Source organism: Bradyrhizobium manausense (assembly GCF_001440035.1).
Lineage (GTDB): Bacteria > Pseudomonadota > Alphaproteobacteria > Rhizobiales > Xanthobacteraceae > Bradyrhizobium > Bradyrhizobium manausense.
In genome coordinates, this window is the sequence record NZ_LJYG01000112.1 from 1 (window position 1) to 50,917 (window position 50,917).

Genomic DNA, 50,917 nt, shown 5'->3' on the forward strand with positions numbered 1-50,917 from the left:
TTCGATATTAAAGAGTGGGTAGCGCCCGCGCTGATGTCGGGGGCCGTCGATGTCGAACCGCCGGGGGATGGCTGTGCTGTCTATGCTTTTGCCAGTTGGTGTCCTTGCAGGATGTTGTTGGTGAGGGCGTACCAGAGCACGACGGCACGGACCTTCTCGATGCCGCGCACGGTCAATTGCCTGAGGTCCCAGTTCCGCCACCGGGCATGGATGCATTCGCAGATCGTGCGGGCTTTGTACTGTGCCTTGCCGGCTTCGCTGGCCATGCGGGCCCGCCAGGCCGCGACGCCAGGACCGTCGCTGCTCCGAGGTAAAAAGGGATCGACACCGCTCCTGGAGTTGGGCGGAGGACAGTAGACCTCGACGCCTTCACCGTGCGCCCATTCGATGTCCTCGCCGCTGCAGAACCCGCCATCGGCGAGGTAGCGACGCGGCAAGCGCTTCAGCCGAGTGCGCGTTCGCTCCAGCATCGGCCGCATCAAGCCGCGATCTGATCCGTTGTTGTCGATGTCGACCGTGACCACGATCAGTTCGCCGGCCGCGCTGGCCACCTGCACATTGTAGGCGGGGCGGAAGCCGGCATCTGCCATCTTCATCACCCTTGCCTGCGGGTCGGTGGTGGAGGCCCGGGGCTCCTTCGGCTTTTTGCCATTGCCGCCTTTTTCGTCGAGTTGCTTGCGCTTCCGCTTGATCTCGTCCAAAGCCCTCTGCGCAGCCTGCACCCGCTCACTGCGTTCGCGTGCCGCGCGCTCTCTGGCCGCCCTGATACGCCGGCTGCTGGCTTCCGGATCCGCATCGACCTCGCGCTTGAGCTCTTCCACCACAGCCTTCGCTTGGGCCATCTGCCGGCCGAGCGTTGCCTCCCGCCGGAACGAGCCGGCCCCCGCATTCGCCCGTATCCGCACCCCGTCCTGGGTCAGCTTCTCCAGATCAATCAGCCCTGCCTCATTCAGAGCCACCAGATGTTCGACCAGCAAACGGTCCAGCAGGTCCGCGCAGCCGACCCGGAAATCCGACAGTGTGTGATAGTTCAAAGACACGCCGCCGCAGAGCCAGCGGTAGACGTCGTGACTGTCGCAGAGCCGATCCAACGCCCGCGCGCTGCCAACGCCATCGCTCGTGGCGTACAGCCAAAGCGCCAGCAGCAGCCGGGGTGATGGCGCCGGATGGCCCGGCCTGTTTTCCCGTGCCTTAACCCGATCTTCCAGCTCGCTCAGGTCGAGCCCCTCGACATAAGCCCAGATCACCCGGGCCAGATGATCCTGCCCGATCAGGCTGTCGATATCGACCGCCCGCAATTCGACCTGATTGCGCACGGGCTCGCGCAGCCGAGGTGCACCCCGCGGCACCGCTTCGGTTCGTGGCGCCGACTGATCCGGCAATTCGCCAAAAAGTCCCTCGTCAGCCATCATCCTCTCCAGCAGATCAGTCTGCCTAGAGAATCACATTCGCCCGACACGCGGTACAAAAGATTCACAGTCTCGTAGGGTGGGCAATAGGCGCAAAGCGCCGTGCCCACGCTCTCTCTCTCTCGGTCACATCAAATTCGTCGGCACGCGGAGCCTGTCATCGGGCGCGCATTCGCGCGACCCCGTGGCTTTGCCCACCCTACGCAACCGTTCGCGCGGCTCTCAGTCTGCTCACGAAATCAAGTAGCCCGGATGGAGCGCAGCGTAATCCGGGAAATTGCCGGCACACCGGTCCCGGATTGCGCTGCGCTCCATCCGAGCTACGGCAACTCACGTCTGCGTGCCTCGGCCTACCACCAATACGGCCAACGCCATCCCTCATAGCGAACATAGGACGGCACAAACGGCGGACCATACGGATCGACCTTGTCGTCTTCGGGCCGATAACGATAGCGCGGCACGACATTGTAGTCCCACGGCGTCGGCCTCAGCACGGGCGCCGTCACGATGAGCCGCTCCTGCGGAACGGCGACGACCTTCCGTGTGCGGGCTTCCGCGCCGGACGCCCCAAGCAGCACCAGCGCCGTTCCGAGCGCATAAGCGACAGTCATGATCTTCATGCGTTGATCTCCTTTGCCGCCGAGAGTGCGCAAGGACGCCAGCCAAGGCAAGTCAATTCATCGCGGCTGAACGAAGTGCCGTAGGGTGGGCAAAGGCGCAAAGCGCCGTGCCCACGATCTCCCTCGGTCACATCAAATGCGTGGGCACGCGTCCGCCTACGCTCTGCGAGCTTCGGCGGACGCTTTGCCCCCCCTACCGCAGCTCCACCAGACCCTCGTTTTCCCCTAAGCCGCGCGGGTTTGCGGGCTGGCATTGATCTCCTTCAGGCACGGATCGCTCTGATGGATGGCGAGAATGTTGATGCCGAGCGTCATCAGCTGGTAGCCGACGTCCACGAGCAATTGCTCGAGCTGCTTCAGATCCGTCTTGATCTTCTCGATCAGCAGGATCGGGCGATAGGTCCTGATCGTCTCGCACGCCCCGGCGAGCGCCTCCATCTCCATGCCCTCGATGTCGATCTTGATGAAATCGACCCGCGGCAAATTGAGCTCGTCCAGCGTCATCTTGCGCACCAGGACCGTGTTATTGGTGTAGTCGATCTGTTGACCGATGAATTCATTACTGGGGCGCGGGCGCAGCTCCAGGCTGCCGAAGCTCGACGGCGTGAAATAGTTCGGGTTCGGCACCTGCATCGTGCCTGCCTCCGACGACACCGCCGCGTGCACCGCCAGCGCGTTGAAGCAGTTGTTGATGGCGATGTTGCCGGCCAGCGCATAGTAGATCCGCTCCTGCGCCTCGATCGCGATCACCGAGCCCCAGCCGGTCATGGCGGATGCCCATTCGATCGTGTGCACGCCGATATTGGCGCCGCAGTCGATGGCGATGAGGCCGTCGCCATGGTGCTTGCGCCGCAGCGCCAAAAGCTCCAGCGCGATCTTGACCTCGCCGGGATCGAACGCCGCCGCTTCCAGGATCTGATAGCCGACCCCGTAACCGCGGTCAGGCCCGACCATGCGATAGTCGAACCGGTTGACGATCATGGTGCCGTGGTTGGACGAGGCCATGACAAAGGCCAGCTTTTGCCCCGCGATCGGCATTTGCAGAATCTCCTCAAGATAAAGTGGAGACCGTTATCGCAATGGGCGCTTATGCCAGGCTTGCCCCGATAGCAGTTGCGGGCGTAGTGCCGTAGGGTGGGCAAAGGCGCAACGCGCCGTGCCCACCATCTCTCTCGATCGCAAAAAAGCGTGGGCACGCTTCCGCCTTCGCTGTTCGAGCTACGGCGGACAAGTCGCTTTGCCCACCCTACGAAGCCCGCGCAACACCAGGAATCACCTCATGACGGTCCTCCGGATCTCCGCCTTCTCCGACGGTACCAGGGGCGGCAATCCCGCCGGCGTCTGGATCGGCGACGCCCTGCCCGATGCGGCTGCCATGCAGGCGATCGCGGCCGAAATCGGCTTCTCCGAGACGGCCTTTGCCGCGCCCGAAGGCGAAGCCTGGCGCGTCCGCTATTTCTCGCCTGTCATGGAGGTGCCGTTCTGCGGCCACCGAGCGCGGCCGCGCGCTGATGGCGCGCGAAGGCCTCATCACCATCGCGCTGGTGCACGTGGAGACGCCGCGCCTGTTCCACGTGCGCAATGCCTTTGCCGCCGGTGGCGTGGTCGAGGATCCCGCCACGGGCGCGGCCGCCGCCGCCTTCGCGGGCTATCTGCGCGACATCGGCTGGCCGCATGGCGGCGCCATCGACATCATCCAGGGCGAAGACATGGGCGCGCGCTCGCTGATCCGCGCCGAGATCGGGCCGGCCAAAGGCAGCTCGATCCTGATATCGGGCACGGCGCGGTTCATGTAAGCCGCAACCGTAGCCCGGATGGAGCGCAGCGAAATCCGGGAGGGGCGCGGCTTGGGACAAAACCCCGGATTGCGCTGCGCTCCATCCGGGCTACAGCCGCCGCGCCGTCGCAGCTGCCCACCCTGCCATCCTACGCCTGTTTTGCCCGACGGATCAACAAATATTCTGTAATACCGAAATCGGAAAAGTCGTAGCCGTTTCTACTGTGCATGGGGTTGTTTTCGCGAAAATTGACCTGCATCAAGACATCGGACCCGATTCCCCGCCAAGAGCCCGCCCATGACCTCCTCGACACACTGCCCCGCCTGCCGCTCCGAACACGCCTATCAGGATCGCGATCTCTGGATCTGCCCGGAGTGCGGCCATGAATGGAGCCCGCTTCCCGGCGCCACCGCGGAGGCGCCTGATGAGGCCGGCGTGCGCGACGCCCATGGCAATGTTCTGGCCGATGGCGACAGCGTCATCGTGATGAAGGACCTCAAGGTCAAGGGCTCGTCCTCGGTCGTCAAGGGCGGCACCAAGGTCCGCAACATCCGTCTGCAGGACGCCACCGACGGCCACAACATCGCCTGCAAGATCGACGGCATCGGCGCCATGAACCTGAAGTCGGAGTTCGTGAAGAAGGCCTGAGGCGGACCCCCCTGGCGTTCTCGGCCGGCCGATTTGATGCTAAGCTCCGCCCGGCTGGCGGAGGAGCGCATCATGACAATCTTTCGACGAATCCTGCTGACATCTGCGGCACAAGTGCTGCTGCTTGGCGCGGTCACCGCAGCCAGCGCCGATGGCCTCTGCGGTCCCGGCTGCCACACCAGCATGTTCGGCGCCTGCGTCGTCGATGGCTGGGAGACCGGCGCGCGGGTCCGGAATGAGTGTCCTGTCACGACGCGCCCCCGCCCGCCCTGCGGCGGACCGGACTATGTCTGGAGCCCGCGCAAGCAGGCCTGCTTTCCCCGGGTGAAAGACTGGCTCTGACGCGCCTGTCGTCGACTGCGCTCAGAAGAAGCCGGGGCTTAGATCGAGGCCGTAGGTCAGGCTGAGCACGAACACGAACAGCGCGGCAGCTGCGAACATCGCGAGATGCCGGACAATGAACTCACGAGGCGAGGTGGCGGCAACAACGACTTTCTGCGCAACGGGCATGACGGCTCCATTATGAAAAATGATTCTCGGCCGCCAATATGCGGCGCGCGCATCAAGCGCCGCGATCAGCAAAACAACTATTAAGCAGATCACACTCGTTTTGAACCGCGGTACACACGTCGCGCGCGACCAGACATTTTTGCGCGGAGGAATTCTCAGTCAGCGCATCGAGACGCAACGCCCCGGCGCCACGGGAACCTCGGGGAACCCGAGTTGCATTTGCGCAACACCGGCTTGAAAAGCCTGATTTGCGAGATTTGCGCCATTGCGCTGCCACATCATCTCTCAAACAATTGACCCGCCGCGTACTTTTCTGTGCAATCTGGTTCGTTCGCGAACCTCGGAGGCAGGGATCATGAATGATCGGCAGTCTCTTTTTGTGGCTGTTGCGTGCCCCTCGGCCGTGATGGTCGGCTGGCTGGCGCTCTCCCTTTCTGCTTATGCCCCCGCCTTGATCGAGAACAGCGGCGCCAATGCAGCCGCCGTCTCCCGCGCCAAAGATCTCACCCGTCTCGAGCTTGCGGACATCCCGCGCGCCGCAACGATCGACGATGGTATCGCGCTGACCGCCGACATCGCCGCGGCTGCCACGCCGCGTCTGGCGGTCATCGAACCGCCGCCGCCCGAAGCACCCGCCCCCGCCGTCCAACTCGCCTCGGCCGATCCGACCGAGGTCCTGCCTGCAGCCTCGCCCGCGCCGCAGATCGCGCCCGAACCAGCCCCCGTCGCCAACGAAGCTGCGGCCGTCATCAACGAAACTGCGGCCGTTACCAACGATGCCGCGTCCACCGCGAATGAGGCTGCACCCGCGGCCGAGCCCGCAATCAGGCTCGCCTCTGCCGATCCCGGCGACGTCGTGCCGCAGGAGACGCTGTCGCCCGCCGCCATCGCGAGCGGGCCCGTGCCCGAGAGCAAGGCCTCGCCGTCTGCCGACACGGTGGCCGTGCTCGACGAATGCTTCTCGATGGATGCCTGCATCGACCGCTATCTCTGGGCGCTTTATCAGCGCACGCCGAAGGAAGACTCGATCAAGGTCGAGGACCGCCGTGCCGTCACCATCAAGCGCAGGGGCAAGATGGTCACCGTGATGCGCAGCTTCACGAAGCTCGTCGACGAGGATTTTGCCTGGAAGGATCCGAAGGCGGCCGAGCACGCCAAGATGCCGCTGATGGATTACGTCATCGGCGGCATGGACAAGAGTTTCAAGCAGAAGCTGTTCCGCATGCTGCTTGCTGCGGAAGCTGCCGGTCTGTCGCCCGGCATCACCAGCGCGTTCCGTGACGATTACCGCCAGGAGATTGCGAGCGGCCTGAAGGCGGCGTCCAACCGCTCCTATCACGGCGGCAGCCTTCGCGGTGGCTACGGCCACGGCCTCGCAGCAGACATCGTCAGCACCAAGGGCAACAACCGCGCGCAGCGTTGGACCTCGACGGAAGTGCTGTGGAAATGGGTCGACGCCAACGGCAAGGCGCTCGGCATCGGTCGGCCCTATCTCGACCACGATCCGCCGCATGTCGGCCCGATCGATGGCCCGGAATATATCTCCAAGCGCGGCATCGCGACCGACCGCAAAGAGGCCGCCAACACCAAATCGAAAAAGGCGCGCGTTGTGGCGAGCGCCAAGCGCTCCAAGGCGCAGGCCGCACGCGAGCAGAAGGCTTCTGCAAAACCGCAAAAATCGGCGCAATCGGCCGGGAAGCGGACGACTTGATCCGGACCTCAAGTGCCTGATGCGGGCAGCGGCACGAGACGCATCTCCGCCGATCCTGCCGCTTGCGTACGAACGAGCACGGCAAAAATAGTTTCGACCGCAAGCCGCACCGCCGCCTCGATCGCCGTGCCCTTGGCAAGACGCGCCGCGATCAGGCCGGTCAGGAGATCGCCGGTGCCATAGGGGCGGATCGGCAGGCGCGGCTTTGCAAAGCGCGACAATTGCCCGTCGGCACACAGGATCGTCTCCACCTGCCCCGCTTGCGTGTCTGCCAGCGTGCAGCCGGTGGCGACGACGTCGATCCGGCGTTGCCCCGCAAGCGCGGCCGCTGCTGCGCGCAGGCCCTCGGTATCAGCAATCTTGACGCCGGAGAGCAGTTCGAGCTCGAACTGGTTCGGCGTGATCAGGTGCGCCGCCGGCACCAGGCGGTGCCGTACCACATCGAGGATTCCGTCGGCGACATAAACGCGATCGTCGTCGCCGATCACGGGATCGCAGAGATAGACCAGCCTGGAATTGCGCGCCAGCGCCCGCTCGACGAAATCGGCGATGACGACGGCGTTGTCGGGTGAGCCGAGATAGCCGGTGACGAGTACGGCGGCCTCATCGACGAGGCCTCGTTCCTCGACGCCCCTCAGCAGATCGGCGACCAGCTCGGCGTCAAGCACCCGCCCGCGCAAGGTCGGGTAACGCGGATGGTTCGACAGCAGCGTCGTCGGCACCGCGGCGACGTTCACGCCCTCGGCCTGCATGGCGTGAACCGCCGCGCTGTTGCCGACATGGCCGTGGACGACCTGGCTTTGAATCGAAATGACGAGCATGCAAGAGCTCCGTAAGATCAAAAGCCTGAGGTGGCAAGTGCACCCACGGATGTCAGGAATGACCTCCGCGGTGCGCAAGCTCGTTGAGGTAGGCGCAGAACATGTCGGCCAGCCCGTCGGCGTGACGGATGATCTCCGCCTCGCTACGTGATGTCTCCGAGAAGCGCTTGCCAATTTCAGTCAGCGTCGTCTTGATCAGCTCCCCGGCGAGCTCGCGCGTTGCCTCCGGCGCGTTTGGCAGCGCGTCGCGCATGAAGGCCGCGACGATGCCCTTGCCCGCCGCGCGCGCCTCCTGCGCCTCGGGCGCATCGCGATAGAGTGGCGCGGCATCGCTGAGCGCGCCGCGGATCGCAGCCTCCTCGCATTCCGAGCGAATGAAGGCGTGCACCAGCGCGCGCAGCCGAGCCGGTGGCGGCCTCGTCCCATCAGCCAAAATGCCGCGCAGAAGCTCGCCCGTGCTGCGCCATTCGTCGCTTTGCAGGCGGAACAGGATCGCTGCCTTGTTGGGAAAATATTGATAGAGCGAGCCAACGCTCACCCCGGCCCTGTCAGCCACCCGCGCGGTGGTGAAGCGCTGTGCGCCCTCCTTCGCCAGAACCTGAACCGCGGCATCGAGAATCGCCGCAACGAGCTCGTTGGAGCGCGCCTGTTGCGGCTGTTTTCTTGAGGAAACTGAACGGCTTCGACGATCGGCCACAACGCTTCCAGGGGAATGCGAATAGGAAATGCGATGCATTAGTCGTATTTCAGTTCGCACGCAAGCACGCGCCCTGCCCTGAACCTGGAGATACCAAATGACCACCCCGACAATGATATCGCTGGCACCGCTGCTGGATCGTCTGTTCGACCAGGACGAAGCAGCGCGCGGCGACCTGCGAGCCGCCTTCGCCGGTGTGACTGACGCCGAACGCGTCACGATGATGCGAAGCAAGACGGGTTACCGCGACCTCTACGCCCGCCTGAAGGACGCACCACTCGCGGTCTCGCGCGAGACGGGCAGCCTGCTGTACATGCTGGCGCGCAGCGCGCGCGCCAGGACGATCGTCGAATTCGGCACCTCGTTCGGCATCTCGGCCCTGCATTTGGCTGCAGCCTTGCGCGACAATGGTGGCGGACGCCTCATCACCAGCGAATTCGAACCATCCAAGGCCACGCGGGCCCGCGATAATCTCAGCGACGGCGGACTGATTGATCTGGTCGAAATCCGCGAAGGTGATGCGCTGAAGACGCTGAGCGTCGATCTACCCGATCAGATCGATCTCGTGCTGCTCGACGGCGCCAAGGCGCTCTATCCAGAAATCCTCGATCTGGTCGAGGATCGCTTGAGGCCGGGCGCGATCATCGTGGCCGACAATGCCGACGACAGCCCCGATTATCTGGCGCGCGTGCGCGCGCCCGGCAGCGGCTACATGTCCACACCCTTCGCAGAGGATGTCGAGCTCTCCGTGCGGACCATTTAGAACCGCATCGAACATATCGCACATCCCGGAGCCGCCGTACGATTCGTCGCGCGGTGGCTTGGTGTCGTCGGCCGCGGAGGCCTTCAGGCTCGCCTTGTCGCAGGCTCGTCATTCACACGTGATAGCTGCTCTCGACACAACAGCCATGTTGCGCGTGCTGAACATAGGTAATCTTTCCCGCGCACGCTCGAGATCGCAATGATGTCCGCTTTCACCTCCTATGCTGCGCTTGCCCTCGCCATCGTGTTCGAAGTGACGGCATCGGCCTTTTTGCAGCAGTCAGCGCAGTTCACGCGGTCGTGGCCGACACTGGCAATGGTGCTGTTCTATGTCGCCTCGTTCTATGCGCTGTCGGTCGCGATCCGGGTGATCCCCTTGAGCATCGCCTATGCGATCTGGGGCGGGGTCGGCATCATCCTGACCGCCACCGTCTCGTTCGTGCTGTTCCGCCAGATGCTGGACGCCGCAGCGTTCGTCGGCATCGTCCTGATCGTCTCAGGCGTCGTCGTCATCAACCTGTTCTCCCAGACCACGGCGCATTGATGCCGGCGAATCGAAATGGTGAAACACCCCCCATGGTAACGCCGGCGGCGGACAGACCCGCATCAACGCCAATCTGCGCGCCGTGCACGACCGCCTGATCGCACAGACCTATCAGCGCCAGTACTCAGGCGACTATTGGCCCTGCACGGCAGGCTTGGGCGGACGCTGTTTGGATTTTGCTGACTTGGATCCGGGCTTCGCCGCAGGGCTCGGAGGCGGCGTGTCGAGTGACACCAGATAGGCCGCGAGCGCCTTCGCCGTATCCGGGCCGGCGGAATAATGATCTTGAAGGAACCAGGACAGCGTCAGGGTGTAGCGCCCCTTGGCAAGCCCGCGGGGACTGCGATGGCAGGCTGCACAGCCGTCGGCGAACAGCTTTTCGGGCGATTTGCCGGCGTCGAGATTTTGCGCGGAGACAAACGGCGTCGTCAGCACCGCGGCGGCCGCGGCAAAGATTCCAAGAATCATCAGAGGCGCGATGACCTCGCGCCCCGGTCGAAATAGCAATCTCAATGTCGTCCCCAGCCCGTGCTGTGGTCAAGCCGCCAGCAATCGATCGAACTCCGGCGGAGCGTAGGCCTTGCCGTCCTGATCGGTGATGACAACGCGCCACCCTTCGCTTGCCCAAACCTTCGCCTTCGCCACGATGAGCAATCGGCTCTCGCGGGCAAAACTGTACTTCTCATTGTCGCGTTCTGCGATCATTTTATAGGCCAATGTGCACCCCCTAGCGTTGCCCCGCACCCGATCTCGTCGTGGCAGCCGCCTTTGGCGGCATTTCGCCGGGAGCGTGGCAATTTGGTGCCATCCGCGGCAGCATTGTGAGCCGCCCTGCTCGAGCGGAGCGAGGGCGCCTCGTGATGTGCTGCATCGTGATGTGATTTTGCCTGCCAGAAGCCGGTTCGAAGGCTCACCCGCGGATGCGCACGTACCAAGCTGCCAGCCGGGCTGGCCCATCGCCGCCGCGACAGAACCGATAGCACCCGGGCTCCGCCTTAGTGGACGCGGATCACATGTGGCCGGCCGAGATCTATCAGACCCTGCACAGCCGATAGACGGTCGTCCAGGGCCGCAATGGTGAGCAGCAAATTGTTGCGACGCTCGTCGAGCATACCCATCTGCGCGCTGGATAGTTTTGCGCTCGCCCGTTCCTTGTGGATGCCGTCGAGGGATTCGCGCAAGCCGGCGATAAAGCCGGCCAGCTGCTTGGCCTCTCTCGTCATCGACCGCTTCGCGACACTTTGGCGGCGCGACTCCGCCTGGTTCTGTCTCATCGTCATCATCCTCCCGTAGCCCCGCTGCCCCGAGTGGACGCTTACAGCTTTGAATAGAGATATTACGATCAATGAAATCTGTGGGCGAAGAACTTTCTTAAATTGTACGCGGCCGGAACCCCAGCCGCGCCAAAAAGAAAGCCCGGCACGAAGGCCGGGCTTTCGTTAGCGGAGCCTAGTGTTTCTCGTGGCCGCCCGGCGCGCCGCCACCGTGTGGAGCGGGAGCGGCATTGACGTGCGGAGCAGCGCCACCACCGCCGCCGGGATGCGCCATCGCAGGCGCAGGTGGGGCCGCTCGCGGCGCCGGCATCTGCGCGTGCGCATTCATCGGCGCGCCATGGCTGACATTCGGCTGAGCGACGCGCGGCATCGTGGGCCGCGCCGCCGGGGCAGTTGCCACGCGCGGCGCCTCATGTGCACGCGCCATTTCATGTGGACGCGACATGGGCTGCGCACGCACCGCGGCACGACTCGCCGCCTGTTCGTGCATCATGCGTGCCTGCGCGTCGCGGGGATTGCGCGCCTGCACGGCGGCGCGCTCATTGACGATACGCTGGCTTCGTTCGGTACGATTCCGGTCGATCCCAACCGCAGCTTCGCGCTTGGCGATGGTCGCATCATGCCGCGCCGTCACGGCGTCGCGCCCGGAGACCGCGACATTGCCGTTGACGTGCGCATCGCGGCCCAGCGCGATCGCAGCATCCCGCGTCGCAGCGCGGCCGATGCGGGCGGCGCGCGGATCGATCGTCATCCGTGTCGCGAAGCGCTCATGCGACGTCCAGTAGCCATCCCAGTAAGCATGGCGGCGATACCAAGGACGTCCTTCGTAGTAGCTCGACCAGTACGAGCTCAGCACGAAGGGAACGACCGGCACGTCGACCTCGTCGGCATAATCAGGAAGATAGACGTAGTGATTGCGATAGAGATATTCGAGATATTGCGACGACACCCAGCCGCGGTCGTCCGAGAAGCTCACGTCACACCAGGCATGGCCGCGCAGGCAACCATGGATGTTGACACGGGCGCCCTCGGGGATGCGATCGACCAGCGGAAAGCCCGCACCCGGACCGGCGCGCAAGCCCGTCGAGACGGTGACGATCCCAGGCGCGGCCGATACAGCGGTCGGGGCAAGCAGCAATGCGGCAATCAAAGCGGTTTTCAGTCTCATGGCGAAGTCCTCCTCTGGGAGGCGGAACGCGCAAGCGGAATAAAGCGTTCCGCTCGCGAGCGTCGCATCAGCCAAAAGATTGAGATCCGCGCTGGGCGTAGTTCAATATTCATCCGCCATTCATCAGCGGAGCAAGACGTCAGTTCGCTTGCAGCATAAAGCCGTCGAAATACCCGGCGAGCCCGGCAAAATCATTGAGCGGCAGCACCTGCGCGACGTACTGGTCCGGCCGCACCACGATCATGCAGCCGGCCTTTCGGTCGATGCCACGCATGGCGAAAATGTCGTGGCCACCCTTGAGGTCAGGACAGAACATCTTTTCGTAGTCGAGCAGACCGTAGCGTCCTTTGCGCGGAAGGAGCAGCGCTGGCATTGCCTCGATCGCAAGCTCGCGATGACCTTGCTGAAACACTGCGCGCAGGTCGATGACACTGTCGATGTCGGAGCCCACGGGCGTGTATCTCCGGATCGGAGATTCCCGGGACCCCGCAAGAAATTTACACAGGGTATGAATAGCCGACCCCGTCATTGCAGGGTTCTCAGCCGGAGAAAATGCATAGAGGCGGAAACGGCCATCGGCCTGCGCCGCGTGGCCGAGATGAACGGGCTTGGCGTCCCCGAGCCGAATCACTGGAGCCGAGTGGAAGCGCTTGCCGATGACGAAGCCTTTCGCGAGATGCTGATGCGCAGCCGCGCCGGTGAGGATCGACGGCGCGTAGTGCGTCGCCGTGCCAGCCGTGTAGCGGCCATGCCTGACAAAATAATCCTGCGTCTTCGCCGCATCGGCCCCGCCGGCCTTCGCCGCCGAGGCCAATATCCCGGCCCATTCACGATCGAAATCGATCAGCTCCTTCGCCACCGTTTGCCGCTCGGCCGAATAGGAATGCAGCAGGCTTGGTGCGCTCTGCTTCCGCAGCACCGCAGCAAGCTTCCAGCCGAGATTGAAGGCGTCCTGCATCGAGACGTTCATGCCTTGCCCGGCCTTCGGACTATGGGTGTGGCAGGCATCGCCGGCAATGAAGATGCGCGGCAGCCGCGTCGCGGTCTCGGCGTCCGGTACGTCATCGAACTTGTCGGTCAGGCGCTGGCCGATCTCGTAGACCGACCACCAGGCGATCTCCTTCACGTCGAGCGTGTGCGGCTTCAATATCCGCTGCGCCTTCGCAATGACGTCGTCAGCCGTGATGTTGCGGCTTGCGACGCGCTCGCCGACATCGAGTTTTGCCAGCTCGACATAGATGCGAACCATATAACCGCCCTCGCGCGGAATGATGAGAAGGCTGCCGTCCTTCGCCGACTGGATCAGGGTCTTGAAGCGGATATCGGGGAAATCGGTGACCGCCAGCACATCCATCACGCCCCAGGCGTGGTTGGCGGAATCGCCATGCAGCTCGCGGCCAATCGATCTGCGCACCGTGCTGCGCGCGCCGTCGCAGCCGACGACGTAGCGTGCCTTGATGGTCTCGACCTTGCCTTCGTTCGCCGCATCGCCACGTTCAAGGCGCACGGTCACCGCATGATCGGCGGGACCTGCGGCCGGATCGACCTGCAGGTCGAGCAGGCGCCTGCTGTAATGGGGTTCGAGCTTGGCCCGAGATTTGCGCATGACGTCGAGAAAGCCGTCATGAACGCGCGCCTGGTTGAGGATGACGTGCGGAAATTCCGACAGCCCGTCCTCGACGTCCTGCACACGGCCGCTGCGGACGATCTTCTCGGGGCTGTGCTGGTCCGGCTTCCAGAACGTCGTCTCGTTGACCCAATAGGCTTCCTTGAGCACGCGCTCGCTGAAGCCAAAGGCGTGGAACATCTCCATGGTGCGGCAGGCGATGCCGTCGGCCTGACCGACGGTGAGCCGGCCCGGCTTCTGTTCGACGATGCAGGTCTTGATATCGGCGAACTGCGCGAGCTGCGCTGCAAGCGTCAGGCCGGCAGGGCCACAGCCGACGATGAGGACATCGACCTCGCCTGGCACGGTGCCCTCGGCACCTCCGGCCTGCACGCGCTCGGCGGGATCGGCGATTTCAGGGTCGCCCGGCTGGAATCCATTGAGATGGAATTGCATGCAGACCTCTCCCGTCGACGACTTGTTCAATATTGATCAGTATACTGACTATCAGTATACTCGTCAATCATCCGCGACCGTCCCTGCCCTCACGGAGAATTCGGTGAAAGACAACAACGACATGCCCGGCCATTTGGCGCGGCGATTTCAGCAGATCGCGGTGGCGGTATTCTTGGCCGAGGTCGGCGAAGCCGGTTTCGACCTCACGCCGGTGCAGTACGCGGCGCTTGCGACCATCAAGGCCAATCCGGAACTCGACCAGGTCACGCTCGCCGGCCTGATCGCCTATGACCGCACCACCATCACCGGCGTCGTCGATCGCCTGGTGCAGAAGGGCCTTGTCGAGCGCCGCGCCAGTCCCCGCGACCGCCGCGCCCGCGCGCTGGAGATCACCGACGAGGGCCGGCGCACGCTGCGCAAGATCACGCCGGCGGTTGAATCCGCCCAAGCGATCATGCTGCGCGGCCTCAGCGCCAGGGAAGGAGAGGAACTGATGCGGCTGCTGCGCAAGGCCATCGCCGCCGGCAATGAGCTTAGCCGCGCCCCGTTGCGTGAGGTCGATCTCAAGGCGTGACCAGTTCCCGGAATACGTAGATGCCGCAGAGCGGCGAAACCTGGAACTAACTTTCGGCTGCTACCGTCGCTGCCAATTCGGCGCTTAACCCGCGATTAACTTTGCCGTTTGGAGTTTCGGATGTCCAGGTTCGTCATTGCGACCGCAATCATCGTGCTATCCGCCGGCCATGCGCTCGCGAACGGGCACGGCGGCGGCGAAGCCCCTCCTCCGCCGAAGGCCGAGGCGACGACGGCGCCCGCGAGGGTGGTCCTGACCAAGCAGGGCCCCAAGCTCGTCGATCTCAAGGGGATGACGCTCTACACTTACGAGCGCGACACCAATGGAAAGACGTCGAACTGCAACGGCAAGTGCACCGAAAATTGGGTGCCGCTCGCCGCCACCGCCGAAGCCAAGCCCATCGGCGATTTCACCGTGATCGATCGTGCAGACGGCAGCAAGATGTGGGCGTACCGCTATCGCCCACTCTACACATCACCGGCCGACAAGGCGCCGGGCGATGTCAACGGCAACGCCACGACGCTGCAATGGCGCATCGCGCGGCCTGACAATTAAGGCGCGAACGGCGCGCGTTCGCCAGCGTTCGGCGCGCCCACAAGCTTGGCGTGAGCCGTGGCATCGACCGCGGCGTAATTCACCTCGGGCGTCCAGTGCAGCGCTGCGTAGACGACCAGTCCGGCCAGGATCGATCCGTAGAAGCCGAGCGTGGCCCAACGCCACCTGCGCACGATGCGGCGATCGTTCTCGTCAAATTGCTCAATGAAATTCTGCATGATGCCTCCAATGGCAACGAGCCATGGAGGCATAGCGCAACTGCAGCAAAACGCCTGTGAAGCAATTCACCCTTGCGGCAGTCACCTCGCCCGGCGGGCCATCAAGCTTCGGTGATGCCGACCGACGTGACAGGTCAGATCGGTTGCCTTATCCGTGCCAGCTCGGCCCCGACTCGATCTGCGCGCTCTGGCCTGGCGGCAGTACCACGACGGTCGCGTTGAGCTTGACCCGGTCGAACAGATCGATCACGTCCTCGTTGCGCATCCGGATACACCCCGACGAGATCGCCTGCCCGATATATTCCGGCTGGTTGGTGCCGTGGATGCGATAGAGCGTGTCCTTGTTGCCGACATAGAGATAGATGCCACGTGCACCCAGCGGATTGGCGGGACCGCCGGGCACGCGCGCCGGATAGGGCCCTAATCGCGCCTGGATCTCGGGGGTCGGCACCCAGTCCGGCCATTCCGCCAGCCGGCCGACGCGCGCAACGCCCGAGAAGGCCATCGCCTCCTCGCCCACCGCGACGCCATAGCGGATCGCCTTGCCGTCGGGCAGCACGTAGTAGAGGTAGCGCGCATTGGTATCGACCAGGATGGTGCCCGGCTGCTCCTTGCGCGGATAATCGACGATGTGACGGAGATATTGCTCGGGCACGTTTGCCTGGGCGTAAGGCGTGTGTGCGAGCAACTGACGGTCGCGCGCGGTCATGCTCGCATCCGTCGATGGCGAGAGAGTCGTCTGCATGCAGCCGCCGAGCGGCAGCAGCGCAATGGCGAACAAAATGAGGAGAGATCTTGGCACCGCCGGCCCCCCGATTAGCACCCCCAGCAGCCTCAGATGCTGCCCAAATCGTGCTGAAAACAAGGCAACGCGGAACAATTGGCCGTGTTCGGCATATCAGGTTCCATCACCACATCTGGCAGAAGACGGTCGCGATGTCTCCATCGCCTCGCCTTGCTTTGGTCAAACCCGGCTGGACTCGTGGGGCCTGGAGCTCGGATGGGCTCATGCAACAGATCGGCTCGCGCCAATGCGGACGACCAAGGGGTCAGAGGAGCTGCGATGCTCGCGACGTTGAACAGCCGCCAGATCGTCGATGAGATCGTGAAGGACACGGTCAAGGACACGGTCAAGGACAACGATCCGCATGATGCGGTGCAGATTTCGCCCGATGTGATCAGGGCATCGCGCGTGAACAGCCAGGCGCCCACGCTGGCACCGGAGTTCACGGCTCGCCCCGAGCCGAAATTCGCTCTGGACCGGAAATTGACGATCGAGCCGAAGTTCAGCCCCGTTTCGGAGCCGCCGGCAGTGGCGCCCCAAGCAGCTGCACCTTCGGTCGACACCGCAGTCCGCGTCACCGCAGCAGATGATCACATCAGGCCGAAGCGATCGGCGGCTGGCAAATGGCTGCGCGGCGCGTTCGTGACGTTTCTGTTTGCGGGCGGCAGCGCCGCCGCGACCATCGCCTGGGAGAGGCACGGCGACACTGCGACGCAGATGCTCGCCGAATGGACACCGGCCCTGATGTCGCTGCTCCCTTCGACCTCGCAGACAGCACCGGTCGCAGCCGCGCAGACAGCACCGGTCGCAGCCCCGCAGGCGGCGCCATCCGCCGCGCAGGATCAGGCAACCGATCAAGCCGCTGCACCGCCAGTCGCGACGGCCGCTGCCGCACCGGCGGCAAGTGCCGCACCGGCAGCAACACCAACCGATGCCGCGTCTTCGGTGGAATCGATGACGCGCGACATCGCCGCGATGGCGCAGCAGATCGAGCAGCTCAAGGCCAACATCGCCGAGTTGAAGGCAGGTCAGGAACAGATGGTGCGCGAGATGGCGAAGCCGCCAGCGCCCAAGCCGATCACTGAGGCGAAACCACCGGTCACCTCGCCCGCGCGCGTGTCGGCGCTGCCGCCGCGCGCTTCGGCGCCGATGCCGCCTGTTCGCAAACCGAAGCCCGTGGTATCGCACACCTACGCGCCGGCTTATGCGCCCGCGCCATCGGCACCACCGCCGCCGCCTTCACAGGCTGCCGCGGTGCCGCCGCCACCGATGGCACCGCCGGTCGCGACGACGCAAGCTGTCGCCGATGACGACGGACCCGTCGTACGTCCGCCGATGCCGCTGCGCTAAAGCATGATGATGAGGATCCATCCTGACCTCATCGCGCTTGAGAGCCTCACCAATCGAACGATGCAAGCTGTCCTGTTCGATGTGATGATGTGATGATGTGATGATGTGAATCCGTGCAACTACGGGGATGCGCGACTCAACCAAAAGAGAAAAGGCCGTCGGGATTTATGCCGCCGGCCTTCTCTTGCAGCTGCCGGTTCCCGGAGCCCGGTTCTGCTGCAATTCCATGCCTTATGATCATGTGGACATATTTAATAAAATCTTAAAGCGCTCGAACATTGCACATCATTTCTGCGCCATACGCACAGAGATTGCGCGCTCCGTTCTCGGTTAGAGATCGACTCAGTGCTATGATCCAGCCTGTGTCGAAGACTTCCGTTGAAGCCTTCTTGGTGAAGATTTGGGTCGTCACACCGGGGAATTCGGATGCCGTACTACTCCTTCGATCTCGTTGACGGTGAAGAGTTCAAGAACCAGGGCGGAATCATCCTCGAAGATATCGAGGTCGCCTCCGATCGCGCCGTTCAACTCGCAAGCGAGCTGTCGCAGGTGAAGCCTGAGCTGCAGCGGAAAGGTTGCTCGGTGCGCGTCACCGATCGCGATCACAAAGAGGTCTATCGCACCCCGCTCGATCCCGTGCCGGCCTGGCGGCGCTAAGCGTCTGCACCGCACGCGCACGCGACAATCGCGCCCCGCCACCATTGCGGAGCGGCCCGCAGGACGCTAGCCTCCCCGGAAAACGAGGAGGACCCAGGGATGCGCGCCGCTTTGCTGTTGGCAGGCCTGTTGCTCATCGCAGCTCCAGCCCGGGCAGCTGATGATCACACCCGCTCGAACTATGTGACGATGGTCTTGCAGGCCTTCGCCGCCAAGGTCGAGTGCCCTGGTACTGATGTCGTCTATCAGGATCTGGTGCAAAAGGCCCAGCAGATGCGGTTGCCCGACGGCACCACCGAGCAGGTGCGCAAGGCGATTGCCTGGATGCACACCGGCGGCAAGATGGGCGAGAAGCAGGCCGACGACATCATGGCGGAGGTCGCGGTCGCAACCCAGATGACCGACCTCGACCAGCGTCGGCTCGGCATGAGCAATTGGTGCGAAAAGCAGAAGACCAACCTCGCCGGTGTGATCCGCAGCAAGGGCGGCTAGGCCCTATTGCGCCGTTAACGACACTTGGACCGAACTGCCGGCGCGGCAAATAATCGTCACATTTCTCGGCAGCATGCGGCGTCTTCGAGCAGGAGATCCCCATGCGAATTGCCCATGTTGTTTTCGCAAGTGCTCTCGCGATCGGCGCCGCGCTGACCGCCCCAGCCGTCGCGAAGAATGCCGACGCCCAGAAGGGCGAGGACAAACCGACTTCTTCATCCTGCAGCGCCTATCAGCAGGCAGCGAACGGATCGTGGGAGCCGCTTCCGTGCAAGGAAACCGGCGAGCGGGCGCAGCCGCAGACCCAGCACAAGCCGGCGCCGCAAGGCGCTGAGCAAGGCGAGCGCTGAGCCGCGGATCATGCGAGCCGCGTCCTCGACATAAGGATGGAACCGGAAGGAGCTGACGCTGCTCAGCTGTGCGCCGGGCCGCGCATGATCTTCATGGCATCGGCGATGTGACGCCATTCCCTGGCCTCGTCAGCCTCCCCACGCCCCTCGCAGGCTTGCGCCTGTTCGGCAGCCTTGGCGATCGCCGAGAAACCATGCTGCTCCAGCATTTGCCGGGCGATGGTATGGACCTGGACCTCGGACATCATGGGTGTTCTCCCGTCATGAGGACACCGCGGCGCGCGGCTCGGCGCTCCGCGGGCTTGCTGACAACGATCGAATAGCGCGTCTCGTTCCGTTCATGCGAACGACAAAGGCGGCCCGCTGTGCCCAGCGGACCGCCTTTGCACCCACCCCAAATGGGAGCGGCATCGGCCGGGCACCCCTACCCGACCGCCACTTTCTTGCGCTCGAAATCGTTGGGCACCTCGATATCGACCTCCAACGTCGAGACCTCGTCGCCGCGTTCGAGCCGTACGATCACTTTGGTCGGATCCAGCTTCACATGCTTGGAGACGACAGCCAGAATTTCCTCACGCAGCACGCCGAGCAGATCAGGCTGGCCGCGTAGTCCGCGTTCATGGGCCAGCAGGATCTGCAGCCGTTCGCGCGCGACGGGTGCGGACGCCTTGTTGCCGCGGAGAAGCCGGAGCAGACCCATGCTCATGCAGCCCTCCGTCGCAGCAGTCGATCCATGAAACCCTTGCGCTCGGTCGGCACCTGCATGGCGACCGTTTCGCCGCACAGCCGCCTCGCCGCATCGATATAGGCCCGCGCGGGTGCGCCTTCCGCGTTCGACAGCGTCACCGGCGTGCCGACGTTGGAGGCCTTCAGCACGTCCTGGCTCTCGGGGATGATGCCGAGCAAGGGCGTTGCGAGGATTTCCAGGATGTCGTCGATGGTCAGCATCTCGCCGCGCGCGGCACGCGAGGGATCGTAGCGCGTGATGAGAATGTGCTTCTCGACGCGCTCGCCCTTCTCGGCCCGCACCGTCTTGGAATCGAGCATGCCGATGATGCGATCGGAATCGCGCACCGAGGAGACTTCCGGATTGGTGACGATGACGGCCTCATCGGCAAAGCGCATCGCCATGGAGGCGCCGCGCTCGATGCCGGCGGGGCTGTCGCAGATCACCCAGTCGAACCGGCTGCGCAAATCGGCGATGACCTTGCCGACGCCCTCTTCCGTCAGCGCGTCCTTGTCGCGGGTTTGCGAGGCGGGCAGCAGCCAGAGATTCTCCAGCCGCTTGTCCTTGATCAGCGCCTGCGGGAGCTTTGCCACCCCCTGCACCACGTTGATGAGGTCGAACACCACGCGGCGTTCGGCGCCCATCACGAGGTCGAGGTTGCGCAAGCCCACGTCGAAATCGACGACGACGACCTTGTCGCCGCGTTGCGCCAGCGCCGCCCCCAATGCGGCGGTCGTGGTCGTCTTGCCGACGCCGCCCTTACCTGATGTCACGACCAGTACTTTGGCCATTTCAAATCTCTCCTTCTGGTCAGTTCAGCGCAGTAATTCGCATGGTGTTGCCTTGCAGCCAGGCCTGGGCCGGCTTGCCGCGCAAGGCGCTGTCGATGTCGTCCGCCGTCTGATAAAACCCATCGATCGCAAGCAGTTCGGCCTCGATCTTCTGGCAATAGATGCGCGCGCTCGTGTGTCCGTTCACGCCCGCCATGGCGCGGCCGCGCAGCGCGCCGTAGATGTGGATGGAGCCGCCGGCAACGACCTCGGCGCCGGAGCCGACCGAGCCCAGAATGGTGACGTCGCCTTCGGGGAAGATCACGGTTTGGCCGGAGCGCACGGGGCTCTCGAGCAGCAGCGAGGTCGGCTTGGTCTCGACCTTGGCTTGCGGCTTTTTCGGCGCGGTCGGCTCGATCACGCAGCTCCGCCCGCCCGACAGCAACGGCGGCATCGACGGGGTCAACCGGCTCTCCTCCACGCCCTCGATGCCGAGCACGCGGATGTTGCGGTCCTGAAGGCTGGTGAGCAGATGACCGATGCCGGACTGGCTGAGATCGACCGAGGACAGATCGATGACGACGGGCCGGCCGGCGAAGAACCCTGGCGAGCGCGCGATGGTGGTGTCGATTTCCTGGAGCCAGTCCTGGATCGGAACCGTCGGCACGAAGACGAAGGCCACGTAGGAGCGCCCGCGCAGGCGCACCATTTGGCGTTGGACTTTTGCTGCAGCCTCCATGGTGGCCGACTCGTTCCCCGTTATTGAATGGTTAACGATGCCGCCAATATGGTTAATGTCCGGTTAATATCTCCGTGGGGTTACGTGGATGAGGCGTGAAGGAGCGCCCGGGCCAGGCGCTCGAAACCCGTGGAGTGGGCAAAGCGAAGCGTGCCCACCTTCCGCGTGCGATCGGAGAGAGATCGTGGGCACGGCGCTTTGCGCCTTTGCCCACCCTACCGACAGCGAGGGTGGCGTGCCCTTCTATCGCTCAGCGGAGCGTAATCCAGGTTCGAGCTACGCCGATGCTCTGTCCCGGATTGCGCGGAGCCTGTCATCGGGCGGCGCTTCGCGCCGACCCGTTGGCTCCATCCGGGCACCGAAGACCGCGAAGGCAACGCTCAGAGCAGCTTCGCGCTCACGAACAAGGCGCGCACGGCATTGGTCGCCTGGACCGCGAGCATGGCGTTGCCGGCAGCGCCCTCCAGCGCCGCGATGGCCTCTTCATGCAGCGAGCGGAATTCCATCCACTCGACCGATTTGAAGTTGGTGAGGAATTGATAGGCCTGGCCGACGGTCGCGATCGCCAGCGTGTCACCGTTCAGCTTGATCTTGAACGTCGTGCGCAGCGGGGTCTCGGAGCTCTGTGGATCACTCATGGGCTGCTTCTGAACGACAACGGCTTAACGAAGGGGAAACGGCAGCCCGGCCGCACCTGACAAATGTCAGGAGTCGGTGCTGGCGCGCTGCGAGGCGGTGGTCGCACCGCTCAGGCTCGGCACCACGACCAGGCGGTTGAACTCGCCATTGTCGTAAGCCTTGAGGAAGCGATCATAGTCCTTGATCGAGACGCAGCCATTGGAATCGCCGCGCGGGCCGAGCATGTAGGTGTGGGTGAGCAGGCCGACGCGGCCGAGCGCGCTGGTGCCGTCGGTCGGCGTCATGCGCAGCGCCCGCACGCCGTGGAACAGTTTTTCGCGCGGCTTGAGGTCGTAAGTCGCAGGCGGGGTTGCACCGACCATGCGCTGGTCGACATGATCAGGATCGTCCATCAGCGCGCCCATGCCCGAATGGGCCTCGATCGCGACGCCGCTCGGCAAATAGAGCGCCTTGGCCTTGATGTCGTAGACCGCCGTCTTCGAATCGTAGCCGAGCGCAGCGAGATCCGGCGCCCTGCCCAACAGGCCGTCGCCGGGGTTCAGCGAGGCCAGCCTGATCTTGTCGGTGAACTTCTCGAAGAAGTTGCGGTTGTCGACCCGGGGTTTGGCCTCGGCATAGGCCTGACTCGAGGCGATCTGCGCGCTGAAGTCCGCCTGGACCGGCCGCGAGCGCGGCATCGGCACGGCATCGGCGCGCTGCGGGGGCTTTGCGGTCTCTTCGGTTGCGGGCTGCCCGTTATCGATCAAGGTCGAACGCCAGTCGTCGCCCTGGAGCTTCTGGGCCAGCATCGCCTTGGCATCGCGCAGCTTGATCTGGACCGCATTCAGGGCGGAGCGCTCCATGGTCTGCAGGCCAGGTTCGCGCGTCGGCGGATTGTTGCCGGACAGCGAGGCGAAACGATCATTGAACGAAGGAGAATTGGCCGGCGGCAGTGCGGCGGTCACCAGCGCGCTGGAGTTGGCCGAATCCGAAACGCCGATATCCGCGACCCACGCGGCGGCACCCAGCGCCAGCGCGATCGCAGCCATGGACAGCAGTACCGTCTCGGCTCGCCCAATACGGCGGCGCGACAACGGCCTGTCGGCGCGTACGCGGTCGGAAACCATCAGATCCCCAAATCGACACCCCCGGGGGACCCAACCCCCACCCGGAGACTCTCTATACCAGCTACCACATTGGGAGCCAAAAGTTAGGCATAATCGCGGCCGGCAAGCCCTCTGGAGGTATCTTATGACCGATCCTTTCGATCTAGAGCGCTTCCTGAAGGCCCAGGAGCCGGTTTTTCGCGCCGTTTTGGCGGAGCTGGGCCAGGGCCGGAAGCAAAGCCACTGGATGTGGTTCGTTTTTCCGCAAATCGCCGGCCTCGGCTTCAGCGCCATGTCGCAGCGTTACGCGATCGGGTCGCGGGCGGAGGCCCAGGCCTATCTCGCCCACCCCGTGCTCGGTCCGCGCCTGATCGAATGCACCCGCCTCGTCCTCGCCGTGCAGGGACGAACCATCAACGCGATTCTCGGCGCGCCTGACGATGCCAAATTCCGCTCGTCGATGACGTTGTTCGGCGCCGTATCCGACGAGCCCGTCTTCGACGAAGCGCTCGCCAGATATTTCGCGGGCAAGCGCGATGATTCGACGCTGGAGATCCTGGCGGCTGTCGATCGAAAGGCCTGACCGGCGCAAGTGGCAACGTAAACCGGGGGTTAACAGGCTCCCCCTATTTTGCGCGGAGAAAACCATTCTCTCCCCGCGCCCATTGCCGGACAATCATGAAAATCGGTACGCTGCTGACCACCGCCATCGTCTCGCTCTCGACCGTCGGCGGCGGCCTTGCCGTCTATGTCGCCGTGACGAAGTACCAGACGATGGAGCGGATCACCGAGGCACAGGGCCGGCTCGCGATCGTCCGCGCCGTCAGCGACATCCCGCGTTATCTCAATCCCGAGCGCGGCTTTTCCACCAACATCCTCTACGGGCCCGCGACCATCGATCCCGCGCTGCTCGCCGAGCAGGACAAGCTGCGCAAGCAGACCGACGGCGCCCGCGACAGGATGAATGCGCTGCGCAGGGAGCTGCCTCCGTCCTTCGATGACGGCACCACCATCGGCAGCAACATCGACGGTATCAATGCGAAGTTCATGTCGCTCCGCGAGGCCATCGACAAGGCGCTGAGCGGTCCGGCCGATGCGCGCAAGGACGCGGCCAAGCAGATCGTCGCCGACAATGCCGTGCTCAACTCTGGCGTCACCGCGCTGCTGAACGAGCAGGTCCGCCGCATGGCGATCCTCAACGGCGACGCCTACCGGCAGGCCAGCTACGCCAACATCGCCATGACATTGCGCGACGTCGGCGGCTTCAACTCCAGCCTGCACAAGAACCTCGTCGGCGGCAAGAAGCCGGCGACTGACGCCGAGAAGGCCGACATCGCCCGCTCGCAGGGCCGCAACGACCAGATCGTGATGTCGCTGCAGGAACTGCGCGGCAACCCGGCCACCCCGGCCAACGTCGCCGCTGCGCTGGAGAAGTTCAATGCGGTCTATGTCGAGGAGTTCGGCCGCGAGCTCAAGCTCGTGAAGGACGGTGCAGTCACCGGCAAGTACGAACACGACATGGAGACCTACTTCGCCTCGACGCAGCGCGGTCTCGCCACCATCATCGAGGTCCGCGACGCCTTCTACGACAACGCCGAGCAGGTTCTGGCCGGCGCGTCTACCGCCGCGCGCACCAGCTTCACCATCGCCCTCGTCGGCCTGCTCGCCGTGCTGATCGCCAGCGCAGGTCTCATCGTGACTGTCCGCCGCCGCGTCTGCGCCCCGATCGTCAGCCTGACGAGCCGGATGTCACGACTTGCAGACGGCGAGGTTGCCGAAGGCATTCCCGGCGCCGAACGCTCCGACGAGATCGGCGCGATGGCCGCCGCCGTCCAGGTCTTCAAGGACAACATGATCCGCGCCGACCGGCTCGCCGCCGAGAAGCAGGCCGAGAACGACGGCAAGATGCGCCGTGCCCTGGCGCTCGACGAATTGACCCGCGCCTTCGAGGCCAAGGTCAGCGAACTGGTCGGCGGCCTATCGCAGGCCTCCTCCACCATGGAGAGCACCGCGCAGTCGATGACCTCGACGGCGGCCCAGACCAACAGCCAGGCCGCGGTCGTCGCCGCCGCCTCCGAGCAGACCTCGACCAACGTGCAGACGGTCGCCAGCGCGACCGAGGAGCTGACCTCCTCGATCGCCGAGATCGGCCGCCAGGTCGCGCAATCGACCGAGATTGCAGCCCGCGCCGTCGACAACGCCCGCCGCACCGGCGACACCGCACGTGCGCTTGCCGAGGGCGCGCAGAAGATCGGCGACGTCGTCACCCTGATCCAGAGCATCGCCGAGCAGACCAATCTGCTGGCGCTCAACGCCACCATCGAGGCCGCGCGCGCCGGCGAGGCTGGCCGCGGCTTTGCGGTGGTCGCATCCGAAGTGAAATCGCTGGCCGGCCAGACCGCCAGGGCCACCACCGAGATCTCCGAGCAGATCACCGCGATCCAGACCGCCAGCGACGAGACCGTGGCCGCGATCCGCAACGTCGCCGACGTGATCGCCGAGATCGACCAGATCGGCACCGCGATTGCGGCCGCGATCGAGGAACAGGGCTCGGCGACCAAGGAGATCGCCCGCAGCGTCCAGGAGGCCGCGCGCGGCACCCAGGAGGTCAACGCCAACATATCGGGCGTGCAGCGCGCCGCCGGTGATACAGGCAGCGCTGCGAGGGACGTTCTCGGCGCCGCCGAGCAGCTGTCGACGCAGTCGCGCGACCTCGCCGGTCAGTTCGACCGCTTCCTCGCTGAAGTCAGGTCTGCCTGAAGCAGCCCATCCGTCAGGCGCTCTTTTGCCACCATCCGTCGCCGTCCCAACTCGATGAAGGGCACCTCGATAAAGCGCCACATCAGCCATGCCGCCGGCGTTGTGATCAATAAGGCGACCACGGCCAGGGCCGCTGCGCGGATGGTCGGCGGCAGGTCGAACGGCAACAGGCGAACAGCGATCGCAAGTCCGATCGCGTGAAGAAGATAGAAGCTGTACGATATTCGCCCGTACAACCGGACGACATCGAAGTCGAACGGCCGCAGCGCTGCGAGCTTGTCGGGGCCGAAGGCCGAAAAGCAGACGAGCGCAGACGCGCAGAGCGTCTCGAACGCGATCGTTACGGCGGTCTGCTTCCGGACCGCGACAACAAGCATCATGACAAAAGCGGTGGCGACGACGACATTTGCCCGAGACGGTCGCACTCGTCCGACAAGCAAGTTCCCGCCCGATCGCGTGAGCAAGCCGACGACGAAGGCATAGAGTGGCGCAAGATTGGTGAAGTCCCCCAACAAGTGAACATAAGGTCCCCAGAACGAGATCGCGACGAGAAAGCCGACCACCATCCAAACCGGCGTCGCGCCATGACGCCTCAGCAGCGCATGCGAGATCAGGATCACGGGAATTGCGACGCATTCGACGGTCAGGGACCACATCACCCCGTTGATGTCGCTCCTGATGAGAAGCGCATTAAGGACAATGTTGAGCGGGTCGAACGAGGGCAGGAAGCCCACGTGGAAGCCGCTGCTTCGATACGCCAGCGTCAGCAGCAGCACGGTCACAATTGCCGCCGGCAGCAGCCTGAACAGCCGGTGACGGACGAATGTGAGGGGATCAGGATCGCGATCCAGAGATCGCGAGAGCAGGAAACCACTGAGCACGAAGAAGACAACGACCGGCGCCATTCCGGTTGCAATCGTCTCCCAGGACTGCATGCAGGCGTGGAACGCGAGCACTGATACGGCCGCAAACCCGCGCATGGCTTCAAGTCGCGGCAGAAATGCAGTGTCCCGATATACGGCCATTGTGCGGAACGATTAGCCCAGCGGATCGCTGGGGGCAACCGCGTCCGGCGCCGGGACGTCCTAATACGGCGGCGCCTTGCGCGCGCGCTGCGCCTTGGCCGCCTCGATCCACCACAGCAAATCGTCGGCAAAGCGCGGGAAGGAGTGTTCCAGCGCCTTGCCGCCCTCACCGATCGGCTCGCTTTCGGCAGACAGCGTCTGCGCGATCGGGCCGACGCCGATGGTGCTCGAGATCACCACCATGCCCATCTCCGACAGCGTGCCGTGCCACGCGGTCGAGGCGCGCGCGCCCGACAGGCGCCCGGCGGAGTAGCTCACGATCGCGGCCGGTCGCCAGAACCACTCCTCCAGGAAATGATCGGTGAGGTTCTTCAAGCCGGGCTGGATGCCCCAATTATATTCGCCAGTCACAAAGACGAAGCCGTCCGCGCCGCGGATCTGGCCGGCCAGCTTTTCCAGCGCCTCCGGCGCCGTGCCTTTGGGGTACTCCTTGTACATGCGATCGAGCATCGGCAGGCCGATGGCCTTGGCGTCGATGAACTCGACGTCCTCGCCGCGACCGCGCAGGCGATCGATGACGAAATTCGCCAGGCGGATGCCCATGCGGTCGGACCGGTAGGAGCCGTAGAGGACGAGGATGCGGTTGCTCATCGCGGCATGCTAGCACGAATCCGGCGGCCGTCCCCAGCCGCTTTATCGTGCTATCGCCCGCGTCCGCGCTCCAGCGTTTCCGACGGCGTCTCGCCGAACTGTTCGCGATAGCTGCGGGAGAAATCTGACAGATGCCAGAAGCCGAAGGCCAGCGCGACGGCCTTCACGCTCTCGGCGCCGGCGAGGAGCTGCCGGCGCACCAGCCACAGGCGGTGGACCCGCAAGTAGCGATGCAGGCTCATGCCGCGATNNNCGATAGCGGCGGACGACGTCATGCATCGTGCGCACGGAGAAACCGAGCTTGCGTGCGATCTCCTCGCTATAGATCGGCTGCGACAAATCGTCGGACAGAAGCGCGCGGATGTCCTGGAAGATCTTGAAGTTGCGCTCATCGTTCGGACGTAGGATCCATCGTGCCGGGACCAGGTTTTCGAACACCTGGTCGACGGCGCCGAGCAGAGATTCCCTCATCGCCGCCGCCTTCAACGGCATCGCCGCGGCCTCAACCGGTTCCGTCGCAACAGCCAGAACCTCCCGGACCACATCACGCAGCAGGTTCAAGCTGGCTGCGGTCGTCTCGTAGATCCTGAAGGTCGATGTCGTGCCCGGCCACCCGCGGCCCGTCACCTGCGGCCTGAACATCACCGACGCAATCTGCCGCTGCACTTCCTCGATCGTGGTGTAGGCAGCGCCGTTGCTGCCAATGACGATGGCCGGACGGGCGCGGTGCGAACCGTTGAAGCAAATGGGCACGTCAAGGTCGTCCATCGTGAAGCCGATCGCGGTGCAGTCGTCGACCAGCTGTGCGTCGACAACGCGAGGGAACGCGCGCGTCACGTTCACGTCGCAGCCCGGCAATGACAGGATTGTCTGCTCGGACGAAATGTGCCTGACGAAAGGCGTGAACTCGAAATTCAGGCCCCGTATGGCGCTTCGAAATTCATCGACATCAGAGAAGCGAAATGTCTTGAGAGCCAACGCGGGCGCATCATCAATACTGTTCATGGTAATTTGAAAGGTCGCATCCAAACCGACGCCCGTCCGGCGGCGGTGCCGGCTCGATCCTCCCCTTTGAGGTATCGCGTTAGCTCGAAAGAATTATTCTGACCTATTCGGCCAGTTGGCGAGCGTCCGGTCGAAAGCACAAGCCGGCCCGTCAAAGCTCGCCAAATTTCGATATCTTTTCCTACCTCCGAGGTGGTGCACGAATACCCGCAAAACCGAAGCATAAAATCTAAATTAACATCTCTGGATTGCAATGGACCCTGTTTGATATTTTTAGGTCTTTTTTGAGTTCAGGCTCCTGCCATGACGGCAAATTCGCCTGCCGATATCCTGGTTGAGTTGGAAGAAGCGGTCGCGGCCTGCCCGCAGGAGCGCTGCGCCCGTATCCTTGCAGGGATCGTTCGCCTGCTCTTATCCGGTCGCGACAGGCCCCAGGAATTGCTGGTCAACCTGGTCGACGGCGTCTTGCTCCGGCTGACCGGGCGCGTCGCGCCTGCCGCTCTGATGGAGCTGAGTGAGGCTCTTGCGACGCTGCAAGTTGCACCGCAAGAAACGCTGCGACATCTGGCATCGCATGATGATCCAGCCATCGCTTGCCCGCTCCTGCGAAAATCGCAGGCCCTCTCGACCGCCGACCTCACGGCGATCGCGACGTCATGCAGCGAAGCCCATCAACTCGCGATCTCGACCCGTGATGGGATCGAAGGGGCCGTAGCCGAAGCGCTCGTCGCGCGCGGCACGCGCGCGGTTCGCCTCGCCCTGATCAAGAATGATCGAGCCAGATTTTCCGAAGCGGTCTACGCCCTGCTCGTCGAGACCGGTGCGGCGGACGACGAAATCACGAAACTTCTGGCGCTCCGACCGGGCACGCCTGACCACGTCTTGCGCAAGCTGCTCTCGGCTCCGCCCGGACCGAGAGTTGCGGCCAAGCCCAATGCCTCCGCCGGGCCACCGGCACGGATCCCCGCGCCTGTTGCGCTGAAGCGACCCACGGCAGACGATTATGCGAAAGCAAGACCCGAAATCGTCGCCCTCAACCGCGTCGGAAGGCTCAACGATTCAACGGTGAACCGTTTTGCGATCCGCGGCGAGACCGCCAATCTGCTCACGGCCTTATCAGTGCTGTCAGGCGCCCCCATCGAGATCGTCGAGCATGTCATGAGAGACGAGGATTGCGAGGGCCTCGTAATGGCTTGTCGGGCCTCGCGCCTGAACTGGGCGACCACGCTGGCAATCCTGAGTAACCGCGGCGGCACGCGACTCTCATTCGCCCAGCGGGAGCGCGCGCAACATATTTTCGAGACACTTCTTCTGTCGACCAGCCAATGGACGGTGCGCTGGGGCGAAATCGCAGCAAGCGCAAGCGCACGCGATCCCGGACATCGCGGCGCCGGAATGGGGAGATAGCCGATGAGATCAAATGGCCGCAAGAACGCTCGCGTGAAGATGGACCACCGACAACCCGTCAACTTGATGGGCTCGGACGGTACCTGGCGGCGCAGTTGCGTGCTGCTCGACGTGTCGCAAACCGGCGCCAAGCTCGAGGTCGAGGGCACGCTCGACGTATTGCAAGCCAAGGAATTCTTCCTGGTGCTGTCGTCCACGGGGCTGGCCTATCGGCGCTGCGAGCTGGTGTGGATCGACGGCACCACCGCCGGCGTTCACTTCGTCACCGCGGGCGCCAAGAGAAAAGCGGCGAACGCGACGGCCGCCGTAGCGCAAAGCAAGTAGGCAGCAAAGGCTCAAGACATCATCAGGCTCGCTCAACCCCAGTATAGTTCGGATCTTCCGTGCAGAACGCGCGAACCATGACCGGCTACGTCAAAGGCGACCGCCATCGAGCGGCAGCATCGGCACGTCCTTTCGTGCATGTGCTGGCCGATTGCTCCGACAAACTGTCCCGCATCTGCGCGGTGCTCGAACAGCGGTTCGCCGTTGCTGGCGAGCGGCTCGACGCGGAAGCCAAGCTGTCGCAGGTGCCTTACGCCATCGTGATCCGCGCGGAGCTGCGTGACGTCGACAACATCGCGGCGATCAAGAAGCGAAGCGCCAGGCTTGCAAAGGCCACCAAGCGCATCTTCCTCGTCGAGCAACCCTCGCACGTCTGCGTTTCGCAGGCCTACGCGCTCGGCGCGACCCTCGTCCTTCCCGGCCCGCTCAACAAGATCAGGCTGCTGGCCGCGCTGGCTGAGCCAGCCGAGCCGGCAGCGGATTCAGCCAGTTGCTCGACGCAGCCGGACAACGCGGTCGAGACCGCGGCGACCGCTATCGCGTCGATGTTCACGGCCGTCACCATGGGCGAGCCGCTCGACGTCGACGGCACCAAGGACGCCGGGCGCAGGATTGCCGATCGCATCACCGAGCATGGCCTGTCCGAATGGCTCACGACCGTGCGGCGCCACCATGAGGGAACCTACCAGCATTGCCTGCTGGTCACGGGCGTGGCCATCGACTTCGGGCTGAGCCTCGGCGTCGGACGAGCCGACCTGGAGCGGCTATATTCGGCCGCCATGTTCCATGACATCGGCAAGGCCCGGATCCCGCTCGCCATTTTGGACAAGCCGGGCCGGCTCGACGACGCCGAGCGCGCCATGATCGAGACGCATCCGGTAGCCGGTTACGACTTTCTCAAGGACCATGAGAAAATATCGCGAGAGATTCTCGACGCGGTCCGCCACCATCACGAATATCTCGACGGCAGCGGCTATCCCGACGCACTGGCGGGACACAGCATCAACGATATCGTGCGCATTCTCACGATCTCGGACATCTTCGCCGCACTGATCGAGCACCGGCATTACAAGCCGACGATGCCGCGCAACGAGGCCTATGACATTCTCTGCGGGATGACGGGAAAGCTCGAGAAGGCGCTGGTCACCTCCTTTAAGGAGGTCGCACTCTCAAGGTAGCCCGTGCACGATCATCGGCCTGGAATCGCGTCGCGGGTCATCGCGTTCTAGTGCGTCGCCCGGAATTTGATGCGGCGCGGGATCGAGCGACAGGCCAGTCCCTCGGCGAGCAGCTTCATATCCTCGCGTTTGCCGCTGCGGATCAGCCTGCTGAACTCTTCGGGGGTAAAAGGAAGACTGGGATCATCATCGATCGGGTGCCGCATCCGCGGACCGAAGAACCATCGAACCAGGCTAGCCAGCCGCCGCATGTCAATTCCCTCGCGCCAGCAACAAACCCTTGAGTCCGTATATTGTTCCTCCTGCACGATGCAGATTGCAAGAGGTCGCGATGACTCCACACGAAAAAAATCGCGAGGGGAATAATCTCCTCCGGCCTCTGCTTTCAGTCGGCGAAACCGACATGGCGCACGAATCCGTGGTTACCCTCGCGATCCGAACGAACGGCGTTCGCGGCAAAGTTGTCGTGGCATAACCCATCGCAACGCAGGTCATGATGACCTCGTCTTCAGGAATCGCAGCGACCTCGCGCACGATGTCGGAACGCATGATGTCCTCCGCAACAGCACCGGTTGCCGATGCGGCGCGCGAAATCTAAGCTAAGGAGCAAGCAAGACCAAGAACCCTGCAAGAATCCTGGAGGAGTTGTGATGGCCGCGCCGCTCGACCCCGTCATCGCCCAGATCATTCCGCTCATGCCGATGCGCGATCCCGCGATCATGACGCCACAGAGCGCCCGTGATTCCTTGCGCGCACTGGCTGCCGCGCGCGCCGCCGTGCCGCCACCGTCCGTCGCTGAAGTCCAGGACATCAAGGTGAAAGGCGGCGCAGGCCCGCTCGATGCACGTGTTTACCGGGTCGGCACCAAGCCTGCGCCGACCGTGGTGTACTTCCATGGCGGTGGCTGGGTCGCGGGCGACCTGGAGACTCACGACCGCCAGGCGCGCAATCTCGCCATCGAGACCGGTTCGGACGTCGTTTCCGTCGATTATCGGCGTCCGCCGGAGACCCGATTTCCGGGCGCGTTCGAAGACGCCTTCAGCGCCGTGAGCGATGTCTTCAACCGCGTCGCGGAATTTGGTGGCGATGCCAGGCGGCTCGGCGTTGCCGGTGACAGTGCCGGCGGCAATCTCGCCGCCACCACCGCGATCGCCTGCCGCGATGCCGGCATCAAGCTCGCCGCGCAATTGCTGGTCTATCCCGTGGTTGACGCCGTGGGCAGCTACGCGGACGCGCGCGAGAACGCGCGCTTTCCGTCTCGTGCCGACAATGCCGACGGCTACTTCCTCACCCGCGCCACGATGGAATGGTTTTGCGGCCACTATCTCGCTGATCCCGCTGACGCCGCGGACTGGCGGGTTTCACCGCTGCGCGCGGCATCGCTTGCCGGGCTCGCGCCGGCCGTCGTGACCACCGCCTGGTTCGATCCGCTGCGTGACGAAGGCGCGGCCTATGCGCGGGCACTGGAAGCCGCCGGCGTGCGCGTCAAGCACCACGAGGGCCCGGGCCTGATCCACGGCTATTTCGGCATGGGCGATGCCTCGGAGGCAGCGCGCGCCGAAGCAAAGCGCGCACGCGCGGATTTCGGCGCGTTGCTGGCGCGCGGCGCCTGATCGCGTTGCAACCGGCCGGATCGAAGTGTCGCGTCATGTCATCGGTATTCTTGTCGGCGTGGCGACCAATCTGCTGTCGGTCGCAACCGCTTCCGCGGCGGCAAAGACCGTCTACTTCAACAGCGCCGATGGCCGGACCGCGCTCACGGGCTATGTGTTCGAGCCGAGCACACCGGGCCCCTGGCCTGCCATCGTCATGCTGCACGGGCGCGGCGGACCTTATTCCAGCAACGTCAATGCCGATTGCACCTCCGTCGGCGCCGGCACCAGTTCGCCTTGCAACGCGAACACCTTGTCGAAGCGCCACGCCATGTGGGGCGAATACTGGGCGGCGCGCGGCTATCTCGCGCTGCTGCCGGACAGCTTTGGCCCGCGCGGCAAGGCCCATGGGTTTGGCCGCTTCACGCATGGCGATCCTGACCGCGCCGACGTCAACGAGACCAATGTTCGCCCGCTCGACGCCGAAGGTGCACTCGCTTACTTGCATAGCCGCAACGACGTCGTCGCCGGTCAGATCTATCTGCAAGGCTGGTCCAATGGCGGCAGCACCGCGCTCAACGTGATGATCCGGCAAGACAACCAGCAAGGAAATCAACAAGGCAACCAAGCGGGCTATCGCGGCGCCATCGCATTCTATCCGGGCTGCGGGCCGTCCGCGCTGCTGGCATCAAAAATCTCGAACACGGCGCCGATTGCGATGTTCCTCGGCGCCGACGACGAGGAGGTCTCGCCGGTGCGCTGCCTGCGTTTCGCCGACCGCTCACGGCAGGCGGGCAGTCCCATCGACGTCACCGTTTACGCCGGCGCCACCCATGGTTTCGACGAGCCGTCCTCGCGGCGGCAGTCCACACCCGGGAATCAGGCAGCGATGGACGACGCTCTCGTCAAGGCCATTGCCATCGTCAACGGCTGGAAAAAATGAAGCGACGACCAATGCCGCGCCGCGATCCTGCTTGATTGCGCCATGATTCCGGGCTCCAATCCGATGCGCCATTTTTGGTTTAGGGAGACGCCCAATGATGAAACGGATTTTCCTGGCTGCGCTCGTTGCCACCTTTGCGGCGGGTTCGGCCCTTGCGGACGACACCTGCGAAAGCAAGGCGGTCGGCAAGGACGGCAAGGCTCTCGCCGGTGCGGCCAAGACCTCGTTCATGAAGAAGTGCAAGGAAGATGCTTGCGCGCCCAAGGCCGTCGGCTCCGATGGCAAGCCGCTCGCCGGCGCGGCCAAGAACAGCTTTATGAAGAAGTGCGAGATGGGCGCGTAAGGCGCTGCGTTGGCGGCTTTCCGCCAGCCATCAACAAGCGAACTCCGCCATGGCCGGGCAGAAGCGCGTCTTCGCGCGAGATGTCCCGGCCATTGGCGTTTCAGGGCTTTCGCCTCGCCGAGCGCAGCCCTGCGCGCGCCGAGCGCGTAAGGCCAGATCATCGCCACCCTAGACAGAACGCCTCCGCTGGCGGATCATGCAGCGCTGAGCGAACCGGGGCGCATCAACGAAGATTCTAGCCAAGGGTGGTCGAGATGTTGCGGTTTCGAGTGCGTGATTACATGATGGCGACGATGGGCACGCTGTTTGCGCTGCTCATCAGTCTCGACGTTGCGAACGCGAGAGGTCCTGGTCTGCCCAACGTCATGGTTCTGGCGACCGGCGGCACGATTGCCGGCACGGGAGCCAGCAGCACCACGGTGGTCGGTTACACCGCAGCGACGGTCGGCATCGACACCCTCCTCAACGCCGTTCCCGAGCTGAAGACGGTGGCCAACGTCAAGGGCGAGCAGGTTTTCCAGATCGCCAGCGAGAACATGAACAACGACTACTGGCTCAAGCTTGCCAAGCGCGTCAACGCGCTGCTCGCGCAGGACGACGTCGACGGCATCGTCATCACGCACGGCACCGATACGATCGAGGAGACCAGCTATTTCCTCGACCTCGTGGTCAAGAGCAGGAAGCCCGTCGTGATCGTCGGCGCGATGCGGCCGTCGACGGCGATCAGCGCCGACGGGCCGATCAACCTCTTCAATGCCGTGATCCTGGCGGGCAGTGAAGAGGCCGTTGGCAAGGGCGTGCTCGTCGCTCTCAACGACCAGATCAACGCGGCACGCGAGGTCACCAAGAACAACACCTCGACCGCGGACACCTTCCGCACGCCCGAGCTCGGCTTTCTCGGCTACATGCAGGGCAACAAGCCGTATTTCTATCGTCAATCGACCCGCCGGCACACCGCGGACTCCGAATTCGACGTCTCCAACCTCGAGACGCTGCCGCAGGTCGATATCGTCTACGGCTATGCCAACATGAACCGTGTCGCGGTCGACGCCTTTGTCGCCGCCGGCGCCAAGGGCATCGTGCATGCCGGCGTCGGTGACGGCAGCCTGGCCCGCCCCGCGGTCGAGCCGGCGCTCGACGAGGCGCGCAAGAAGGGTGTCGTGATCGTCCGCAGCAGCCGCGTCGGCAACGGCATCGTCGCGCGCAACGGCGAAGCCAAGGACGACGAGCACGACTTCGTCGTCTCCGATACGCTCAATCCGCAGAAGGCGCGCATCCTGCTGATGCTGGCGCTGACCAAGACATCGGACACCAAGGAAATCCAGCGGATGTTCTATACTTACTAGAGCGTCGGCTGGTCCCGCTTGAAGCGGTCATCAAAGGCCGCATGGCGTCGATCGCAAGATGCTGCGCGAGATCTTGCGGTAAGCGAGCGCGCGATATCCTGCACGATCGAATTTCGTAGGGTGGGCAAAGGCGCACTTGCGCCGTGCCCACCACCTTTCCATGAGTCCGACAGAACGTGGGCACGTCGCGCGAAGACGCGCGCCTTTGCCCACCCTGCGAGAGCTGCGTCATTGCAGGATCCGCGAACAGCCCTAGCTCCGCAATCCCGGCGCCTCCTGCCCGGTACGCGCCACGTATTCCGTATAACCGCCGCCATATTGGTGGATGCCATCAGGCGTCAGCTCGAGCACACGGTTCGACAAGGTCGCGAGGAAATGCCGGTCATGCGAGACGAACAGCATGGTGCCTTCGAAATCCGACAGCGCATTGATCAGCATTTCCTTGGTGGCGAGGTCGAGATGGTTGGTCGGCTCGTCCAGCACCAGGAAGTTCGGCGGATCGAACAGCATCTTGGCCATCACCAGGCGCGCCTTCTCGCCGCCTGAGAGCACGCGGCAGCGCTTCTCGACATCATCGCCGGAGAAGCCGAAGCAGCCGGCGAGCGCGCGCAGGCTCCCCTGCCCCGCGGTCGGAAACTGGTCCTCCAGCGACTGGAACACGGTGCGCTCGCCGTCGAGCAGGTCCATCGCGTGCTGGGCGAAATAGCCCATCTTGACGCTACCCCCGAGCGCCACGGTGCCCTCGTCCGGCTCGCTCGCGCCCGCGACCAGCTTGAGCAGCGTCGACTTGCCGGCGCCGTTGACGCCCATCACGCACCAGCGCTCCCTGCGGCGGATCATGAAATCGAGGCCATCATAGATGCGCTTGCTGCCGTAGCCCTTGTGCACGCCCTTGAGCGCCACGACGTCCTCGCCCGAGCGCGGCGCCGGCGGGAAGTCGAAGGCGATGCTCTGGCGGCGGCGCGGCGGTTCGACCCGCTCGATCTTGTCGAGCTTCTTCACCCGGCTCTGCACCTGGGCTGCGTGGGAGGCGCGCGCCTTGAAACGCTCGATGAACTTGATCTCTTTCGCAAGCATCGCCTGCTGGCGCTCGAACTGCGCCTGCTGCTGCTTCTCGTTCAGCGCGCGCTGCTGCTCGTAGAATTCGTAGTTGCCGGTATAGGTCGTCAGCGAGCCGGAATCGATCTCGACCACCTTGGAGATCACGCGATTGATGAACTCGCGGTCATGCGAGGTCATCAGCAGCGTGCCTTCGTAATCGTGCAGGAACTTTTCCAGCCAGATCAGGCTTTCGAGATCAAGATGGTTGCTCGGCTCGTCGAGCAGCATCACGTCGGGCCGCATCAAGAGAATGCGCGCCAGCGCCACGCGCATCTTCCAGCCGCCGGAGAGTTTTCCGACATCGCCGTCCATCATCTCCTGGCTGAAGCCGAGACCGGACAGCGCCTCGCGCGCACGGCCGTCCAGCGCATAGCCATCGAGCTCCTCGAAGGCATGCTGCACCTCGCCATATCTGGCGATGATCTCGTCCATCTGCTCGGCCTTGTCGGGGTCGGCCATATCAGCCTCGAGCTGGCGCAGCTCGGCCGCAACCTCGCTGACGGGACCGGCGCCATTCATCACCTCGGCCACGGCGCTGCGGCCACTCATCTCGCCGACGTCCTGGTTGAAATAGCCGATGGTGATGCCGCGGTCGGTTGACACCTGCCCTTCGTCCGGCAGCTCCTCGCCGGCGATCATCCGGAACAAAGTGGTCTTGCCGGCGCCGTTCGGGCCGACGAGCCCGATCTTCTCGCCCTTGTTGAGGGCGGCGGAGGCTTCGATGAACAGGATCTGGTGGCCGGCTTGCTTGCTGACGTTGTCGAGGCGGATCATGAGGTCTTTTCGGGGGAATTTTGCGTTGCAGCGTAATAGGCCATGCCCCTGCCCAAGGGAAGTCCGGCGGGGTACGGATTTCGCCCTTGAAGGGCGCCAAAACGCGCCGACAGGCCGCCCCCTGCTTGATGCCGCCAGCGATCGCGGGAAGCCGGTTGAGTCAGGAACATCTCCGCGATTGCCGAGTTTTCCCGATGCCCTTCCCCAAGGGCGACCCCGAATGGCCCCAGCTCAATGCCCCCGATACCACGCGAGCTGGGGCCTATTTTTTCGTCCCCTCGAGCTTGGCTGCATCCTGCGATGGATCCGGCAGGTTGCCGTTTGCCGAATGGAGGATGCACACGGCCGAACAGAACAAAGCCCGAAAAGGATCGTAGCCTGACAGGCCGACTCTTTCGAGCTTGGCCGGCCGAACAAGCAAAAGGCAATGGAGGAGAAGATATGCTGCGTTCAGTCTTGTTGGTCGCACTGGCAGCCGTGATGATAACCCCGACCGCGGTCCTGGCGGACAGCAAATCCGATTGTCAGAAAGGTCTTGAGATGATCAAGGCAGAGCTCAGGAAAAAACATCCGGCTCCGGTGATGGCAACCTTGCGCAAGGCGCTTGGCGGTGCCGAGAACGAGGTGAGAGAGGAAGATTGGCCCGAATGCATGGACTACATCAAGACCGCGCGTGCTGCGCTAAAACAATGAGCGCTACCGCAAACGAGTAGCGGTCTTTTTACAGTCGTCCCGAACGAGAGACTCAACGCAGGCTCGCCAACCCACGGACTTTCGAGACGCGCGCCGGTCCCCGGGGCATCCTTCGCATGCTCTTTTAGCTCGCGGAGGAGCTCTTCCCGCGTCAGACCTTCCGCGAAACCGGTCAACGAGAGCTCGATGCCGTCCACGACCAGATGCGACGGGCCGAGACCGTTCATCGGGACACTTGCTCCGAGAAACCGGCTCACTCCAACGCTTTTCGCGAATTTTCGGGTGCGAGGAACACGCCGAGCAGGGCCAGACAGGCGATCACCTCGAAGTACAGGATCACCGGCGTGAAGCTCGTGCTTGAACCCATCAGAGCGGTCCCGATCAGAGGCGCCAGTCCGCCTCCCAGCACAATCCCGAGCTGCTTTCCCAGCGAGCTGCCGCTGACGCGAACCCTGGTCGGAAACAGCTCTGCGGTGAACGCCGCCTCTGGCGCGAACATCAACGCATGCACCAGGCCGAGCGATACGACGAAGCCTGCCACGATCGCCAGCGGTTCTTTGGTCAGCAATATCTGGAAGAAGATCGGATACCACGCGGCGGCGACCACGATGCCGAGCATGATAAACGGTCGGCGGCCGAGCTTGTCGCTGAACCCCGCGATCAACGGAACGGCGCACATCTCCAGGATATTGGCGACCGTCACGCCCGATGTGATCGACGATTGGGGCATGCCGAGGGTCTTGACGGCGTAGCCGAGCACGAAAACCGTGCTCATATAGTTGAACGAGCTGTGCACCATATTGACGAGGCATGCCAGAAGGACCGGCTTCTTCCAGGACTTGAGAATCGTCAGCAGAGGAGTCCGGTCGTCTTGCGCTTTGGCCCGGGTCGCGAGAAACAGCGCGGATTCATCCACCTGAGCGCGCACATAGGTGCCGATCAGGACCAGAGCCAGGCTCAGGGCGAACGGCACCCGCCAGACCCAGTTCGCAAATTCCGCCGGCGAATAAATGAATCCGAGAAGAGCGATGAGGCCGGAGGCCGCAACGACGCCGACGGGACCCGAGGCATTGATCCAGGATGCGAAGAAGCCGCGCCGCTCCGACGGCGCGTTCTCGAGCGTCAGAGACACCGCATTCATGTATTCACCACCGAACGCGAAGCCCTGGATGAAGCGAAGAGCCACAAGTCCTAGCGGCGCCAAGAGCCCGATCGAATCGTAGCTCGGCAGGCAACCGATCAGAAAGCTGGCGATGCCCATCAGCAGGAAGGTCATCATCAGCATCGCCTTGCGGCCGACGCGATCGCCATAATGGCCGAAGACAATCCCTCCAAGCGGACGCGCAACAAAGCCGACGGCAAAAGTGGCATAGACGGCCATCGTGCTCGCGACGGAGTCCATCTTGGGGAAGAAGAAGCGGTCGAAGACGATGGGAGCCGTGAACGCGTATACGAAGAAGTCATAGTGCTCGATGGCCGAACCAAGCGACGAGGCGATCGCCAGTCGCCTGAAAGCCGGCGACGATTTGGTTGGCACCGACGTCTCGATCACGCTTCCCCGGTCCACGGCCGTCATGTTTCCCTCCTTTGTTGCTTCCTCGCGGCGTCGATTTCTGCTGTTCGACTGCCGCCTAGTAATCGCCTTGCTAGGCGCCCACCATCGCAAGCCCGCCGTTGCAGAGCAGGAATTGTCCGGTCATGTGCCGCGAATCGTCCCCTGCCAGGAATAGCGTTGGGCCGACCATGTCTTCCGGCGTCGCGATCCGGCCGAGCGGCGTCTGCTTCAGGATCTCGTCGCGGCGGCCGTTCTTCCAGTCGTGCCGGTTCTTCAGCGCCTCGGTCTCCATGAAGGCCGCGCCCAGCGTGTTCACCCGCACCTTCGGTGCCAACGCTCGCGCATATGACTTGGTCAGGCCGATCACGCCGTACTTGGCCGCGGCGTATTGCGGCGCGCGCGGGCTTCCTGCGATCACCACCTGAGACCCGATGTTGACGATGACCCCGCCCGCTCCGTCGAGCATTCGCGAACCGACCTCATGGATCATGAACATCGTCCCCTTGATGTCGACGGCGAGCGTATGATCGATCACCTTCTCGTCGAACTGGCGCCAGGACACTTGGTCGAGCGCCATGTCCCCGACATTGTTGACGAGAATGTCGAGGCCGCCCAGGGCTTCGAAGGAGGTTTTCGTGATGTGCAGGACGTCTGCATGGCTCGAGATGTCGCCCCTGACGATCGCGGCCTTTTGCCCCAAAGCGCGAACTTCGCCGGCAACCTCCTCCGCACCCGCGGCCGAGCTGTTATAGTGCACGACAACGTCAGCACCTTCCCGAGCGAAAGCCAGCGCCAGGGCGCGGCCGAACCCCCGACCCGCGCCGGTCACCAGGACTTTCCTTTCAGCGAACTTCTTCATCGGCGTTTCCAATCAAGATTGGGCGCGGTCAGGAGACCTGCCGGGCGAGCTCCAGGAATTCCGCATCGCTGAGCAGCCGCCGCTTCGCCATGGCGAGTTTCTTCACCTCCGCCAGAAGCCTGGCGTGCGCTCCCGGGGGCGCTTCGATGCCAAGCTCGCTGCACTTGATGGCGATCGAGGCGGCGCCGCTCTTCTTCCCGAGCACGATGCCTCGCGGCGTGTTCAAGAGCTCGGACGAATAGGGCTCGATCGCCTGCGGAATGTGAAACTGCGCCGCGACCGCACCGGTTTCGCGGATGAACAGGTTGCGGCCGACGGCCGCTTTCCAGGGCTCGAGCTCATATGAGGCGATTTGGCGCAGGCGTTTCGATGCATCGCGCACGCGCGCAAGATCAATGCCGGTCTGGATTCCGTAGAGCAGCTCCAGGGTCAGCGCGATCTCGGGCAGATTGGCGTTGCCGGCTCGCTCGCCGATGCCGTCGATGGTGCCGTGGATCCAGGACGCGCCCGCATTGATCGCCGCAACCGCACAGGCCGTCGCGAGGCCGAAATCGTTGTGGCCGTGAAAATGGACCGGAACGGTCCCGGCCCACGATTTTACGCGGCGGACCAGAAAGTCCACGGCTTCCGGACAGGCGATGCCGAGCGTGTCGACGATCGCCAGCTCTATCGCGCCGGCCTCGATCGCCGTCTTGTAGGCGGTCTCGAAGAACTCCAGATCCGCGCGCGTCGAGTCGACGCCGAAAAACGCAACATGGAGGCCGTTCTTTGCACCGAAGGCGACCGCATCCTTGATGCGCTTCAGCACGATCTCGCGCGCAACCTCGAGAGCGCCGAGCTTAGCGTCGGAAATCGGAGCCTCGATCACCAGATGCTTCAAGCCGAGATCAGCGACCGCGGCGACATCCTCGATGATCGCGCGCGCAAAGCCCCAGAGCTCCGCCTTCAGACCGGCGGCGGAAATCGCCTTGATGGCCTCCTTGTCCTCGTCGGACACGCGGGGAAAACCGGCCTCTATCCGTCCGACCCCGAGCCCGTCCACCAGCTTTGCGATTTCCAGCTTCTGCTCGACGCCGAACACCACGCCGACTGCCTGCTCCCCGTCGCGGAGGGTCGTGTCATAGAAGCCCGCGGATGGCTTGGGCCTGCCGGCAAGAGCCGTTTCGTTGAGAGAGCCGGTCCATATCCTCGATCGATCAATCATGACCCGCACCTCAGAACTTTTGGAACGCCGGAGCAGGCGCGCCATGCCCCTCCTCCCAGGAAATCACCCGGTTACGGAGCATGCCGATCTTTTCGATCTCGGCTTCGATGACGTCGCCGGGTTTGAGATACCAGGCCTGCGGGTTGGCACTGAACGCGGCAACGCCGGAGACGGTGCCGGTGGTGAGGATATCGCCCGCGGAAAAACCTGCCGGCGAAAACTTGGACAGCAGTTGGGGCAGGGTCACCGACATGTGGCTGGTGTTCGACACCTGCCGCTTCTCGCCGTTGACGCGCAGCTCGATGTTCAGATTGTACGGGTCAGGTATCTCGTCGGCGGTGACGATCCAGGGCCCAAACGGGCAGAATGTGTCGATCGACTTGGAGAAGCTGAAATTCGCCGACTCCATCTCGCGCCGCTGGATGTCACGGGCGGTGATATCGTTGAAGATCACGTAGCCGCCGATGTAGTCCTTGGCCTCGGCCTCGCTGAAATGTTTGCCGGACCTGCCGAGCACGACACAGAGCTCGATCTCGTAGTCGAGTTCCTTGGTCAGATGCTCGGGGTAGATGATCGGATCGTCAGGTCCGATGATCGCATCGACGTTCTGGAAGAATACAATCCAGGGCTTGATCGCCGCCACCCAGTTCGACCGATCGCCTTCGTGCGCGTGCTCGGCGTAATTGCCTGCGGTATGGAAGATCTTCTTTGGGATGATCGGCGCCCGGAGCTTGACATCTTTCAAGGCGAAACGGCGCGTCGTCTTGGCGCGCTGGGCAAATTCCTGGACCGGCGCCCCCATCTCGAACAACGCTCGCATATTGGGCACATCGAGGACGACCAGCTCGTCCCCTTCCAAGGCGCCAACGAGCTGCTCCTGCCCCACTTTGAATGTCGCAAGCTTCATAAAATCGATCTCCGCACGACCAAAACCGGCGGGCCAGATGTTCAAGATCGCGGCGGGATTGGTATCCCGCGTGTTCGGCGATCTTGTTCTCCTCCCTTGGGAGAGACCGTAGTCAGCGGCTATCTATGCGTCCAATACGATCTTTTTCGAAAACCATGCATTTTTGTTATACGACTGAGCGACCGCCCTTCTTGGGCAACTCCACGCGCTTTCGGACGGCGAGCTCGTCCTTCGAGATCCTGCGCAGGATTTCGAGAACGCGCGCAGCTACCGGCGACAAGGTTTCGTTGCGTCTCCACATCACGCCGACCGGCCGCTGGTTCTCGACGCCTTTCAGCGCGATGATGCACAAGCGACGAGCCGCCACTTCGACCCCGACGAGTTCTCGCGCCATCAGCGATACGCAATCCGTGCTCATGACGATGGCTTTGATGGCGAGGATCGAGTTCGTGTTGATACTCTGCGTCGGCCAGCCGAGGTTTGAGCTGGCAAACACGCGCTCCATTTGCTGCCTGAACGCACTGCCGCCGGCGGGCAGCACCCAACGCACGTCTCTGAGATCCGAGAGCCGGACGCTCGCACGCCTCGCGATGGGATGATCCGGGCGGGTGATAAGCCCCCAGTCGGATCGAAAGAGTTCTTCTTCTGCCAACTCCTGATAGCCCGATCCGCCCCCGATCCTGCTCACGACAAGATCGACATGGCCCCGCCGCAGCATTTCGGCGATTTCGCTGTCGAGGCCTTCGGTGACGGAAACGTGGATCTTTGGTGCGGCCTTGACCAGGATTTCGAGCGCACGCGGAACAATTCCGGCGGCAGTGATGGGTGTCACGCCGAGCTTGACGGATCCTTCGAGGCCCAAGCTTCTCAGAAGTGTATCTTCCCGGGCGCGTTCCAGAATCGCTTCCAACGCTTCGGCATGAAAGATGAGCGCCGTCCCCATCGCGTTGAGCTGCGCGCCCTGTCGACCGCGCTCGAGCACCTTCGCTCCAACTTCCCGTTCGAGCAAAGCGATGCTGCGCGACAGCCCGGGTTGCGAGACGTTCAACGCCGCCGCGGCCGCACTGAATGAGCCGTGTCTTGCGACAGCGAGGAGATCAAGAAGACGGCGAGGATCGATCCTGACGTGAGGTCCCATTCAACTGTTCGCTAGCTGGAGCTGACCTCGTCACTATGGCATGATTCCGCCGCTACACTTTGCGTCTTGAATTTCTTCGCAGCTTGACCCGAGCCGACTTCACTCGACAAAATCGAACTGAGCCTCGGCTTGGTCCGCCTGTGGATCAGGCTCCCTACACGCGTCGCATCAGCCTGAGCGATGCTGCCAACCGCAGGCTGCGCTTTCCCGCGAGCGCGATGCCTTCGAGCTCGCCGCCGTCCTCCGTGCAGCTTCCGGAGAAGCCGATCCCGACCTCGTAGCCACCGAAGACGGGATTGTCGCCCCTCGCCGGCGTGTGCTCCTGGTTGAGCATCTCGCCCTTCCAGCGGCCGTCCACCGAGGAATAGGAGCCCAGATAGTAGAAGAACGCGTCGCCACCGAGAATGCGGCCGTCGAGCAGCAGCATCACGCCGGAAAGGCTTGCATCGACGCCGTCGAGTGCCAGCAGCTGCATCGCATAGAGCCCGTTGGCGATGCTGCGTTGCCCGATCGTGCCACGCGGCGGCAGCGCGGCGTCGTCGAGCAGGGCGAGGTTGGCCCAGAACACGCCGTCGGGCATCGCATCCGCCCTGCCCTCCAGCAGGATGGTCGATCCCTCGGTGCGACCGCGCACCCTGATCGTGGTGACGTCGGCGCCCATCAACGGCTTGAAATTGGGATCGTCATTATAACGCTCCGTGATGACCTCGGCTTCGATCACGCCGTCCCTGACCACGTAGCTGCCGAGATGCGCAAAGGCGGAATTGCCGCCCAGCATCTTGCCGTCGTGCAGACACATGATGCTGCGGCCGAAGGCGCCGTTGATGCCGTATTCAACCTTGTAGAGCCCGTTGAGCAAAATCGTGAACCCGCAAAATCAAAAGGAATCGCCGGGTCCTAGCATCGTCGCGGCATCGATGCCACCAGGCTTTTCCGCGCAGGGGCTTGCGGAACCGATCCTGCCAAGGTGCCATCATGCACCTGTTTTGCCCGACGGGTCAAGCCAATTTCGCAAAATCAGCAATAGTCGTTCAGGAGCTCGGCCTTTCAACCACTTGCCTACTGTGCATGGGGTTGTTTTCGACTTTTGCGTTGACGCACGTGCGACATTCGGCAACCGTCAATGACGCTTGAAATACTGCACCTCGCGTTCGTGCTTCTCGGCCGCCGCGCGGCTCTTGAAGGTGCCGAGATTGCGCCGCTTGCCGGTCTTGGGATTCACCTTGCGCGAATACAGCCGGTATTCGCCGGATGCGAGCTTGCGGATCATGGTTGCTCCTCCTGCGTGGACTTGCCAGTCAAACTGTGCCGCACGCGGTCCGTTCCGTCATGGCCTCGCCGGTGGCGCAAACAGTTGATTGGCAAACGGCTGCGGGTCTGCGGGAACCTTGATGACGACGAAGCTGCGTCCCATCGACCGGTGACAGGCGTTGCAGCCCTCGGTGAGATCACCCAGGGCCTTTGCGAATTTGCGGCCGTCCTTGGTCGCAATCGCGTCGGACGTCGCCTGCAGCGACGGCTCCAGGGTCGTGACATTGCTGACGGGGATGCCGGAATAGAGCAAGGCGGCCTCGACCAGGCTCGCCTTGAGCTGGCGCAGCTCGTAAGCCGAAAGCTCCCAGTTCTGCGCCTTGCTGGCCAGCCACAGCTTCTGGTGGCGGGTCTGTGCGGCGCTCATGATGTCGCCGAGCCGCGGCACGTACTGGTCCGCCGACGGCGATTTGAGATCCTGCGCCGTCACGGCCGTGGCCGCTCCCACCAAGGCCAACACGACTATCCAACGACACAGTTTCATCGCACGTCTCCATTCCAACGGAGACGCAATCTAGGCCCGCCGGGCCGTGCCACCTTGCGCTCGATCAAGAGCGGCCTCGTCGTCCGCTAGAAGCAAAGCGTGGTGACGAGCCTGCCCTGCTTGTCCTTGATCGCATAGGGGCAGCGCAACCGCTCCAGCGCCTTCTTGGCGTCCTCGTCGCCGAGCGCAGCCGCGCGCTCGTAATAGGCCTTGGCGGCGTCCTTGTCCTTCGGACCGCCGCGCCCCTCTTGCGCGAACGCGCCCATCCGCTCCAGCGCGCCGGGATGGTTTTGCGCGGCCGCCTTCTCGAACAGCGCGCGCGCCGCGACATCATCCTTCTCGCCGCCATCGCCATTGGAGAGCAGCAGGCCGAGCTGGTACTGCGCCTCCGCATTGGTCTCGGCGGCCTTGCTCAGAAGGGTGCGCGCCTGCGCCGGATCGGCCGGCGTTCCGCCACCGGCGCTGCCGAGCGCGGCGAGGTTGGAGACGCCGCGGGGATTGCCTGATTGCGCCGCTTTCTCAAACAGCGTTCGCGCCTGCGCCTCGTCCTTGGCAACACCGGAGCCGGTGCCATAGGCGACACCGAGCTCCACCATCGCCGCGCTGGAGCCCTTGTCGGCGGCCTTGCGCCAGGCAGCGAGCGCTTCCGCCGTCTGCCGGTTCGCCGCATAGGCGCGCCCAAGCGCAAACATTGCGCGGCGCGACGATGCGGACGCCTGCTTGCAGAATTTGATGGCGGTCGTGATGTCGGCGGCCGCGATCTCAGACACGCCTTTCACGTCGGTCGGCTTGTCCGGATCGCTGGGATCGGCGGCAACACGGTCGCACAGCACGAGATCGGCCGATTGCGCGTGCGCGGCGACCGGCGCGGCAAGAGCGAAGAGGATGGCCAAGAGACAGGTTCGCATGGCCGTCACGTTGCGTCGGCGTGCCGGCGAATTCAAGGCTCGAGTCCAGACCGGCGCAGCACGGGCATGACCTCGGGGGATGCGAGATAGCGCAGCAGGCGATCGGCCGCCTTGGCCTGCTTCGCATCCGTCATGCGGCCGGCGGAGAACACGGCAGGGGTCTGCAATTCGTGCGGGACCGGGCCGATCACCTCGATGCCGCCGACCTGCTTCAGCTCGCTGATCTGCTGCACGGCGAGATCAGCCTCGCCTCTGACGAGCCGCTCCGCCGTAAAGCCCTGCTCGACGATGGTGGCCTTGGCGTTGATCTCGGTGCCGATGCCCATCCGCACGATCAGCTGGGCGAAGTACACGCCGCTCGCACCCAGCCGTGAATAGGCGACGGATCGGGCCGCGAGCAGCGCCTTGCGCAGCGCGGCTTCGCTGGAAATATCGGGATGCGGCTGCCCGGCCCGCACGGCGAGGCCGACATAGGAGCGCGCGAGGTCGGCCGCGCTGTCCGCGATCACGCGCCCCTCGCCGATCACCTCGTCGAGCCCTTCACGCGTAAGAATGACGAGATCGGCCGCCTCCCCGGCGCGCAGGCGCCTGAGCAGCGCCAGGGTCGGCGCAAAGTCGGCATCGACGTGAATGCCCGTTGCGGCCTCGAACGCGGATGACAGGCTGCGCATCGCCCCCATCAGGCCGAGCGTCGAGAGCATGCGGATTTTTTCCATGAGCAATTTCCCCTGTAGCGATCAGGCGCGATGCATCAGCTTGAGCGTGGCGGACAGGCGCAGGCTGCGCTTGCCGGCCAGTGCAGTCGCTTCCAGCATCGCCTGATCGCCATCATAGGTGCCGGCAAACCCGATGCCGACCTCGTGGCCGCCAAAGATCGGATCGTCCTTGGCCGGGGTGTGCTCCTGGTTGAGGATCTGCCCCTTCCAGCGTCCGTTCGCGGCGGTGTAGCTGCCGAGGTAATAGAACGAAGCATCGCCGCCGAGGATGCGGCCGCGGTTGAGCAGCATCACGCCGGTGAGCCCGCCGTCGACACCGTCGAGCATGCGCAGGTGGATCGAATAGAGACCATCGGTGATGCCGGCCTCGCCGACCCCGCCGGCGATCGGCACCTCCTCCTCCGTGATCGGTGTCATCACCGACTGGAAGGGCACGCCGGGCAGCTCTTTCAGCTCGCCCTTGAAGCGGTAGAGATCGCCGTCCGCAAAACCTTTCGCGATCAGCGTCGCATCGTCGGTGCCGGCCATGGCGCGGTAGTTCGGATCGGGGTTGTGGCGGACGGTCTTGATGATGATGTCGACGCCGCCTTCGGTCTTCTCGTAGGTGCCGATATGGGCGAACGCCGAATTGCCGCCGAGCATCTTGCCATTGCCGGCATGCATCACGCTCCGGCCGACGGCGTCGCCGAGCTGAAACCGCACCTTGTAGAAGCCTTCAAACACCAGCCGTGTCCCCGGCTCCGCGCGCATCCTGACGACTACTCTATCCCGGTTTCGGCCGACATGGACAGACTTCACCCCGGCATAGAAGCCAGACCCACACCAAGCGTTGTCATCAGAACGCAAAAATCCGCCGGAGCTTCGCAGCCCCGGCGGATTGAAAGCCAACCCGGACCAAGCCCCAAGGTCCCGGCCGGGAGGATCTTAGGCGACGGCCTTCTTGTCGACAGGCACGGACGAGATCGTCTTCAGGATCTGCGAAGCGATCTGGTATGGGTCGCCCTGCGAGTTGGGACGGCGGTCTTCCAGATAGCCCTTGTAGCCATTGTTGATGAAGGAGTGGGGAACGCGGATCGAGGCACCACGATCAGCCACACCGTAGCTGAACTTGTTCCACGGCGCGGTCTCGTGCTTGCCGGTCAGACGCTTGTCGTTGTCCGGGCCGTAGACGGCGATGTGGTCCATCAGGTTCTTGTCGAAGGCGGCCATCAGCGCCTCGAAGTACTCCTTGCCGCCGACCGTACGCATGTACTCGGTGGAGAAGTTGGCGTGCATGCCCGAGCCGTTCCAATCGGTATCGCCGAGCGGCTTGCAGTGGAATTCGATGTCGATGCCGTACTTCTCGGTCAGACGCAGCATCAGGTAGCGGGCCATCCACATCTGGTCGGCAGCGGTCTTGGAGCCCTTGCCGAAAATCTGGAATTCCCACTGGCCCTTCGCGACTTCCGCGTTGATGCCTTCATGGTTGATGCCGGCAGCGAGGCAGAGGTCGAGATGCTCTTCGACGATCTTGCGGGCAACATCGCCGACGTTCGAATAACCGACGCCGGTGTAGTACGGGCCCTGCGGCGCCGGATAGCCGGACTCGGGGAAGCCGAGCGGACGGCCGTTCTTGTAGAAGAAGTATTCCTGCTCGAAGCCGAACCAGGCGCCGGCGTCGTCGAGGATGGTGGCGCGCTTGTTGGACGGATGCGGGGTCTTGCCATCGGGCATCATGACTTCGCACATCACCAGCACGCCATTGGTGCGGGCACCGTCCGGGAACACGGCGACCGGCTTCAGCACGCAATCGGAGCTGTGGCCTTCGGCCTGCTGGGTCGACGAGCCGTCGAAGCCCCACAGCGGAAGCTGCTCGAGCGTCGGAAACGACGAAAATTCCTTGATCTGGGTTTTGCCGCGCAAGTTCGGAGTCGGCGTATATCCGTCGAGCCAAATGTACTCGAGCTTATACTTGGTCATTGAGCCTCTCTGTAGATGATGCGAAAGGTGGGGTTGAGAGCCCCGCACGTTTGTACCCGGCCATCATCGGCCGGCCCTCTACAAGCATGTTGCGTGCCAAAAAGCCGCAGCGCGGAAGCTTTTCCACCGCGCCGGAGTCGGTCCAGCCGACGGAAAACCGTCCCCAGCCGCATGCGTCATAGAGGCGCACCTTCTCGTGAAGCTGCACTGCAAAAATCCCGCGGAAAACGCCCGATTTTGAAGCAGGCAGGCCCCCTGCCTGAGGTTGCCGATCAAACGCGCATCAACGTCCAGCAACTTTCGAAAAGCCGCCCCGTCCTGCCTAGCAACCTTTGGAACGGCCCAGACGTTAGTCATCGGCCCGGTGCCTTAGGGGGTGCAGATAACCACCTGCCCAATAATTGGGCGGAAACTGATATCGTTTTCAGCACTTTGCTTTTGGGAGTGCGAGGCCGATATGGAGATTCCAGTAACCACATCAGAACGAGTCGGGCGCACCATGGAGGCCAAGTCGCTTCGACCCAGGAGCAATCGCAATGATGAATAATGGTCTAAGTTACGGATCTGCGAAGATCTACCAATTCCCTGCCGGGGGCCGCGCGGCTCTCGCGGGGCCCCGCTATGGCGAGCCACGCCTTCCTGCCGATCACGCCTCGCTTCCAGCGAACGCCTCGATCTGCAGCGATAGCTGGTACCACCAGGACGCGGTCGACGAAGCAAAGCCCAAATGGGAACGCTAATGCCAGTGTCCAGTTTGAGACCGCCGCGCTCTTTCGAGTGCCCGACGGAAGCTTGAAAAGGGTCGAAACAACGAGGTTTCGACCCTTTTTGATTCTGTCCGGATGTCCATTCAAAGGGCGGGCTTTTCGATCACCGCGCAGGCCGTGACCGGCCGCTTCAAATGCTTGACGGTGGTGGCTCCGCTCTTGTCGATCCTCAGCGTGATGCCCGCCCCCGAATAGCGCATGCCCGATACCGTCAGGCGCTTGGCAAGCGTGACCGGCTCGCCGTCGATCTGAAGGAAGGCGCGGGTGTCATAGTCATAAAAACCAACGATGAACTGCGTGCCATCGACGCAGCGATAGGTCCGGAACGTCTGCGCGTCGGCGTGCCCCGCGCCTGACGGTCCCGCCGTCAGTATGGTGATCCCCAAAAGAACAGCCTTGTGCCGGCCCATGATCGCCCCCTGTAATGATCCCTCGGCAACATAACAAAAGCGGCTCCGATGTCAGACTCCCCTGCCCGTCACCTTGCCTTGCAAGGCGCCAGCAATTTTCGCGACCTGGGCGGCTACGCCACACGTGACGGCCGCATCACGCGCTGGCGCCATATCTTCCGCTCCAACCATCTCGGCCAGCTCACCGCCGCCGACATCGAAATCGTTCGCGCACTCGGCGTCAAAAGCGCGTTCGACTTCCGCGGCGTCGAGGAGCGGACCGCTGGTATGTGCGGCGTCAACGAGATCACCGTACATTCGCTGCCGATCGAGCCGACGGTGGTGGCTTCGCTGCGCGCCGCGCTCGCCAGGGACGCGCTCACTCGGCAGGTCGCGCTCGAGATCATGCGGGAGTCCTATCGCAACTATGTCCGCCACAACACGCATAGCTTCCGCATGCTGTTCGGCCATCTGCTGGAGGACCGCGCTCCGCTCGTGATCCACTGCACCGCCGGCAAGGACCGTACCGGCTTCGCCAGCGCCCTGATCCTGCATGCGCTCGGCGTTCCCGACGACGTCATTGCCGAGGATTATCTGCTCACCAACCGCCACTACAAGCGCGACACCTCGAGCG

At 63.7% G+C, this 50,917-nt stretch carries 59 protein-coding genes and 3 pseudogenes; 24 read left to right on the top strand and 38 right to left on the bottom strand.

Features of this window, described 5'->3' with window-relative positions:
* Positions 1-80: 80 nt before the first annotated feature.
* From AOQ71_RS36470 to AOQ71_RS36480, 3 genes are all read right to left on the bottom strand, one after another.
* Entirely contained in the window at positions 81-1,412 is a 1,332-nt protein-coding gene (locus AOQ71_RS36470) for an IS1182 family transposase (RefSeq protein WP_057742559.1), read from the bottom strand.
* A 347-nt stretch (positions 1,413-1,759) separates the two neighbouring features.
* Positions 1,760-2,029, bottom strand: coding sequence for a hypothetical protein (locus AOQ71_RS36475; protein WP_057757606.1), 270 nt, complete (start codon positions 2,027-2,029; stop codon positions 1,760-1,762).
* A 225-nt stretch (positions 2,030-2,254) separates the two neighbouring features.
* On the bottom strand, positions 2,255-3,067 hold the full coding sequence (locus tag AOQ71_RS36480) for an FkbM family methyltransferase (RefSeq protein WP_057757609.1): 813 nt from the start codon (positions 3,065-3,067) through the stop codon (positions 2,255-2,257).
* Positions 3,068-3,308: 241 nt separating this feature from the next.
* On the opposite strand from AOQ71_RS36480, the pseudogene AOQ71_RS42135 reads away from it, so the two are divergent.
* From AOQ71_RS42135 to AOQ71_RS36500, 3 genes and pseudogenes are all read left to right on the top strand, one after another.
* Positions 3,309-3,825, top strand: a pseudogene (locus AOQ71_RS42135) (PhzF family phenazine biosynthesis protein).
* A 279-nt stretch (positions 3,826-4,104) separates the two neighbouring features.
* Positions 4,105-4,455, top strand: coding sequence for a zinc ribbon domain-containing protein YjdM (locus AOQ71_RS36495; RefSeq protein WP_057757619.1), 351 nt, complete (start codon positions 4,105-4,107; stop codon positions 4,453-4,455).
* A gap of 72 nt (positions 4,456-4,527) precedes the next feature.
* On the top strand, positions 4,528-4,797 hold the full coding sequence (locus AOQ71_RS36500) for a hypothetical protein (RefSeq protein WP_057758985.1): 270 nt from the start codon (positions 4,528-4,530) through the stop codon (positions 4,795-4,797).
* Between the two features lie 21 nt (positions 4,798-4,818).
* Here the strand turns inward: AOQ71_RS36500 and AOQ71_RS46490 are convergent, their stop codons facing one another.
* The gene (locus AOQ71_RS46490; RefSeq protein ID WP_167354016.1) at positions 4,819-4,965 is read right to left on the bottom strand and encodes a hypothetical protein; all 147 of its coding nucleotides are present in this window, start codon (positions 4,963-4,965) and stop codon (positions 4,819-4,821) included.
* A 355-nt stretch (positions 4,966-5,320) separates the two neighbouring features.
* Between AOQ71_RS46490 and AOQ71_RS36510 the strand changes: the two genes are divergently transcribed.
* Positions 5,321-6,676, top strand: coding sequence for a M15 family metallopeptidase domain-containing protein (locus tag AOQ71_RS36510; protein ID WP_057757624.1), 1,356 nt, complete (start codon positions 5,321-5,323; stop codon positions 6,674-6,676).
* Between the two features lie 8 nt (positions 6,677-6,684).
* Here AOQ71_RS36510 and pdxY read toward each other — a convergent pair whose 3' ends face one another.
* Complete coding sequence (gene pdxY, locus AOQ71_RS36515; RefSeq protein ID WP_057757627.1) at positions 6,685-7,497, bottom strand: pyridoxal kinase; 813 nt, start codon at positions 7,495-7,497, stop codon at positions 6,685-6,687.
* Between the two features lie 52 nt (positions 7,498-7,549).
* Complete coding sequence (locus AOQ71_RS36520; RefSeq protein WP_057757630.1) at positions 7,550-8,194, bottom strand: TetR/AcrR family transcriptional regulator; 645 nt, start codon at positions 8,192-8,194, stop codon at positions 7,550-7,552.
* Between the two features lie 97 nt (positions 8,195-8,291).
* On the opposite strand from AOQ71_RS36520, the gene AOQ71_RS36525 reads away from it, so the two are divergent.
* A complete protein-coding gene (locus AOQ71_RS36525) occupies positions 8,292-8,957 on the top strand; it encodes an O-methyltransferase (RefSeq protein WP_057757633.1) in 666 nt (221 codons plus the stop codon).
* A 198-nt stretch (positions 8,958-9,155) separates the two neighbouring features.
* The gene (locus AOQ71_RS36530) at positions 9,156-9,500 is read left to right on the top strand and encodes a DMT family transporter (RefSeq protein ID WP_057757636.1); all 345 of its coding nucleotides are present in this window, start codon (positions 9,156-9,158) and stop codon (positions 9,498-9,500) included.
* A 132-nt stretch (positions 9,501-9,632) separates the two neighbouring features.
* Here the strand turns inward: AOQ71_RS36530 and AOQ71_RS36535 are convergent, their stop codons facing one another.
* From AOQ71_RS36535 to AOQ71_RS36555, 5 genes are all read right to left on the bottom strand, one after another.
* Positions 9,633-9,968 carry a hypothetical protein gene (locus tag AOQ71_RS36535; protein WP_057757639.1) on the bottom strand — a complete coding sequence of 112 codons (336 nt, stop codon included), beginning with the start codon at positions 9,966-9,968 and terminating at the stop codon, positions 9,633-9,635.
* 69 nt (positions 9,969-10,037) lie between these two features.
* Positions 10,038-10,244 carry a hypothetical protein gene (locus tag AOQ71_RS44370; protein ID WP_057757642.1) on the bottom strand — a complete coding sequence of 69 codons (207 nt, stop codon included), beginning with the start codon at positions 10,242-10,244 and terminating at the stop codon, positions 10,038-10,040.
* A gap of 251 nt (positions 10,245-10,495) precedes the next feature.
* On the bottom strand, positions 10,496-10,774 hold the full coding sequence (locus AOQ71_RS36545) for a hypothetical protein (protein ID WP_057758987.1): 279 nt from the start codon (positions 10,772-10,774) through the stop codon (positions 10,496-10,498).
* A gap of 175 nt (positions 10,775-10,949) precedes the next feature.
* The gene (locus AOQ71_RS36550; RefSeq protein WP_057758989.1) at positions 10,950-11,942 is read right to left on the bottom strand and encodes an SH3 domain-containing protein; all 993 of its coding nucleotides are present in this window, start codon (positions 11,940-11,942) and stop codon (positions 10,950-10,952) included.
* A 139-nt stretch (positions 11,943-12,081) separates the two neighbouring features.
* Complete coding sequence (locus AOQ71_RS36555; RefSeq protein WP_057757645.1) at positions 12,082-14,004, bottom strand: FAD-binding monooxygenase; 1,923 nt, start codon at positions 14,002-14,004, stop codon at positions 12,082-12,084.
* A gap of 103 nt (positions 14,005-14,107) precedes the next feature.
* Between AOQ71_RS36555 and AOQ71_RS36560 the strand changes: the two genes are divergently transcribed.
* Together AOQ71_RS36560 and AOQ71_RS36565 are read left to right on the top strand one after the other, a co-directional pair.
* Positions 14,108-14,578: a MarR family winged helix-turn-helix transcriptional regulator gene (locus AOQ71_RS36560; protein ID WP_057758991.1), complete on the top strand. Its 471-nt coding sequence runs from the start codon at positions 14,108-14,110 to the stop codon at positions 14,576-14,578.
* Between the two features lie 120 nt (positions 14,579-14,698).
* Positions 14,699-15,133 (top strand): COG4315 family predicted lipoprotein, encoded by a 435-nt coding sequence (locus tag AOQ71_RS36565; RefSeq protein WP_057757648.1) that lies wholly within the window; start codon positions 14,699-14,701, stop codon positions 15,131-15,133.
* Here AOQ71_RS36565 and AOQ71_RS36570 read toward each other — a convergent pair.
* A complete protein-coding gene (locus AOQ71_RS36570) occupies positions 15,130-15,351 on the bottom strand; it encodes a hypothetical protein (RefSeq protein ID WP_157083789.1) in 222 nt (73 codons plus the stop codon). The genes AOQ71_RS36565 and AOQ71_RS36570 overlap by 4 nt on opposite strands.
* Positions 15,352-15,499: 148 nt before the next feature.
* The gene (locus AOQ71_RS36575; protein ID WP_167354021.1) at positions 15,500-16,096 is read right to left on the bottom strand and encodes a L,D-transpeptidase; all 597 of its coding nucleotides are present in this window, start codon (positions 16,094-16,096) and stop codon (positions 15,500-15,502) included.
* 318 nt (positions 16,097-16,414) lie between these two features.
* Here AOQ71_RS36575 and AOQ71_RS36580 point away from each other — a divergent pair, with 318 nt between their 5' ends.
* The 4 genes from AOQ71_RS36580 to AOQ71_RS36595 all read left to right on the top strand — a co-directional run bounded on the left by AOQ71_RS36580 (position 16,415) and on the right by AOQ71_RS36595 (position 18,984).
* The gene (locus tag AOQ71_RS36580) at positions 16,415-17,485 is read left to right on the top strand and encodes a hypothetical protein (RefSeq protein ID WP_057757657.1); all 1,071 of its coding nucleotides are present in this window, start codon (positions 16,415-16,417) and stop codon (positions 17,483-17,485) included.
* A gap of 426 nt (positions 17,486-17,911) precedes the next feature.
* The gene (locus AOQ71_RS36585) at positions 17,912-18,142 is read left to right on the top strand and encodes a DUF6894 family protein (RefSeq protein WP_057757659.1); all 231 of its coding nucleotides are present in this window, start codon (positions 17,912-17,914) and stop codon (positions 18,140-18,142) included.
* Between the two features lie 99 nt (positions 18,143-18,241).
* Positions 18,242-18,634, top strand: coding sequence for a hypothetical protein (locus tag AOQ71_RS36590; RefSeq protein WP_057757665.1), 393 nt, complete (start codon positions 18,242-18,244; stop codon positions 18,632-18,634).
* A gap of 101 nt (positions 18,635-18,735) precedes the next feature.
* Complete coding sequence (locus AOQ71_RS36595; protein WP_057757668.1) at positions 18,736-18,984, top strand: hypothetical protein; 249 nt, start codon at positions 18,736-18,738, stop codon at positions 18,982-18,984.
* 62 nt (positions 18,985-19,046) lie between these two features.
* Here AOQ71_RS36595 and AOQ71_RS36600 read toward each other — a convergent pair whose 3' ends face one another.
* From AOQ71_RS36600 to AOQ71_RS36625, 6 genes are all read right to left on the bottom strand, one after another.
* Complete coding sequence (locus tag AOQ71_RS36600; protein WP_057757671.1) at positions 19,047-19,232, bottom strand: hypothetical protein; 186 nt, start codon at positions 19,230-19,232, stop codon at positions 19,047-19,049.
* 176 nt (positions 19,233-19,408) lie between these two features.
* Positions 19,409-19,690 (bottom strand): cell division topological specificity factor MinE, encoded by a 282-nt coding sequence (minE, locus tag AOQ71_RS36605; RefSeq protein WP_057757674.1) that lies wholly within the window; start codon positions 19,688-19,690, stop codon positions 19,409-19,411.
* The gene (gene minD / locus AOQ71_RS36610; RefSeq protein ID WP_057757677.1) at positions 19,687-20,502 is read right to left on the bottom strand and encodes a septum site-determining protein MinD; all 816 of its coding nucleotides are present in this window, start codon (positions 20,500-20,502) and stop codon (positions 19,687-19,689) included. Before minD ends, minE begins: the two co-directional genes overlap by 4 nt.
* A gap of 19 nt (positions 20,503-20,521) precedes the next feature.
* A complete protein-coding gene (gene minC, locus AOQ71_RS36615) occupies positions 20,522-21,220 on the bottom strand; it encodes a septum site-determining protein MinC (RefSeq protein WP_057757680.1) in 699 nt (232 codons plus the stop codon).
* 380 nt (positions 21,221-21,600) lie between these two features.
* Positions 21,601-21,858 (bottom strand): hypothetical protein, encoded by a 258-nt coding sequence (locus AOQ71_RS36620; protein ID WP_057757683.1) that lies wholly within the window; start codon positions 21,856-21,858, stop codon positions 21,601-21,603.
* Between the two features lie 66 nt (positions 21,859-21,924).
* Positions 21,925-22,896 carry a DUF2778 domain-containing protein gene (locus AOQ71_RS36625; RefSeq protein ID WP_057758993.1) on the bottom strand — a complete coding sequence of 324 codons (972 nt, stop codon included), beginning with the start codon at positions 22,894-22,896 and terminating at the stop codon, positions 21,925-21,927.
* 193 nt (positions 22,897-23,089) lie between these two features.
* Here AOQ71_RS36625 and AOQ71_RS36630 point away from each other — a divergent pair, with 193 nt between their 5' ends.
* Positions 23,090-23,527 (top strand): DUF1810 domain-containing protein, encoded by a 438-nt coding sequence (locus AOQ71_RS36630; protein ID WP_057757686.1) that lies wholly within the window; start codon positions 23,090-23,092, stop codon positions 23,525-23,527.
* 95 nt (positions 23,528-23,622) lie between these two features.
* On the top strand, positions 23,623-25,704 hold the full coding sequence (locus tag AOQ71_RS36635; protein WP_057757689.1) for a methyl-accepting chemotaxis protein: 2,082 nt from the start codon (positions 23,623-23,625) through the stop codon (positions 25,702-25,704).
* On the opposite strand, the gene AOQ71_RS36640 is transcribed toward AOQ71_RS36635, so the two are convergent.
* From AOQ71_RS36640 to AOQ71_RS36650, 4 genes and pseudogenes are all read right to left on the bottom strand, one after another.
* The gene (locus AOQ71_RS36640) at positions 25,665-26,684 is read right to left on the bottom strand and encodes an acyltransferase family protein (RefSeq protein WP_057757692.1); all 1,020 of its coding nucleotides are present in this window, start codon (positions 26,682-26,684) and stop codon (positions 25,665-25,667) included. The genes AOQ71_RS36635 and AOQ71_RS36640 overlap by 40 nt on opposite strands.
* 105 nt (positions 26,685-26,789) lie before the next feature.
* Entirely contained in the window at positions 26,790-27,380 is a 591-nt protein-coding gene (locus AOQ71_RS36645; protein ID WP_057757695.1) for an NADPH-dependent FMN reductase, read from the bottom strand.
* Positions 27,381-27,430: 50 nt separating this feature from the next.
* On the bottom strand, positions 27,431-27,630 hold a 200-nt coding region (locus tag AOQ71_RS49210; protein ID WP_245317348.1), incomplete at its 5' end, for a helix-turn-helix domain-containing protein.
* 3 nt (positions 27,631-27,633) lie between these two features.
* A pseudogene (locus tag AOQ71_RS36650) lies at positions 27,634-28,385 on the bottom strand (AraC family transcriptional regulator); the annotation flags it as partial.
* Positions 28,386-28,688: 303 nt separating this feature from the next.
* On the opposite strand from AOQ71_RS36650, the gene AOQ71_RS36655 reads away from it, so the two are divergent.
* Genes AOQ71_RS36655 through AOQ71_RS36665 form a run of 3 tightly spaced genes read left to right on the top strand, consistent with a single transcriptional unit; the run spans position 28,689 to position 31,294 of the window.
* Complete coding sequence (locus tag AOQ71_RS36655) at positions 28,689-29,792, top strand: DUF2336 domain-containing protein (protein ID WP_057757698.1); 1,104 nt, start codon at positions 28,689-28,691, stop codon at positions 29,790-29,792.
* Positions 29,793-29,795: 3 nt separating this feature from the next.
* On the top strand, positions 29,796-30,116 hold the full coding sequence (locus AOQ71_RS36660) for a PilZ domain-containing protein (protein WP_057757701.1): 321 nt from the start codon (positions 29,796-29,798) through the stop codon (positions 30,114-30,116).
* Between the two features lie 59 nt (positions 30,117-30,175).
* Entirely contained in the window at positions 30,176-31,294 is a 1,119-nt protein-coding gene (locus AOQ71_RS36665) for an HD-GYP domain-containing protein (RefSeq protein WP_057757704.1), read from the top strand.
* Positions 31,295-31,341: 47 nt separating this feature from the next.
* On the opposite strand, the gene AOQ71_RS36670 is transcribed toward AOQ71_RS36665, so the two are convergent.
* Positions 31,342-31,545: a hypothetical protein gene (locus tag AOQ71_RS36670; protein WP_057757707.1), complete on the bottom strand. Its 204-nt coding sequence runs from the start codon at positions 31,543-31,545 to the stop codon at positions 31,342-31,344.
* A gap of 399 nt (positions 31,546-31,944) precedes the next feature.
* On the opposite strand from AOQ71_RS36670, the gene AOQ71_RS36675 reads away from it, so the two are divergent.
* The 4 genes from AOQ71_RS36675 (at position 31,945) to AOQ71_RS36690 (ending at position 35,518) form a co-directional block, all read left to right on the top strand.
* Positions 31,945-32,907, top strand: a complete 963-nt coding sequence (locus tag AOQ71_RS36675; RefSeq protein WP_057757710.1) for an alpha/beta hydrolase — start codon at positions 31,945-31,947, stop codon at positions 32,905-32,907.
* A gap of 25 nt (positions 32,908-32,932) precedes the next feature.
* On the top strand, positions 32,933-33,829 hold the full coding sequence (locus AOQ71_RS36680) for a dienelactone hydrolase family protein (RefSeq protein WP_245317349.1): 897 nt from the start codon (positions 32,933-32,935) through the stop codon (positions 33,827-33,829).
* Positions 33,830-33,923: 94 nt separating this feature from the next.
* Positions 33,924-34,172: a hypothetical protein gene (locus AOQ71_RS36685; RefSeq protein WP_057757713.1), complete on the top strand. Its 249-nt coding sequence runs from the start codon at positions 33,924-33,926 to the stop codon at positions 34,170-34,172.
* 254 nt (positions 34,173-34,426) lie between these two features.
* Positions 34,427-35,518 (top strand): type II asparaginase, encoded by a 1,092-nt coding sequence (locus AOQ71_RS36690; protein WP_157083790.1) that lies wholly within the window; start codon positions 34,427-34,429, stop codon positions 35,516-35,518.
* 252 nt (positions 35,519-35,770) lie between these two features.
* On the opposite strand, the gene AOQ71_RS36695 is transcribed toward AOQ71_RS36690, so the two are convergent.
* Entirely contained in the window at positions 35,771-37,393 is a 1,623-nt protein-coding gene (locus AOQ71_RS36695) for an ABC-F family ATP-binding cassette domain-containing protein (protein ID WP_057757716.1), read from the bottom strand.
* A gap of 441 nt (positions 37,394-37,834) precedes the next feature.
* Between AOQ71_RS36695 and AOQ71_RS36700 the strand changes: the two genes are divergently transcribed.
* Complete coding sequence (locus AOQ71_RS36700) at positions 37,835-38,086, top strand: hypothetical protein (RefSeq protein WP_057757719.1); 252 nt, start codon at positions 37,835-37,837, stop codon at positions 38,084-38,086.
* 253 nt (positions 38,087-38,339) lie between these two features.
* Here the strand turns inward: AOQ71_RS36700 and AOQ71_RS36705 are convergent, their stop codons facing one another.
* The 12 genes from AOQ71_RS36705 to AOQ71_RS36755 form a co-directional block, all read right to left on the bottom strand.
* The gene (locus AOQ71_RS36705) at positions 38,340-39,662 is read right to left on the bottom strand and encodes an MFS transporter (protein WP_063958344.1); all 1,323 of its coding nucleotides are present in this window, start codon (positions 39,660-39,662) and stop codon (positions 38,340-38,342) included.
* 70 nt (positions 39,663-39,732) lie between these two features.
* Positions 39,733-40,500 (bottom strand): SDR family NAD(P)-dependent oxidoreductase, encoded by a 768-nt coding sequence (locus AOQ71_RS36710; protein ID WP_057757722.1) that lies wholly within the window; start codon positions 40,498-40,500, stop codon positions 39,733-39,735.
* A 28-nt stretch (positions 40,501-40,528) separates the two neighbouring features.
* A complete protein-coding gene (locus AOQ71_RS36715; RefSeq protein WP_162268456.1) occupies positions 40,529-41,704 on the bottom strand; it encodes a homoaconitate hydratase in 1,176 nt (391 codons plus the stop codon).
* Positions 41,705-41,714: 10 nt separating this feature from the next.
* Complete coding sequence (locus AOQ71_RS36720; RefSeq protein WP_057759001.1) at positions 41,715-42,611, bottom strand: fumarylacetoacetate hydrolase family protein; 897 nt, start codon at positions 42,609-42,611, stop codon at positions 41,715-41,717.
* 166 nt (positions 42,612-42,777) lie between these two features.
* Positions 42,778-43,749, bottom strand: a complete 972-nt coding sequence (locus AOQ71_RS36725; protein WP_083514766.1) for a LysR family transcriptional regulator — start codon at positions 43,747-43,749, stop codon at positions 42,778-42,780.
* 154 nt (positions 43,750-43,903) lie between these two features.
* Positions 43,904-44,608, bottom strand: coding sequence for a GrlR family regulatory protein (locus AOQ71_RS36730; protein ID WP_057757730.1), 705 nt, complete (start codon positions 44,606-44,608; stop codon positions 43,904-43,906).
* 261 nt (positions 44,609-44,869) lie between these two features.
* The gene (locus tag AOQ71_RS46495) at positions 44,870-45,019 is read right to left on the bottom strand and encodes a hypothetical protein (RefSeq protein WP_007609497.1); all 150 of its coding nucleotides are present in this window, start codon (positions 45,017-45,019) and stop codon (positions 44,870-44,872) included.
* Between the two features lie 57 nt (positions 45,020-45,076).
* Positions 45,077-45,544 (bottom strand): hypothetical protein, encoded by a 468-nt coding sequence (locus AOQ71_RS36735; protein ID WP_057757733.1) that lies wholly within the window; start codon positions 45,542-45,544, stop codon positions 45,077-45,079.
* A gap of 86 nt (positions 45,545-45,630) precedes the next feature.
* Complete coding sequence (locus AOQ71_RS36740; protein ID WP_057757736.1) at positions 45,631-46,452, bottom strand: tetratricopeptide repeat protein; 822 nt, start codon at positions 46,450-46,452, stop codon at positions 45,631-45,633.
* A gap of 32 nt (positions 46,453-46,484) precedes the next feature.
* Positions 46,485-47,168: a substrate-binding domain-containing protein gene (locus AOQ71_RS36745; RefSeq protein ID WP_057757739.1), complete on the bottom strand. Its 684-nt coding sequence runs from the start codon at positions 47,166-47,168 to the stop codon at positions 46,485-46,487.
* A 21-nt stretch (positions 47,169-47,189) separates the two neighbouring features.
* Positions 47,190-47,891 carry a GrlR family regulatory protein gene (locus AOQ71_RS36750; RefSeq protein WP_057759003.1) on the bottom strand — a complete coding sequence of 234 codons (702 nt, stop codon included), beginning with the start codon at positions 47,889-47,891 and terminating at the stop codon, positions 47,190-47,192.
* A gap of 201 nt (positions 47,892-48,092) precedes the next feature.
* Positions 48,093-49,127, bottom strand: a complete 1,035-nt coding sequence (locus AOQ71_RS36755) for a glutamine synthetase beta-grasp domain-containing protein (RefSeq protein WP_057757742.1) — start codon at positions 49,125-49,127, stop codon at positions 48,093-48,095.
* A gap of 536 nt (positions 49,128-49,663) precedes the next feature.
* On the opposite strand from AOQ71_RS36755, the gene AOQ71_RS44390 reads away from it, so the two are divergent.
* Complete coding sequence (locus AOQ71_RS44390) at positions 49,664-49,867, top strand: DUF2735 domain-containing protein (RefSeq protein ID WP_083514767.1); 204 nt, start codon at positions 49,664-49,666, stop codon at positions 49,865-49,867.
* Between the two features lie 110 nt (positions 49,868-49,977).
* Here AOQ71_RS44390 and AOQ71_RS36760 read toward each other — a convergent pair whose 3' ends face one another.
* A complete protein-coding gene (locus AOQ71_RS36760; protein WP_057757745.1) occupies positions 49,978-50,304 on the bottom strand; it encodes an MliC family protein in 327 nt (108 codons plus the stop codon).
* A gap of 48 nt (positions 50,305-50,352) precedes the next feature.
* Between AOQ71_RS36760 and AOQ71_RS36765 the strand changes: the two are divergent.
* A pseudogene (locus AOQ71_RS36765) lies at positions 50,353-50,917 on the top strand (tyrosine-protein phosphatase); the annotation flags it as partial.

Bases quoted from the DNA above. Each gene is read 5' to 3' on its own strand.
- AOQ71_RS36470 (WP_057742559.1), bottom strand. From the start codon at position 1,412: ATGATGGCTGACGAGGGACTTTTTGGCGAATTGCCGGATCAGTCGGCG.
- AOQ71_RS36475 (WP_057757606.1), bottom strand. From the start codon at position 2,029: ATGAAGATCATGACTGTCGCTTATGCGCTCGGAACGGCGCTGGTGCTG.
- AOQ71_RS36480 (WP_057757609.1), bottom strand. From the start codon at position 3,067: ATGCCGATCGCGGGGCAAAAGCTGGCCTTTGTCATGGCCTCGTCCAAC.
- AOQ71_RS36495 (WP_057757619.1), top strand. From the start codon at position 4,105: ATGACCTCCTCGACACACTGCCCCGCCTGCCGCTCCGAACACGCCTAT.
- AOQ71_RS36500 (WP_057758985.1), top strand. From the start codon at position 4,528: ATGACAATCTTTCGACGAATCCTGCTGACATCTGCGGCACAAGTGCTG.
- AOQ71_RS46490 (WP_167354016.1), bottom strand. From the start codon at position 4,965: ATGCCCGTTGCGCAGAAAGTCGTTGTTGCCGCCACCTCGCCTCGTGAG.
- AOQ71_RS36510 (WP_057757624.1), top strand. From the start codon at position 5,321: ATGAATGATCGGCAGTCTCTTTTTGTGGCTGTTGCGTGCCCCTCGGCC.
- pdxY (WP_057757627.1), bottom strand. From the start codon at position 7,497: ATGCTCGTCATTTCGATTCAAAGCCAGGTCGTCCACGGCCATGTCGGC.
- AOQ71_RS36525 (WP_057757633.1), top strand. From the start codon at position 8,292: ATGACCACCCCGACAATGATATCGCTGGCACCGCTGCTGGATCGTCTG.
- AOQ71_RS36530 (WP_057757636.1), top strand. From the start codon at position 9,156: ATGATGTCCGCTTTCACCTCCTATGCTGCGCTTGCCCTCGCCATCGTG.
- AOQ71_RS36535 (WP_057757639.1), bottom strand. From the start codon at position 9,968: ATGATTCTTGGAATCTTTGCCGCGGCCGCCGCGGTGCTGACGACGCCG.
- AOQ71_RS36545 (WP_057758987.1), bottom strand. From the start codon at position 10,774: ATGAGACAGAACCAGGCGGAGTCGCGCCGCCAAAGTGTCGCGAAGCGG.
- AOQ71_RS36550 (WP_057758989.1), bottom strand. From the start codon at position 11,942: ATGAGACTGAAAACCGCTTTGATTGCCGCATTGCTGCTTGCCCCGACC.
- AOQ71_RS36555 (WP_057757645.1), bottom strand. From the start codon at position 14,004: ATGCAATTCCATCTCAATGGATTCCAGCCGGGCGACCCTGAAATCGCC.
- AOQ71_RS36565 (WP_057757648.1), top strand. From the start codon at position 14,699: ATGTCCAGGTTCGTCATTGCGACCGCAATCATCGTGCTATCCGCCGGC.
- AOQ71_RS36570 (WP_157083789.1), bottom strand. From the start codon at position 15,351: ATGCAGAATTTCATTGAGCAATTTGACGAGAACGATCGCCGCATCGTG.
- AOQ71_RS36575 (WP_167354021.1), bottom strand. From the start codon at position 16,096: ATGCAGACGACTCTCTCGCCATCGACGGATGCGAGCATGACCGCGCGC.
- AOQ71_RS36580 (WP_057757657.1), top strand. From the start codon at position 16,415: ATGCTCGCGACGTTGAACAGCCGCCAGATCGTCGATGAGATCGTGAAG.
- AOQ71_RS36585 (WP_057757659.1), top strand. From the start codon at position 17,912: ATGCCGTACTACTCCTTCGATCTCGTTGACGGTGAAGAGTTCAAGAAC.
- AOQ71_RS36590 (WP_057757665.1), top strand. From the start codon at position 18,242: ATGCGCGCCGCTTTGCTGTTGGCAGGCCTGTTGCTCATCGCAGCTCCA.
- AOQ71_RS36595 (WP_057757668.1), top strand. From the start codon at position 18,736: ATGCGAATTGCCCATGTTGTTTTCGCAAGTGCTCTCGCGATCGGCGCC.
- AOQ71_RS36600 (WP_057757671.1), bottom strand. From the start codon at position 19,232: ATGATGTCCGAGGTCCAGGTCCATACCATCGCCCGGCAAATGCTGGAG.
- minE (WP_057757674.1), bottom strand. From the start codon at position 19,690: ATGAGCATGGGTCTGCTCCGGCTTCTCCGCGGCAACAAGGCGTCCGCA.
- minD (WP_057757677.1), bottom strand. From the start codon at position 20,502: ATGGCCAAAGTACTGGTCGTGACATCAGGTAAGGGCGGCGTCGGCAAG.
- minC (WP_057757680.1), bottom strand. From the start codon at position 21,220: ATGGAGGCTGCAGCAAAAGTCCAACGCCAAATGGTGCGCCTGCGCGGG.
- AOQ71_RS36620 (WP_057757683.1), bottom strand. From the start codon at position 21,858: ATGAGTGATCCACAGAGCTCCGAGACCCCGCTGCGCACGACGTTCAAG.
- AOQ71_RS36630 (WP_057757686.1), top strand. From the start codon at position 23,090: ATGACCGATCCTTTCGATCTAGAGCGCTTCCTGAAGGCCCAGGAGCCG.
- AOQ71_RS36635 (WP_057757689.1), top strand. From the start codon at position 23,623: ATGAAAATCGGTACGCTGCTGACCACCGCCATCGTCTCGCTCTCGACC.
- AOQ71_RS36640 (WP_057757692.1), bottom strand. From the start codon at position 26,684: ATGCGCGGGTTTGCGGCCGTATCAGTGCTCGCGTTCCACGCCTGCATG.
- AOQ71_RS36645 (WP_057757695.1), bottom strand. From the start codon at position 27,380: ATGAGCAACCGCATCCTCGTCCTCTACGGCTCCTACCGGTCCGACCGC.
- AOQ71_RS36655 (WP_057757698.1), top strand. From the start codon at position 28,689: ATGACGGCAAATTCGCCTGCCGATATCCTGGTTGAGTTGGAAGAAGCG.
- AOQ71_RS36660 (WP_057757701.1), top strand. From the start codon at position 29,796: ATGAGATCAAATGGCCGCAAGAACGCTCGCGTGAAGATGGACCACCGA.
- AOQ71_RS36670 (WP_057757707.1), bottom strand. From the start codon at position 31,545: ATGCGGCGGCTGGCTAGCCTGGTTCGATGGTTCTTCGGTCCGCGGATG.
- AOQ71_RS36675 (WP_057757710.1), top strand. From the start codon at position 31,945: ATGGCCGCGCCGCTCGACCCCGTCATCGCCCAGATCATTCCGCTCATG.
- AOQ71_RS36685 (WP_057757713.1), top strand. From the start codon at position 33,924: ATGATGAAACGGATTTTCCTGGCTGCGCTCGTTGCCACCTTTGCGGCG.
- AOQ71_RS36690 (WP_157083790.1), top strand. From the start codon at position 34,427: ATGTTGCGGTTTCGAGTGCGTGATTACATGATGGCGACGATGGGCACG.
- AOQ71_RS36695 (WP_057757716.1), bottom strand. From the start codon at position 37,393: ATGATCCGCCTCGACAACGTCAGCAAGCAAGCCGGCCACCAGATCCTG.
- AOQ71_RS36700 (WP_057757719.1), top strand. From the start codon at position 37,835: ATGCTGCGTTCAGTCTTGTTGGTCGCACTGGCAGCCGTGATGATAACC.
- AOQ71_RS36705 (WP_063958344.1), bottom strand. From the start codon at position 39,662: ATGACGGCCGTGGACCGGGGAAGCGTGATCGAGACGTCGGTGCCAACC.
- AOQ71_RS36710 (WP_057757722.1), bottom strand. From the start codon at position 40,500: ATGAAGAAGTTCGCTGAAAGGAAAGTCCTGGTGACCGGCGCGGGTCGG.
- AOQ71_RS36715 (WP_162268456.1), bottom strand. From the start codon at position 41,704: ATGATTGATCGATCGAGGATATGGACCGGCTCTCTCAACGAAACGGCT.
- AOQ71_RS36720 (WP_057759001.1), bottom strand. From the start codon at position 42,611: ATGAAGCTTGCGACATTCAAAGTGGGGCAGGAGCAGCTCGTTGGCGCC.
- AOQ71_RS36725 (WP_083514766.1), bottom strand. From the start codon at position 43,749: ATGGGACCTCACGTCAGGATCGATCCTCGCCGTCTTCTTGATCTCCTC.
- AOQ71_RS46495 (WP_007609497.1), bottom strand. From the start codon at position 45,019: ATGATCCGCAAGCTCGCATCCGGCGAATACCGGCTGTATTCGCGCAAG.
- AOQ71_RS36735 (WP_057757733.1), bottom strand. From the start codon at position 45,544: ATGAAACTGTGTCGTTGGATAGTCGTGTTGGCCTTGGTGGGAGCGGCC.
- AOQ71_RS36740 (WP_057757736.1), bottom strand. From the start codon at position 46,452: ATGCGAACCTGTCTCTTGGCCATCCTCTTCGCTCTTGCCGCGCCGGTC.
- AOQ71_RS36745 (WP_057757739.1), bottom strand. From the start codon at position 47,168: ATGGAAAAAATCCGCATGCTCTCGACGCTCGGCCTGATGGGGGCGATG.
- AOQ71_RS36755 (WP_057757742.1), bottom strand. From the start codon at position 49,127: ATGACCAAGTATAAGCTCGAGTACATTTGGCTCGACGGATATACGCCG.
- AOQ71_RS44390 (WP_083514767.1), top strand. From the start codon at position 49,664: ATGATGAATAATGGTCTAAGTTACGGATCTGCGAAGATCTACCAATTC.
- AOQ71_RS36760 (WP_057757745.1), bottom strand. From the start codon at position 50,304: ATGGGCCGGCACAAGGCTGTTCTTTTGGGGATCACCATACTGACGGCG.